The sequence below is a fragment of the Armatimonadota bacterium genome (assembly GCA_029907255.1).
GTDB lineage: Bacteria > Armatimonadota > UBA5829 > DTJY01 > DTJY01 > JAIMAU01.
Genome location: JARYMF010000009.1, coordinates 1 through 57,671, shown reverse-complemented (window position 1 = coordinate 57,671; position 57,671 = coordinate 1). Strand labels below are relative to the sequence as shown.

The following is a 57,671-nucleotide window of genomic DNA, read 5'->3' as shown; positions in this document are numbered from 1 at the left end:
CAAGCCGGTAAGAATTGCCTCAGTAGATGACTCGCTTGCACTAGGTATCTCTATCATACATCAAGAGCTCAACCTAGCCGAAAACTTGGACATCGCCTCCAACATCTTCCTTGGTCGCGAGCCAACTGCCAGCCTTCTTTGTTTGGTAAGCAACCGCGTGCTCATGGAAAAAGCAGGCGAGCTTGCCAAGAGTGTTGGAATCACGGCGCCGCTGACAACCATCGTCGAGAATCTATCGCCAGGCCAGCAACAGCTCGTGGAAATTGCGAAAGCCCTCTCGATGTCCGCGCGTATCCTTGTGCTCGATGAGCCAACAAGTTCCCTCTCGCCAAGAGAAGCCGAGAACCTTTTTTCTGTGATGCGCAAACTAAAAGACCAAGGCGTCTCAATGATCTACATATCGCATCGGCTTTCGGAGGTCCAGGAGGTCTGCGACCGGGTAGTTGTTCTCCGAGATGGGCGGCGGGTTGGCGAACTGGCTAGGAAGCAGATGTGCCGCGACGAGATGATTCGACTAATGGTAGGGCGCGACATTTCTAGGTTTTTCCCTGAAGCCGGTAAGCCGACTGAAGAACCTGCCATTTGCGTAAGGGAACTTCGCCCTCCTGAATGTAAGGGAGAGTTTAACTTTTCCGTCAACCGCGGCGAAATCCTTGGAATCGCTGGTTTGGTCGGCTCTGGAAGGACCGAGCTTGCACGATGTCTTTTCGGGATTGAGCCCGCGCTTTCAGGAGAAATCGTCATTGACGGCAAAACCGTCCGCATCAAAAGCCCACTAGATGCAGTCCGCAACGGAATTGGTATGGTGCCGGAGGATCGGAAATACCTTGGCTTGATACTTGAGATGGCAGTGAAGGAAAATATCTCGCTTCCAGATTTCTGCGCGTCCGGTCGGTTTTGGCTTGACGAGCGACGTGAATCGAAGCTTGCCGAGGAGCAGATAAAAAAATTAAATATCCGCACACCAACAATCAACCAGCGTGTCGAGCTGCTTTCGGGCGGCACTCAGCAAAAAGTGGCGCTTGCAAAATGGCTTGCCGTCAGATCAAAGATTTTGATACTCGATGAGCCAACTAGGGGGATTGACGTGGGATCGAAGAGCGACATCTACTCTCTTATCCGCGAGCTTGCAGATGCAGGGTTGGCGGTCATTATGATATCATCAGAGCTAGAGGAAATCCTCGGTTTAGCTGACAGGGTTCTTGTGCTTCACGAAGGCCGGCAAACTGGTCTCCTATCACATGAGGAAATGAGCGAAGAGAAAATCATGCAATTAGCGACGGGAGGGATGACGGCTTGAGAAAAATTCTCGGCATGATCTTACTTCTGGTCGCCCTGTGCATAGCAATCTATTTGGTCAATCCAAGGTTCATAACGCCGGTCAACCTCCAAAACCTTACGCGACAAATAGCCCTCCTCTCCATCTTTGCCATTGGAGAAGGGATTGTTATCCTTTCTGGTGGAATTGACCTCTCCGTAGGTTCAATAATCGCCTTTACAGGCCTCCTAGTCGCATACCTAGTGACCACTCTAGGGGTCCCGCCAGCTTTAGCCACTACTTTCGTGCTAGCCCTGTGTGTCATTATCGGCTTTGCGCACGGAATGCTAGTTACTAAACTCAAACTACAACCCTTTATCGTTACGCTCTGCACCATGCTTATCTTCCGCGGCCTTGCCCGGCGACTAACTGAAGACGACACCCGTGGGTTCGGCAACCAGTTCGAATCTTTCCGCATGCTAGGCGAAGGAGCGCTCTGGGGTATTCCAGTTCCTGTGATAATCCTCATCACAGTAGCAGTCATCGCCCATTTTTTTATGCGCTATACAGTGTATGGTAGATACCTCTATGCAATCGGCCGCAATCCTAATGCAGCCCGCTATGCTGGCGTAAAGGTCGATCGAATGCAAACTGCCTCTTATCTTGTATGTGCACTCCTTTCTGGGGTGGCGGGAATACTCTATGCTACCTATACGAACTCTGTTCAACCGGCGACGACTGGGCAGGCATATGAACTGTATGCAATCGCGGCGGCAGTGCTTGGTGGATGTTCGATGCGTGGTGGAGAAGGCACAATCCTTGGCATAATAGTGGGCGCCAGCATAATGCGAGTAATGTACAATGGGATAATACTAGTAGGAATTTCCACCTTCTGGGAATTCGCGGTAATTGGGACAGTAATACTAATCGGTGTTGTTGCCGACGCAACTGTCAAGCAGCGTGCCTCGCGACTAAAGGCAAAGGGATAGTTCCGGGAAGACTGCTTTTTATAAAATATACACGAAAGCCTTTGAATACCTGGAATGAAATTTCCTCATAACGTCAGCTCCATTATCAGGATGGTAGATAGAAGACGCGGAGAGCATCCTGTCTGTAGCCATAATAAGCAGAATATGCCAGCTTTAGCGATATAGTAATTAAATTATTTGTGCAAAGTACTTGACAACACACGTCAAGCGGCATATAATCCGACCAAGCGGCCTTCTAAGGCAATGAGCATCCAAATGCTATCCCATCTAAAAGGAGGGCTTTCAATTGGCCCGTGCAAGCTTCCTGCATACCGCCGACCTGCATCTCAGCCGTCCATTTGGCTTTCTGCCCCCACAGATTGCCGAGGAGCGGAGGCGCGACCAACGAAGGACGCTCAGCAAAATCGTAGATTTAGCGCTTGAACGCGATGTGAACTTCTTGTTGGTAGCCGGCGACTTATTCGACCGACCAGACCCCGACCCGTCGGATATCGAGGCAGTGACTGAGAATTTTCGACGGCTAACCGAGGCTGGGAAGCTGATTTTCGCCATCCCAGGCAACCATGACCATTGCTCAATGGGAGGCTTTTGGCGACGCTTTAATATGGACGGCGTCCGAGTATTTACCGAGCCCGAATACCAATCTGAAATCCTCGGCGACCTTGGAATAATAGTGACTGGCATCGCTTTTGACCGTGAAAATTCGAGCCGCCGCGCCTTTGAGGGGCTCAATCTTCAATCCGACTTACCTGCAGTTATCTTAGTTCATTCATCATATGAAAGCTTTGAGGGGCAAATCGAGCGATACCATCCATTCTCAGCTGCCGAGATTGCACAATTACCCGCGGCATATATCGCGCTTGGCCACTACCATCGGCTGAATTTTATTAACAGCAATGGCGTAATAGCTTGTTACCCAGGTACTCCTGAAGGCATCAGCTTCGATGCACCCGAGACCGAAGAACGCTACGTAATAATTGGCAAGATAGATGATGACGGTAAAGTTGCTACTGAGCAAGTGCCGGTAAATCGGCGGATTATGCGGAGCGTCGAAATTGACTGCACATCGTTTGATTCAATCGATGCTCTCCTAGAAGCTATCCGCAAGGTATGCAACCCAGCTGCACTAGTTGAGATACGCCTAACAGGGACACCGCCCGGCGAGTTAATTCCGGCTCTGCAGGAGGTGGGCGAGAGATTCAAAGACTCATGCTATTGGCTATCAGTTGACCACTCTGGTTTAGTTACGTCTACCGAAGTTGACGATGACGACCGGACAATTAGAGGACTTTTTAAGCAATATTTAATAAAAGAGATTGAAAAAACAAACGACCCTGAAAGGCGGCGCTTGCTTCTTCGGGCACTCGATCTTGGCTTGGCCGCATTGAGTGAGGAATAGCTTATGCAGCTCTTGGAGCTTCAACTCACAAATTTCAAACGGTTTACTGGACAAAAATTCACCTTCACACCTGGAATCAACTTAGTATGGGGGCCGAACGAATCCGGCAAGTCCACACTCCACGAAGCCATATGCTGTGCTCTCTTTGGGCGAGAGCGCGGACAGGCAGTCGAAAACTGGAACAGTGACGGCACCTGTTCGGTGCGCCTTATTTACTCCGCCGATGGCGAGACATTTCTAATAGAGCGAAAACTCACTGCCGGTGTGCAGAGGCTTTGCGTTCTCCGAGCGGGAGAGGAAACCGATGTAATCACTGAAAAAAGTGCGGTTGAAGAAAAGATTGCGGAACACCTCGGCATAAGGGATAAAACCATTTTTAACAACACAATTTCCATACGACAGGCCGAAGTAAGCAAATTAACCAGCAACAGCCTATCATCTGTGGGCAATGAAATCCAGCGAGTGCTCACTGGTACTGCTCAAGGGTCAGCCTCCAAAGCTCTATCAAAACTACGTAGGCAACAAACTGATATAATTGGACCACCACGCCCAAAGAACCCCCGAGAATACGAAAACATCACAAATCGCCTCCAAAAACTTGCGGAAACCCTAGCGCAAGCCCGAGCATCCCGGGATCGAATCGTAAAGCTAGAAGATGAAATTAGACTTCTTGAAGAAAAGCTTTCGCACGAATCAAAACGCCTCTCTGAGCTTGAGGAGCTACTTGCGCGGCATACACGATGGGCCGAACTCAAGCAAAAGCAACTGGAAATCGGTAAACTCCACGAATCCGTCTTTGCACGAGTAAGAAAAATAAATGATAGCCTTGCAGACCTGAAGTTTGCACAAAAAGAGCTTGAGGAGGACGCTAACCTTATTGGGAAGGCCGACGAGATTGCCGATCATCTAGCGAAGCTTTATGGAAAACGCACGGCACTTGAGGATCGTCTTTCCCAGTTAAAGCAAACCCTCGAGAATCTACCGGAGCGTGCAGGAATTCTCGCGCAGGCAATTTGGGCGGGAGGAGCGCTAGCTTTTGCAGCAGCAGCAATTGTTCTTGGTTTAGCAAAGAACCCTCTATTTTTCCTGCTTATAATCCCTGCAATTGCGATATTAGCAAAATTGGCACTATCGAAAGGCTTACAAAGGTGGGACGAACACCAACATCTCAATCAGTTGATTACATCAACACAGGAGGAACTAAAAGCAGTCAACCTTGAGGAACAGAGCATACTGGCTTACTTAAAGTGCCCAGACCTAGAACGTGCTTTCGCAAGAATAAAAGCCTATCGGTCACGAGCAGCACGAACACACGAGCTTGAGGTTTCCATCAAAACTCTGCTAGATGGGCGGAACCTTGAGGACTGGCAGAAACAGGAAGCAGACCTCGCACGGGAACTTTCTATAATCAACCATGAATTGGAAGAACAGTTTGCAGAATACTCACCCACGACCGAGGAAGTGGAGCGGTGGCGGTCTGAGCATGCATCGCTTCTGACTTCGACAGCGAATGCGTCTGAAAGGCTATCTAAACTAAGGGGCGAGCTCGAGGCAGAGCATAGAAATATGAGAGATATGGCGTGCGTAGAGGGCGAACTTGAGTTTTTGCACAAACGAAAGGCCGAATTGGAGTTTCTAAACAAGGCATATGGCGAAGCAATCGCTGCCTTGGAAGCCGTCATTCAACATGTTTCTGAAGAATACCTTCCGGTTCTCTCCGAAAAAGCCACTGAGTGTCTCAGCCATATCACAAATGGCCGATATACAGCTGTAAGGCTAACACCCGATTGGGTAATTTCGCTCGATTGTACGGAAAAAACTGGCATCGCTCCGTCCATTGTAAGCACTGGCACTTCGGACCAAGTCTTTTTCGCACTACGTGCCGCCTGCGGAGAACTGCTCTCCTCCGGACACAAACTGCCAATTATCTTAGACGATCCATTTGTAAGCTTTGACCGTGAGCGTCTGGAACGAACGCTACTTTTCCTTGGAAAGCTTGCATCTAGAAACCAAATCCTTCTACTCACCCATGACCCATTCACTCTCGAGTGGGCGAAACAGACATCGTGTACTATACTTGATCTTTCTAAGCTGTAACGCTCCCCCTATTGAAACTCTCCCTAAGCCATACTATACTAAGCTATGGAGTACACTTTCCCTTAGGAAGGCGAAAGCAAGTGAAAATTGCGAAATGGCAAATAATTGCAAACCTGATTTTAACACTTAGTCTATCATTTTCTCTTTGTTATGCCGCTAAACCAGCAAACGTACTGGTTATCATAAACGATAACAGCCCTGACTCAAAAGAAATCGGCATATATTATGCCAAAAAGCGGGGCATACCAACAAAGAATATTTGCCACATTAAATGCCCGGCAACCGAAGAACTAAATGACAAAGACTACCGCCCGCTCATCGAAAAGCCTGTTAAGGCTTATCTTGCTAAAACCGGCCTAAATAAGACTGTGGATTACCTCGTGCTCACAAAAGGCATCCCCATTAAGCTTCGAAACAGCGGCATGAGTGTAGACAGCATGCTGATGTGTATGGACCTTGGATTTTCTTTTGAAGGCCTTAAACAAGGAATACCCAATCCATACTTTAAGAAGCGAGAACATTTCTCGCACAAAAAGTACGGATTCTATCTCGCCACAAGACTTGATGGCCATACAAAGAAAGATGCAAAAGCTCTCGTAGATAGAGCGTTGGCGGCAAAGGCTGCTCGCGGCGTCTTCATTTTCGATATGTGCCCTGCCAAGAACGGCGGCAGTTATCGAATATACAACGACGACATGAGGAAGACGCACGACTTTCTCATCCACAATGGATACATCTCTTATTTCGACAACACCGCCGAGTTTATCGGCGGCCGAAAAAAGATCATGGGCTACTTTTCATGGGGAAGCAATGACCCTGCATATGACTTTAAAAAATACCGCTCAAACCAGTTTTTACCTGGTGCCATTGGGGAAACCGCAGTGTCTACTAGCGCCCGATCTTTTGGCTACTACAAAGCAGGCCAGTCAATGATCGCCGACTTAATTGCAGCTGGAATCACTGGGATAAAAGGCTATGTTTCTGAACCATATCTCAGCGCAATAGCCATGCCCTCTATTCTTTTCGAACGTTATATTTCGGGCTTCAACCTGGCTGAGAGTTTTTATATGGCATCTCGGTTTATTTTTTGGAAGGACATAGTCGTTGGCGATCCCCTCACGGCTCCGTATGCCGAGAACCGTTAACACTCCGAAAATATAGCAGCCGGCTTTCCAATAACCACGCATTATTCAGAGTGTCAAGCCTATTGGCTCAACTTTACCACGAAGAACGAGTGAAAGAGCTGTATGCCTGCAGTACATTGGGTAAAATGCAATATGAGCTTTTGCCGAAAATAGACGAGGTCTGTGAATCTTGCCTTAACAATATTTTCCCATAAAGTGGCAACCAATCTTACGCAATCAAGGCCAAATTGCAAAGAAATATGCCACAAAGTTCAGCGGGGTGATTAAAAATAGCAAAAGGCATAAATAAGTGACCAACAAAGGCGCGAGGCAAGTGTAAGGTTGACATATGTTAAAAAAATGGTTATACTTTATTCAAACGTTCGAGACGGCGTCGCTGGGGGAGCGAAGAAGTGGCCTAGCTCCAGCAGAGCGTATCCGATAGCTGATTTGTACCTCAAACATCTGCCACCAAGCCAGAAATCTTATAAGATTCCGCGGCCTTTACCGAAAATGGTATTGAGACAAGACCCCCAGCTCTTGCCGAGCGGAATGGAGGATATAGCAGTTGCTGATCCAGGATCAATCTCAAACACAGCAACAGCGGATAGATCCGAAGATCATAATGGCGAATACCCTTCTGCAGCTATCCAGTCTGGAGCTTCAGGAAGCAATCGAGCAGGAACTCGCAGAAAATCCAGCGCTCGAGCTCGAAGACGAGGAACCTTGTTCGGGGTGTGAGCTTGCACCTTTTATGTGCAAGGACTGCTCATTCCAAAAGCTGGCTGCACAAAACGAAGAAACCGATATCTCAATCTACGAGATAGAGCCCCAATTTGAATTTACATTCGACCCTGATGATGATAATGACCCAATCAGCAGTTTGCAGGCAGATGTTACCTTACCCGAGCATCTACGCAACCAACTCCGAGCCTTAGTGACGGGGAAAACCTACGAGATCGCCGACTATCTCGTGAACTACATAAATGACAGGGGCTATCTTGAGTGTGATCTTCTCGAGCTTACTCTCGAGCTTAATGCCACCGACGACGAGATTGCCGAAGCCTTGGCAGTGCTGCAGACCCTCGATCCACCTGGCGTAGGAGCGCGAGACTTACGGGAATGCCTTCTCATCCAACTCCGTTACCTTGATGAACAAGGTAGAGGAAATACGCTTGCCCAACGCATAGTCGAGAATTGCTGGGAAGAAATGGTCGGGCGAAAAATCAACCGTATCGCTCGAAAATTAAGGACAAAGCCTGAGAATGTTCGGGCAGCACTAAGGTTTATCCAAACAAAGTTAAATCCTCATCCTGCCGGCAGTTTTGTGGCACCCTGGGACTACAAGCCCACCGATGCTAAACTGTCGGTTCGCCCTGATGTAATCATTCGCCGCACTCCAACCGGATATGAGATAGATGTTGTCTTCAACGAGCATCTTTCGCTTACAATAAACCCATACTACCGCCAGATATACAATGACTTGAAAAGCGGCAAAACAAAAAACATTTCAGAAGACGAAAAAAAACACATATTTGACTACGTCGAGCGTGCCGACCTTTTCATAAAAAACCTCAACCAGCGCCGAAGAACTCTTCGCAACATAACAAAGCGTATTATTGAACATCAACACGGCTTTCTTGACACCGGCTCAAGGTTATTCCTTAGGCCACTTACTCGCGTAAAGATAGCAGAAGAGCTTGGAATTCACGAATCCACGGTCAGCCGTGCAACAGCAAACAAATACGTTCAGATTCCCACCCAAGAGGTTGTGCCTTTCGACTTCTTCTTCAATTCATCCCACTCCGTCTCAGATATCATTGCCCAACTTATCGAGAATGAAGACCCTGCGCACCCCCTTAGCGACCAGGAGATAGCTCGAATACTTAACGAACGCGGCTATAATGTGGCCCGCCGCACCGTCGTCAAATACCGCGAAGCCATGAAGATATTGTCCTCTCGCCAGCGCCGCCGTTAGCCTCCTTTTGACAAGCTCCAATAGTGGAAACCTGTGCCATTTTCTGGTAGAATGCATTCAAAGGATGCAACCAAAATTAGGAAATTTCCCCTTAAGGAGAGCATCATATGAAAATAAAAGAAGGAGATTATGTTAGGGTAATCCCGAGAGAATGTACGCCAGCTGACGCCAAGAATGGGCTATTCTATGGATATTTTGGCGGTTTGTGCGGCACAGTTGTACGTATCTATGAAGGCGATGAAGTATGCCTTAATGTCGATTTAGAAACCCTTCCACCTGATATATTAAAACGCCACATTGAAATTCAAGAATCAATAAAACGTAAGTGGCTTAATGGCCTTTCAAATGAAGCAAGAAACCATCTAACCTCTGAGGAAAAGCATTTCGAGCTCTCATATACCATATTAGTGAGCGCAAGCGATATCGAGAAGATCAAGGACGTCAAGAAGAATGCCTCCACCGAACCAAGACCTATAGCTATTAAAAGCTCAAAGCAGTTGAACCCGCCCGTCACAGAAAGCAAGGCGCAAGTTGAGCCGTCCGAAACAGCTATCGCCGAAAAGCCAACAAAAAAATCCTCTGCTAAGACCGAAGCCAAATCATCCGGTTCTACAATAAAAACGTCATCAAAAGTTAAAAGTACGGAACAAAATGATAATAATGACCTTACTCCAGCTGAACTTGAGTTTCTTAAACAGCGTGAACGGGCATTAAAAAAGAAGAAATAACATGGGAGGCTTTACATGGCCATCCATGAGGAAATCAAACTGCATAAAGCGATTCTTTATGATAAGCTGCCAGACAACCGCGTTAGGTGCAATGTCTGCCAGCGCCGCTGCAATATCGCTGAAGGAAAGATGGGCATCTGCTTAACGCGGATTAACAAAGGTGGCGAATTATATTCTACCATCTATGGCATAGTTTCTTCCGCCCATGCAGATCCCATCGAGAAGAAGCCCGTCTATCACTACCTCCCTGGTAGCCTGAGTATGTCGTTCGGAAGTTTTGGATGCAATTTCCGATGTGTATTTTGTCAAAACTGGGAAATTGCTTATGCTGATGGTGTGAAGATCCCAGCAGTTGAAGGACGCTACGTGAGTCCTCAAAAAGCTGTGGACCTCGCAAAGGAGTATCGGTGCGCAAGTATATCTTGGACATACAATGAGCCAGCAATCTGGCTGGAGTACACTCTCGACTCTGCAAAGTTGGCGAAAGAGAACGGGCTTCACACAATATATGTAACTAATGGCTATGCAACCCCTGAACACCTAGACATGATTGGTCCATACCTCGACGTATATCGCGTGGATATAAAAAGCTTCGATGACAATTTCTATCGAAAGCTTATAAATATACCATCTGTGCAAGGGATTCTCGACGCCACAAAGCTAGCAAAAGAGAAGTGGCATATGCATATTGAGACCGTGACGAACATAATCCCAACTTGGAATGACGCGCCTGAAAACTTGCGTGCAATCGCTCGATGGATAAAGGAAAATCTCGGCGAGCTAACTCCCTGGCATGTGACGCGCTTCTTCCCTTGCGCAGAGCTGGTTGACGTCCCTCCCACTCCGCTGAGAACTCTGGAACTAGCACGAGACATTGGCCTCGAAGAAGGCCTGAAGTTCGTTTATATAGGAAATATTGGGGCTTCCGGCGACCCTAATACCCGCTGTCCAAGCTGTGGGGCCGTGGCTGTCTCGAGATTTGGATACACCGCTCGCGTAGAAAATGTAACGCAGGATGGCAAATGTTCAAAGTGCGGGACAGAGCTTGGAATAGTAATCAAAGCTTAATTGGTAGCCAAACAAGAAATAGGAGGACCAATGATATTCGAAGACCGTGTAGATGCAGGCAGGCAGCTTGCAGAGGCATTAGAACATTATAAGGGCCAAGATGTCATTGTCCTTGCGGTTCCCCGTGGCGGCGTTGTCGTGGGTTATGAAGTTGCCCGTGCCCTCAATGCACCACTTGATGTGGTCATCCCAAGGAAGATTGGCGCCCCAGGACAACCTGAGCTTGCAATTGGCGCAGTTGCTATTGATGAGAAGCCTTTCCTTGACCACCAAATGATTCACCTCCTTGGCGTTTCCCAAGAGTACATAGAGGCCGAAGTTCGCCGTCAAAAAGAGGAGATTGAGCGCAGGCGAAAGATATACAGGGGTGACCGTCCATTCCCTAAGCTCAAAGACAAAACGGTTATACTCGTGGACGATGGAATTGCAACTGGCTACACAATGATGGCAGCCATCCATGCAATCAGACGCATGCAACCTAGCAAGCTTATCCTAGCCGTCCCGGTCGCCCCTCCCGAGGCTGTTTCGCGGCTCAGACCTTTAGTCGACGAACTAATAGTACTTGAAACCCCCGAGCCCTTCTTCTCAGTCGGATCCTGGTATGAACAGTTCGAGCAGACGACCGACGAGGAAGTCATCGAACTGTTAAAGAAAGCAGAAACAGAGCATGCCGCTTCACAGCAACCACCCAGTTAATACACATGATAGCGGTAACCAAGTTTCAGAGACTTGGCTCTCAGGGTATCACTTTTTTGTCATAATAAGCCATTCAAAATCACATAGGAGGAGAACCACCTGATAGGACAAAATGAAAGTGCTTCTCAAATACCCAAAAAAGGCCAGTGCATCATTATGCTTGCAGGTGATAAAATGTTGTTCGACGGATGCGAATAATAGACAAGAAATAGTTGGGGGGAGTTCTTGCTAATGCCGACGTCAAACCAAGCAGGCTCGAATCCGATGGACTTCTTTTTCTCTTTGATTTGGCTATTCTTTATACTTTCGGCGCTTGTGCCGCTCTTTAAGCAACGAAGAATTCAGTTGGAGCGCTACCGGTTAATCCGCCAACTTGAAAAGGAGCGCAAATCTCGTGTTATCACACTAATCCACCGCCAAGAAGCGTTAAGCATCCTCGGAATCCCAATAGTACGATATGTAACCGTTGAGGATTCCGAGCAAGTCCTCAGGGCAATACGGCTAACTCCACCCGACCTGCCAATTGACCTTGTAGTTCATACGCCTGGCGGATTACTCCTTGCCGCCGAGCAAATTGCAATGGCTCTCAAACGTCACAAGGCAAAGGTTACTGTCTTTGTTCCACACTATGCTATGTCCGGCGGGACTCTCATCGCGCTGGCGGCAGATGAGATAGTTATGGACCCAAATGCTGTCCTAGGCCCAGTTGACCCACAACTCCAGGAGTATCCGGCTTCTTCAATCCTTGAGGCTGTCAAAGTTAAAGATAAGAACGAGCTTGAGGACAAGACCCTGATACTAGCCGATATCGCTAGAAAAGCAATTCATCAAGTGAGGGAATCCGTCTACTGTTTATTAAAAGAGAACATGGACGAAGAAAAAGCTCGTCAATTAGCACGTGTGCTTAGCGAGGGTACATGGACACATGATTATCCTATTAGCGTTACAGAAGCCCGTGAACTAGGACTGCCTGTTAGCGAGGAATTGCCTGAGACCATCTATTATCTTATGGAGTTATATCCACAGCCGGTCCAGCGGAGACCATCCGTTGAGTATATACCTGTTCCTTATCGAAGAGAATCGGAGCCACCGCATGGAAAATGAGTTTTTCGAGGACAGAGTAGACGCCGGCCGCAAGCTTGCAGAACATCTCCTAAATTACAAAGACAAGGGTGCTGTGGTTCTAGCAATAGCCCGTGGTGGGGCGCCCGTCGGTCTAGAAGTAGCAAAACGCATACATGCGTTGTTTGACGTGATTGTCCCCCGAAAGATTCCAATCCCTTGGAATCCAGAAGCTGGCTTTGGCGCAATAACTGAAGACGGGACTATGGTGCTAAACCACAGAATGGTTCGAAGCCTTCGCCTAACCCCCGAAGAGATTGAGGAAGCTGCAAATGAAGTACGTAAGGAAATTATTCGACGTGCAGAAGCTTTTAGGGGAGGCAAACCACCCTTAGAAATTGAAGGAAGACCTGTTATTCTCGTTGATGACGGACTAGCATCAGGCTACACCATGCTTGCAGCGATTGAATCGGCTAGAAAACATGGCCCATCCGCAGTTATCGTCGCAGTACCAGTCGCATCAGGAGGTGCAGTGCGTCTCGTCCAACCAAAAGCCGACGATTTTGTGGCACTCATCATAAGTGAGAGGCTGCCGTTCGCTGTAGCAGACTTCTATCTTCACTGGACGGACCTAGCCGACGAAGATGTAATCGCCTGCTTAAAGGAAGCGGAAAAGCTTGGATTAAGAGGTGAAGCGGCCACCCGCAAAGCAACAAGCTGAGCGGCCGCAAGAGTTATTTGCGTGCACGACCGCCTTTTCTTGCAGCGGTCTCTTCTTCCTCAACACGCCCCTTCGGAGCAGTTGGAGCCATCTCTTCTTTGCCCTTTTTCTTGATTCGACCGTTCGTGATTTCCTCAATAGTCTGTTTTCTTCCAATTTCTATGGGCATATCAATCTCCTCCTTAATCCTTCCTTGCATACTCTGGCACCGGCACGCCTAACTCTTCTTCACGGCCGGCGACATATTTCTCAGGATTTCGTCGAAACTCTTGAGCGCATTCAAGCGCGCCAAAGTAATAATAACGACCCTTATATTCCTCAACTTCAGGGTACTCCACATCTTCGAGATCTTCACCACATACGGGATCGCGCACCATAAAATGCTCACGCTCCTTCTGCCGAGTCCGGCAAAAATCTTATTGACAAAAAACATCGAAATTTAAACTCGTATGACCACCAACCAAAAAGCAACGCATTACCAATTTTCTCTAGCTTTCCTAGAACCTAGGTTTGACCATGCGTCAAAGCTTTTGATAGAATCAAGTAATGCCCACCATGCCTATAGCCTGAAAGCCTTGGGGAGGTACAAATGAGACTTCCGCGTTTGGTACTCTTGCTGTTTCTGTTATTTTTCTGCTTCAGCCCATCCGTATGTTCACAAAACTCTCTTCTAATGTCATTTCGATATCCGCCAAAGGAATTCAGCCCTATTCCCATTTGGTGGTGGAGTGGGGACAAAATCACAGAAGAGCGGCTTGCCTGGCAGATGGAAAAAATGGTTGAGGGGCATATTTATAACGCAATAATCCTAAATCTATATCCAACTTCAGACGACCCGCCATATTTTTCTCCTAGATGGTGGGAACTAATGGATTTCACCCTCCGCAAAGCTGATGAACTTGGCATGAAAATATGGTTTTATGATGGCCTGGGCTTCGCTGAATCGGACATTCAAAACCGTCTGATGGGAACAAACGCTGAGTTTAAGGCAGAATATCTAGCTTGTGAATCAACCGACGTGACCGAAGGAAAAGCGGCTGAGCTAAAGCTGCCGGCTGGCAGGTTTATTGCCGCCTGTGCGGCACCAATACTAGAAAATTCATCGCTTGGAGAACCAAAAGATTTGTCTGCAGAGTTTAAGGGTGGAGTGCTAAAGTGGACGCCATTAGCCGGAAGCTGGCGCGTAATGCTCTTCTATGCAATGCCTTCGTCAAGGTTCGACTACTCAAATGCGATTGCATGCAGCAAGTTAATCGATAGCATTCATGGCGAGTATGAGCGCCGATATGCCCGCTATCTTGGTAAAACTATTCCTGGCAGCTTTCAGGATGAGCTGCCACCACTACCCCACTGGTCAAAAACTTTCCTCGTTGAGTTTCAGAAGCGCAAGGGATACGATTTAACACCGCACCTTCCAGCGCTTTTTTATGACTGCGGCCCAAAGACAGCCAAGTACCGCATAGACTACCGCGATGTAATAGCAAGCATGTGCGAAGACGCCTTCTTCAAACCGCTCTTTGAGTGGCACGAGAAGCATGGGATGATATGCGGCATGGACCAGTTTATCCGCAATGCAGACCCCATCAACGCTCAGATTTATTACCACGACTACTTCCGCACCATGAGATGGTTCGGCGCCCCTGGCCAGGATCAGCATGGTGATGCTAGACCTCATGCCTCAATTGCCCATTTATATGGAAGACCCCGTGTATGGCTGGAAGGCTTCTATAATTCAGGCTGGGGGCAGACCCTAGAAGAACTTGCCCAACTTGTAAACATTTGGTACGTCCGCGGTGCGAATTTATATGATCCCCATGCCTGGTACTATAGCACTGCTGGCGGATGGTGGGAATGGGCGCCGCCTTGCACCTCGTTCCGTCAACCATACTGGAGGCATTACAAATACTTTGCTGATTATGTTGCACGCCTTAGTTTCTTGCTTAGTCAGGGGAGGCATGTTTGCGACATCGCGGTGCTCTACCCTTCTACAACCATCCATGCTGAGATGACGGTAGAGGACAACATTTCCGATTCTGCTGGGAAAACAGCTCAAAGGTTCTGGCAGACCGTCCAATCGCTCGATAAAGATAAACGAGACTTCGACTGGATAGATGAAGATAGCCTCCAGAGAGCTGTATGCGCGAATGGAAGACTGAATGTAAGCTCTGAAAGCTACCGAGTGTTGATTCTACCCCGCGCACTTTATTTAAAAACTTCAAGCGCCAAGAAAATAGAGGAGTTCGCGCGATCCGGTGGGCTGGTTCTCGTTGTGGATAATGCCCCAATTGGGTCAGCCGAAAGCGGTAGGGATGACCCCGAGATACAAAGTCTTTTTGCAAAGCTTATAGACCAAGGTTTGGTGACAATGCTCTCATATCCTGGAATAATCCCCGAGACGCTCGAGGTACTGTTACCGCGGGACCACTCGCCGAACATTCGCTGTACACACCGAGCTGTAGGCGATATTCACTTCTATTTTGTTTTGCCGGAGAGCGCTGGCCCCTGGAAGATTACACTCTCAGCAAAGGGACAGCCAGAGGTTTGGGACCCATACACTGGCAACGTATACCCGGTAACCGACTATTCGATTACAGATGCTGGAACAGAGATGACCTTTAATTTTGACCTATCGCCAGCTTTCTTCATAGTAATCAACCCCAAAGCCACCGCAAACGAAGGGAAAAACCTTTTAACTAATAACTCCCAACAATCAACGGCGCCTCAGTCTCCCATTCTTCAATTTCCAGACGAGTGGGATTTCCGGATTTATCCAACGCTGGACAATAGGTGGGGCGACTTTCGTCTTCCAGCTTCGAAAGGGATGATGCCTGTCGAAGTTCGGGACTTCCGCTATACAGATGACCCCAAAAACGAGGGGCTCAAGGCAGGATGGCATAAGAGCAACTTCGACGATTCCAAATGGGCCCGTGCGGTATACACCTTTGGACCATACTGGAATATGTCCGATCCGATTAGGATGTCAAGCCTCGACGAACTTGAAAAGCCCATGCCACCAGAGGAATGGCACGCCAACTCACCAAACTGGCGAGCTGTGGTTTATTCACGCCAGCTTGGCATTGAAAAAGACCCAATTCACCTCACTACGCTCGGCCCTAAATCCAGAGTTCCAGCGGATTTTGCTCTGGTAAAATTTGACGAGGTTATCTCCGCCCGATACCTGTCCACATTCGTCTACTCGCCCAAGGCACGCTCGGCAACTTTGTATGTAAGCAGCCAATTCCCAAAGAGGGTATGGCTAAACGGCTCTCTTGTCATCAATCAGCCTGCCAACAAACCTCCTGTCTTTTCTGCACGAGTGAAGTTAATGAAAGGCTGGAATAAAGTTTTGATAAAGCTTGCGCATGATGGGGCCGCCACTGAGCGTCTTTCATTCTCGATATCAGATGAAAACATGCCATCTGCGAAATGGATTTGGGCGGCAAAGCCTGAAGCACCGATAGTCTACTTCCGTAAAGTGCTAGAAGTGCCCTATCAGCCAAAGGAATCTTCCATAAACATCACGTGTGATAACGGTTATGAACTGTATGTGAATGGGAAGCTGATTGGCAGAGAAGTGGGATACGACCAATCGTATTGGCAAACTGCCGAGCACTTCTCGATTCCTCTGCGCAAAGGCAAGAACATCATCGCCGTTAAGGCGATAAACCTCGGAGGCCCAGGAGGCCTTGTTGCATGGGGCGAGGTGAAATCCGCCTCCAACAAACGACTTCCTCTTGCAACTAATGAGACATGGGAGTTCTCGACGCGGTGGGAACCAGGATGGACGACAAAGAAGGCACTGACCGGTTGGCTTCCAGCAAAGTGCCTCGGCAGTCTCGACAATTCACAATGGGGGAAAGTTTTCGCTCAGCCTGCTTCACAGAATCTCAAGCAATGCCCAGCCATGCCGAATTTCGACTTACCGGGCACAATTTACGACCCCAACCCGACTTATGCTCCCTATGCTTGGTATAGATTCAAACTCCCGCCTGGCACAATCGCAATTCGCCCTTCGGTATCAGTCCCATATGAAATATATGTCAATGGCAATCGGCAGGTAATTGGAAAAGATGGGGTAGTCAGGCTCAAATCACCAGTTAGCGGAGGAGTATGCGCAATTCGAGCGAAGCAGAAGCCGGGGCTCAAGGCGGGAGCTATCTTCTCTAAGCCGATACAATTCGAGTGCGCACCCGGAAAGATTACCCTAGGCTCGTGGCATGAGAAAGGATTGTCCACATACTCAGGCATTGGGGTCTACAGCAGAACATTCAATCTACCAGGGGAATACGTAGGCAAGCCGCTAATACTCGACCTCGGCGAGGTAAGAGGGACGGCCGAAGTGCGAATTAATGGCAAGCAAGCAGGCGTTCGGATATGGAAGCCCTATCGCTTCGAAATCGGCAACCTCGTAAGAGCTGGCGACAACAAAGTAGAAATAATCGTAACCAATACTCTGGGCCCGCATTATCGTATTGCGATGCCAACGCCATACGTCTACCCAGGGCAGGAAATCTCCGGCATCCTAGGCCCTGTTAGCTTAATGCAAAGGGAAAACAATATTAAACTGCCCAATTAATTTGAAAAATCAACTAATGGGTTTGGCCGCCAGCACAATTCAACAAATTATTTTTAGAAAACTCCGTAATTGATTTTCTAAAGCAATTATGGTAGAATACTCACGTCATTGTGCGGAGAGATGGCTGAGTGGACGAAAGCGGCCGCCTGCTAAGCGGTTGTGGGGCTGTTAAGGCTCCACCCCGGGTTCGAATCCCGGTCTCTCCGCCATTTAGAAAAAAGAATTCCCCGCCGGGCGAGGACGTTCTGCGCAACCAATCTGAGATAAGTATATAAAAACTTGAGATCTTCTTTCTGCTTAGGCTTTCGGGGCACTGCATCAGCAGAGTCTCACCCTTTAATTTGCTTATAAAATTGATTTGAGCTTCTTAGGCGCACAATGCCTTTTTCATCCCTCAATAATCGCCGCGCTTATGCAAAGCAAAAAACTGGTAACCTTACTTATAATAAGCATGGTGGAGGAACTTTTCGTACGTTCCGACAATCTAATGTAGAGGACTAACTCAATTTATATAAAAGGGGATTAAGAGCCATATGCCGTCGAGAATAGCGGCTACTTGCGCAATTATCCTTGCTATCACTCAAGCGGTTTTTGGGAAAAGCCTGTCCGGCGATGAATATATTGCCCTGAGGAGATCACTTGGGGCAAATCTCGTCATCTTTTCATCTGCAAAAGCGAACCCATGCTCGCACATTGGGAAAATTTTTGAGCTTACAGGTACGGTCAACGGCTATGCCAGCGGTGGAAGCACTGCCAGCTTCGTTCTAAATTTCTCCGGGGACTCCGTGGTTATTTCCGCCTCTGAGCTCCCCGACTGCATTTCGAACGGAAACACCATTCGCGTGCTGGTAAAAATCGCCAATGGTTCGGTTGCAAGTCTATCTGACCTACAGTTAATCGCCGCCGCCTACGATTACGACGTCACAAAACGCGAGAAAGAACTTGCCTCGAGAACGCAAAAGACCGAAACTACCCCTGTAATTCAAAAAAAGCAAACACCAAAAACAACTACCACCAGGCTAAAGAGAGGCACCGCTTTGTCGAGCCGAGCCATGCAGGTGTTTGACGCTTACCGCAATGCCATTAAGCGCTTCAATCCTCGGCTTAGTTCCCAACAGCTCGATACGATTACTGCCAGCATTCTAGCCTTCAGCGAGCATTATGGGATAGACCCAAGGTTGATTGTTGCCCTCATACTAGCCGAGTCGAACTTCCGGACGAACGCCACATCGCCAAAAGGGGCGATGGGACTTGCTCAGCTGATGCCTGGAACAGCGCGGGGTTTGGGAGTTTCAAACCCATATGACCCAGTTCAAAACATTGCTGGTTGTATCAAATTATTGCGCGGCCATCTTGACAAACACGGCGACCTCAGACTGGCACTCGCTTGCTATAACGCTGGTGCGGGGGCGGTAAAGAAATACGGCGGCATTCCGCCTTACCGAGAAACCCAAAACTACGTCCGCAAGGTCACCGAAATCTACCGCCTATTGTGCGGCAAGTAAGCCCTTTCAAGCTTTTGAAGGCGAAACTTCCTTCATCCAGCTATTTAGTCTTGTAAATAATCAAAACAGTATAGCTGTAGAAATCATGAACCCCCGCAGGGCCAAACTCGGTGGTTGATACACTAACTATTGCATCGTCATCAAGCTGACTTAGTAGGCTATTTACCTGTTCGTGGATTTTTGGAAGCTTATCAACCGAATTTGCATGCAATATCTGGGCTTTTAGCAACCTCATCCCTCCTGGCTATAAATACAATATTCATCTATATCTTCTTTGTTACCGTCGGAATTCCCTCTTTGCGCTTGTCCGCCATGTTTCAATTCCAGCTTCTATGTGGAATGATGTAGATGGAGAGAAAAAAGGTGAGGAACACAATAGCAATGCCTTTAAACTTTCAAATAGAAAGCGAAAACGCCCTACTTCGAATTAATCTGTCGGGCGAAATGACATACGAGTTCCTACAAGACGCGAGTCAAAAGATTTTAAACGTCGTCAAAGACCAAAAAGGCCCCGTTTTGTTGGATCTCAGCGGCGTAACATATATTTCCGAAGACGGTTTGGCTCTGCTGGTCTCTTTATACCGTGATGCAGTAAGCCGAGGAGCAACAATTTATCTCGAAGGCGCAAAAGAAGCGGTTGCAGACCGAATCAAGCGTTGTGGAATTGACCAATTCCTCAAGCCAAGACCTTCTCACTAATTCCCAAAACATCTAACAGCATGACCTGACTCGGCAATTCCCTATTGCACACTGAGTAAATAAAGCATAAGCGGAATAGAGGCAATGCTTAGAAGGGTTGTCAAGAATATCACACCTGCAACAAAACGAGCATTCGCGCCAAATTTAGAGGCAATAACGCAGGTCATTATTGCGCTTGGCATTCCGGCTTCGACAACTGTAACCTGGTGCATCACCCCACTCAAGCCACCACTTCTTGCGGCATAATAAGTGATAACTGGCAGAACTACTAACTTTAAGACGCAGGTCACTGCCACAGGCAAAGCTAGTCCCCTCAAAGACCTTCCACTAAGCGATAATCCCAGAGAAATCATGACCAGCGGGACCGTACCTGCAGCAAGATACCTGACAGCTTCTAGTAGCGGATTTGGAAGCGAGATTGGCCTAATGATTAGCGCTATTGGAATAGAAAGCATGGAAGGAAGAGTAAAAACTCTCAGCAGCTGTTCCCGGTCTACCCGCCTTCCCGCAAATCCGGCAGCAATTAACGCGCCAAGGGTATAAAGTGGCAGTGCCATGGCAAGCTCATCATAAAGGGCGGCGGTCACAAGAGCAGCTTTCTCTCTAAAAGCCGCCTGAACCAGTGGGTAGCCCAAAAAGCCCGTATTTCCGAAGCCACTTGCAATAATCATGCCCCCAAGCGTCGGACGGTCAAGCCCCATTGCCCGCCCAACAATATATGCAATCCCAAGGACAACAAGAATCATGGCAAAGCCTATGATAGGAACCTTTGCGATGGATAAGGGAATTGGCTGGCGGTAGCTGTATATAGCATCAAAGATGAAGGCAGGAAGGGTAATGTAGACGACCACAGTGTTTAACAGGTCAGCATCCTGGTCTCGAAGGAGTTTAACCTTCTTCGCTCCGTATCCAACGGAAAGGAGAAGAAAAATAGATAAAACTGTTCCGGTTGCGCTCACGACCTGCCGACTCGCACTTCCTTACTAGCTGCACTGCCCCTGCGGCGGCAATCAAGCGCCGCTTTCACCAATCCTGCAAATAGAGGATGTGCCCGATTGGGCCTGGATTTGAACTCCGGGTGAAACTGCGTGGCTATGAAGAAGGGATGGTCCGGCAACTCTATAATTTCAACCAGCCGATTGTCAGGCGAGACTCCACTGAAAACCATTCCAGCCTCTGCCAACTGGTCGCGATATGCGTTATTTACCTCAAATCTATGCCTATGGCGTTCATAAACTAGCTCGTCCCTATAAATCTTCCATGCAAGCGTACCCTCAGCAATTCGGCAAGGGTAAATCCCCAGCCTCATTGTGCCGCCCTTGCTTACCACACCCTTTTGTTCGGGAAGCAAATGAATTACAGGATGTATGCATTCTGGGTCGATTTCCTCAGTATTTGCCTCTGCGAGCCCACACTTATGTCTAGCATATTCGATGACAGCCATCTGAAGACCATAGCATAAACCAAGGAAGGGCACGTTGTTCTCGCGAACGTAGCGGATTGCTTCTATCTTGCCTTCCGTGCCGCGAGCCCCAAAGCCACCCGCAACTACCACGGCATCCACGTCCTTTAGCAGTTCTTCCGCACCTTTGCCCTCAATTTCTTCGGAGTCAATCCACTTTACGTCAACACCAGTTTCGTTGGCTATCCCACCATGTTTGATGGCCTCTCCTATGCTAATATATGCATCTCCGTTGGCAACATATTTGCCAACAACGGCTATTGTGGTTCGGCGTTTTGGATGCTTGAGGATATCAACAATTCTCTGCCACTCAGCCAACTGCGGTTCGCCATTATGAAGACCAAGCCTTTTAATGACCTGTTTAGCCAAACCTTCCGCCTCGAATTTGAGCGGCACTTCGTATATGCATTCTGTGTCTAATGCCTCAATAATCGCTTCCTTGTCCACATCACAGAACAGGGATATTTTTTCCTTCATCTCCTCACTTAGTGGCACCTTCGACCTGCAGACTAGAATATCTGGCTGGATGCCCATTTCGCGCAGCCTGGCAACGCTGTGTTGAGTTGGCTTGGTTTTGACTTCGCCCCATGGCCCGACAAAAGGTATGAGTGTGACATGTATATAAAGGACATTTTCAGGGCCGGCATCCTTTTTAAACTGGCGGATTGCCTCTAGAAAAGGCTGACCTTCGATGTCACCAACCGTGCCGCCTAATTCAACAACCGCCACGTCAGCACCAGCCTCAAGCGGCGCATTCCTTATACGTTCCTTGATCTCGTCGGTAATATGGGGGATGACCTGGACAGTAGCACCAAGATAATCGCCTCGGCGCTCCTTTTGAATTACCGCATTGTAGATGCTGCCAGTAGTAACATTTGACTCACGTGTTAGGTCCACGTCTACAAACCGCTCATAATGCCCTAAATCCAAATCGGTCTCTGCGCCGTCGTTAGTAACAAAGACTTCGCCATGCTGGAAAGGGTTCATTGTGCCCGCGTCAACATTTATATAAGGGTCAATTTTCTGCATGGTTACTTTGAACCCGCGGTTTTTCAGCAATCTACCCAACGAAGCCGCTGTTATACCCTTGCCGATGGATGAAACAACGCCGCCCGTCACAAATATGTACTTTATCACTGCGTCATCCCCCTGTTGCACAAACGGTAGTCTAAATTAGTACTTCAACATTACTATGGTGGTCTCCTTTGGAAGCGACCCTTTTGTTATTTGAATCTTTTCCTTGTGCTCGATATTTTTCCAACCCCTCAGAAATTCATCCGCGGTTTCAAGGTTGAGCTTCAGGTCTGGCGTTTTGAAATGCATGGGTATGACCATCTTAGGCTTAAGCTGGGCAACAACTTTTTTCGCCTGATTACCATCAATCGTGTACACAGAGCCAACCGGAATCATCAATACGTCCACTTTCCCAATTTCCTTCACTTGATCAGAAGTCAGCAAATGCCCCAGGTCACCAAGGTGGCAAATTCTTACACCTTCAAGCTCAACCACACGCACAGTATTTTTGCCGCGCTGCCGCCCACCCGATGGGTCGTGGTCTGTAAGGATTGATTTGTAGGAAATAAAACTCTTACCAACTTTGATCTTGCCAGAGTCGCAAGCTTTGCCTTCTAGAGGACCTATTACTTTGGGACTGCCTTTAAGCACGTTTATTGCGTTGTGGTCAAAATGACTATGGCTTACAAACACAACGTCAGCTTCTACCCTGGGTACTTTATAACCCAAACCCTCACCAAAAGGATCAAATACGATGTTCGTTCCTGCCAATGCGGTAACCAGGAAACATGCGTGTCCCAACCATTTAATCACAACTCCTGCAATCATGTCCTTACCCCCCTTGGTCCCCACTCTTTAAAATATGATATGGTTTACCTAATCAGTAAGTTCCCTTTTCCCAACTTCACAGCTGAACGAATTAGCTCGAAAACAAAATTTTTCGAAAATTGGGCAGCCGTCAATACATCATCTCCCATGGCAATCCTTGCCGCCAACGCCGCAGAGAACGCGCACCCTGTCCCGTGAACTGGGGGCCCTGCCAAACGAACGCCAGAAAGCTCCACAAAATTGCTGCCATCAAATAAGATGTCAACTGGCTCCCCCTCCAAATGCCCACCTTTTGCAAGCACATATTGGCAACCCATTTTGTATATCTCCACTGCTGCTGCCTTCAAATCAGCGAGAGTTTTAACTGTCATCCCTGAGAGTATTTCCGCCTCCCTGACGTTTGGCGTAACAACAAGGGCAAACGGTATGAGCTCCCGCCTTAAACGCTCTACCCCTTTGGTTGCTATAAGCGCCGTTCCGTCCTTTGCAGCAATCAGCGGGTCAACAACTACATTTGGAATATTTCTCCTGCGAATTCGCTTTGCAACAACGCTAATAGTTTGACTGCTAAATAACATTCCTATTTTGCAAGCATCAACGCCTATATCGCGAGTAACCGAATCAATTTGGGCGGCCACAATACGTGGCGCGATTTTCGCAATTTTCTGGATACCTAGCGTGTTTTGCGCGGTCACGGCTGTAACCACAGTCATGCCATACGCACCTAGGCGATTAAATACCTTAAGATCGAGCTGTATTCCTGCCCCTGCGCTCGAATCCGACCCGGCAATTGTTAAAACCCTAGGAATTCTTTCGTCCATGGCTCGCCATTACGTCAGAAACACGAAGGCACCTTTATTGTTTATCATCCAAGATACTGCAAGCTCTAGCTTCTGCCCTCACTGCATTGCCAAGAAAAAGTCTCAAGATTTCAGGAAGTGTCTTAACCACAAAGTCAGGCTTCATCTCTTTTGGTGCTAACTCTACGTCTTTCTCAGTTGATATGCCTGTAAGAACTAAGACGGTCGTAATGCCAAGCCTTTTTCCAACAAGGATATCTGTATCAAGCCTATCTCCAACAATCACGCTATTCTCAGGAGAAGCGCCAGCAACTTCGAAAAGCTTTCGCACTGCATATGTCTCCGGCTTTCCAATTACTCGCGGGGTGACCCCGGCCGCTGCCTCCACTGCCGCAACCATTGCTCCCGCCCCAGGGATGACCTGCCCTCCTTCTAGCGGGTAAGTTGCATCCCTATTAGTGGCAATAAACTCAGCGCCACCTCGTATCGCCCAAAGCGCTTTCGTAATCTTTTCGTAGTTAAATCCTTTGTCCCAACCAACCACAACATAGTCGGCTTTCTCTTCGGGTATGTTCTCCACAATACGCATGCCAGCTTCGATTAGAACCTGTCGGAGTCCCGGCTCACCAATTAGGTAAATTGACTTACCCTTTGCACCATGCTCACAAAAATATAGGGCAGTTGCGTATCCTGACGTCATTATTTGCGCTTTATCAACTAGGATGCCCATGCGACGGAGCTTGTCAACATACTGCTCCCGGGTCTTAGTGGAATTGTTGGTGAAGAAGTATACCTGGTGGCCAAACCGCCTCAAGGTTTCGATGGTCTCCGCCACCCCAGGTAGGAGTTGCTCGCCGCGGTAGATGACACCGTCGAGGTCGAAAACAAATGTACGTTGACGCAAAACCAGCCTCTCAAAACGATGCTTAATTATTGTAACACACCCTCTTGACAGGAGTCAAACAAAGAGGGGCGGGCCCATGATGGACCTGCCCCAATTGTCTGCTTCATTAAATACTGCTTAGTACATGTCCTCGCCGTATCCGCCCCCGGGAGGCCCAGCAGGTGCTGGCTTCTTCTCGGGCTTCTCGGCAACGAGTCCCTCGGTCGTGAGAATCATTGAGGCAATGCTTGCCGCATTCTCCAATGCCGAGCGGGTCACCTTCACCGGATCAACAATGCCAGCCTTTGTCAGGTCAACATATTGCTCGGTCAACGCGTCTAGGCCATGGCCCTTCGGTAGGGTTTTGACCTTCTCAACGACGACCGAACCCTCAAGGCCGGCGTTCTCAGCGATCTGGCGGAGCGGCTCTTCGAGTGCTCTGCGCACGATGTTGACGCCCACTTTCTCATCTGGGTCGGTACCCAAACCCTCGAGCGCAGGAATGACATTAATCAGCGTTGCACCGCCGCCAGGGACAATGCCCTCTTCGACCGCCGCCCTAGTCGCGGAAAGAGCGTCCTCAAAGCGATGCTTCTTCTCTTTTAGCTCGGTCTCGGTCGCAGCACCTACCTTAATCACAGCAACGCCACCGGCAAGCTTTGCAAGCCGCTCTTGAAGCTTCTCCTTATCATAGGATGACTCGGTAGTCTCAATTTGGCGGCGTATTTGCTCAATCCTGCCCTTGACTGCCTCTGGGCTTCCGGCACCTTCAACTATAGTTGTGTCTTCCTTGGTAACTATAACTTTCTTCGCCTGGCCCAACATTGAGAGGTCAACATTCTCAAGCTTCAGACCAAGGTCCTCCGAGATGAACTTGCCGTTTGTAAGGATGGCTATGTCCTCCAGCATTGCCTTGCGTCTGTCACCAAAGCCAGGCGCCTTCACTGCAACAGTCTGCAAGGTGCCGCGAATCTTATTGACAACCAGAGTCGCTAGCGCATCACCATCTACGTCCTCAGCGATTATTACCAGCGGTTTGCGAGCGCTTGCAACCTTCTCAAGTAGCGGGATTAGATCGGCTGCGGCGCTTATCTTCTTCTCATGGATAAGGATTAGCGGATCCTCAAGGACGGCCTCCATCCTCTCCGCATCGGTGACGAAGTATGGAGAGATGTATCCTTTGTCAAATTGCATACCTTCTACGACTTCCAATGTCGTCCCGGTGCCTTTTGACTCCTCAACTGTAATTACGCCATCCTTTCCCACCTTATCCATTGCATCAGCAATTATCTCGCCAATTTCCTTGTCATTTCCGGCGATTGATGCAACGCTTGCAACTGACTCTCTGTCAGTCACTGGCGTACTCAGCTTTTTGATTTCCTCAACGGCCTTAGCAACCGCAAGCTCAATCCCCTTCTTGACCATCATGGGGTTGCCACCTGCTGCCACATAGCGAAGACCTTCGTTCACTATCGCCTGCGCAAGAACAGTAGCGGTTGTTGTTCCATCGCCTGCGACATCGTTTGTCTTCGATGCGACTTCACGAACAAGCTGAGCACCCATGTTCTCATAAGGGTCCTCTAGCTCAATCTCTTTGGCGACAGTAACTCCATCTTTGGTGATTGTTGGGGCGCCCCATTTCTTATCGAGTACTACGTTGCGGCCTTTTGGGCCAAGTGTAACCTTAACTGCAGATGCCACTGCATTTGCGCCACGCTCGAGTGCTCGTCTTGCCTCCTCACTGTAGGCTATCATTTTTGCAGCCATGCTCACGTTCCTCCTTTTCTCATGACTAGTAGTGCATATTTTTAATGTGTCTCTAGGAAGAAGAAACTATTTTGAATGTTAGGAAAAAAATTTGCTTTCAGAATCTAGCTTTATCTTCTTCCTCCTTGCAATTTCAAAACATTCTTAGGCTCGAATTGCAAGTATGGAATCCTCATCTAGGATTATGTAATCCTCACCTTCGACGGTTACCTCGGTGCCTCCGTATTTCGAATAGATGACGGTGTCACCCTCCTTTACTGTCATGGGCTTCCTTTCGCCATTTTCCAGAATTTTCCCGGGTCCAACGGCAATCACTGTGCCCTCCTGCGGCTTCTCTTTGGCAGTATCTGGTAGGATGATGCCACCTGAGGTCTTCTCCTCTTCAGCCTTGGGTTTCACGATCACTTTATCACCAATGGGTTTTAACATCGAACAAATCACCTCCTAATTTAAAAACAGTGAGTTATTAGCACTCAAATAACTTAAGTGCTAATGGGCAACCAGTATTTATATCAGGACTTGACAAATTTGTCAAGCTAGCAATATGAACTTTCTTTGAAATATTTTCCCTTCCACCTCCGTTAATAAACCTGCTCTCGTAGCCTTTAAAGAAGCGATTCCCCCAGAAACCCTAAATATTTTGCTTTTAAAGATTTCATCGCGCTACTGCTCACCTCATAGAGAGTTTGCTCGTCTAAACTTTGGATTTCACATAAAATTGCTTCAAACTTCTGAATTAACGCTTTCTGAACGGTTGCCAGTATTGAAATCAGATGCAGTTACAAGGTATAATGACGTTGCTAGTTCAGAAACTTACCCACGAAAAAAATCCCATGCGTCATTCGATTCTTTCGATATCACTGATAGTTCTAACTTTGACTGCGGTGACGACAGCCGCCCAAGCCGAAACAGTGCCAGAAAAGCTTTCGGTCGCGGATGCTGTTAAGCTTGCTCTAACTGCAAATGTGAACTTAAAGAGCGCAAAATCAAACCAGTTAACAGCTCTTTCAAGGCTACGTGTGGCAGAACTACTTACTTCCTATTCTGTGGGAGCAAACACCAGCTTCGAGCGGATGCCTGGCGAGTCGGAGCTTTCTAATTCCATATTTGGAAGCCTTGGCTATGAAAATATGATGGGGACAGAGGCATCCTTGAACATATCCCCATTTGCTTCGGGCAATGAATCGAGCACGGTAGATTTATCAATTCGCCACCCATTAACTAGACGCAAGGGTCCTCTATCCCCAAAGGCAGATAAAGTTTTAACGGCCCAAAGCGAAATGATTATTCAAGACAAGGAGCTTTACCGAACTCAGCAGTCAACCGTGCTTGATGTAATTCGAGCGTACTTCAAAGCAATCGAGGCACGCGAGCAAGTTAAAGTCCAAGAAAAAGCTCTTGAACTTGTGGAGCAATCGGCAAGATTCGCCAAACGGCGGGAAGAGGCCGGATTTGCAAGAGGCATCGACGTATATAGAGCAGAAGTTCAAGTTCAGCAGACTCGTGAGCGATTAAACAGCCAACGCGAAGCAGCAAAGGCAGCCATCGACCGCTTAATGCTAGCAATCGGTGTTGGCATTGGCAAAACCCCCGAGCTTATCGACCCAGTGCCAGAGGTCAACCCTGAAGTTCCCACACTTGAGGAAGCCATTGCGCAGGCTCTCAAGAATCGCGTCGAGCTATCAGTTTATGATGAGCGTCTAGCAACTCAGCAACGAAGGCTTGCCATTGCCAAAGAAGAATTTCGACCTGGCCTTGATATTTTCACAAGATTCCGCTCCTCAAATGCCGATAGAGGCGTTTTCTCATCATCCTTATTCGACCTTGGTACTACTACTATTGGGCTTGAGCTTCGATTGCCTCTAGACAAACGAGCGATTAAAGAGGAACAAGCAATTGTCGAACGTGAGCTCAACATATTAAACGAAGAACGTGCCTTTCAGATGGAGCGAATCGCCGAAGAAGTTCGCAGTGCATATCGTGCGCTTGAATCTACAGCTACCTCACTTGAAATACTAACCACAAACTTAGAAGTTGCAAAACAAAACCTTCATATTGCTGAGAGGATGGTAGAGGAAGGCGAAGGTGACAACCGAGATGTTTTGAGTGCACAAGAAGCGCTCACCCATGCGGAGATGGGGATTATCTCCGCCAAAATCGACTTGTATCTAGCAACGTTAGAACTCAAATACGCTATGGGAGAGGATCTTACAAAGATAGGTTCAAAATGAAAGAGCAGATAAAAATTTGGGGAAGCCGTGTTCTTGGGTTAGCAATCATTGTCTTTGCAATACAGCACTGGGGAGTGCCTCTTTACCGACAGTACTTTGCCCCGAAAAAGGTAGAAGTCTATATCCCTACCACTAGGGTAAAACAAGGCCTATTCACAATTAGCTTTCCAGCCATAGGAACCCTAGAAGCAGAGAAGTCGGTTGCAGTTACCGCTGGCATAAGCGGCAAGATCATTTACCTTATTAACGATGGTGCAATGGTCTCTCAAGGTGACCTAATAGCACTCCTGGATAGTAAAGACATTGAGCGCGAGATTCGTACTAAAAAATTGGAAGCAAGGAACGCAGAGGCGGAAGTAATGCGGGCTCAAGCAGAGTTGCAACTTCTCCAAGAAGCAAACAAGACCGACCTTATGCAAGCCCAGGCCCAGCTTGACTTCGACAAGAACGAACTAAAGCTTGCAAAAGACGAGCTTGCAAAAATGGAGCGACTTCTTGCTGAAAAGCTCGTGACAGGCGAACAGGTTGAGCAGGCAAGAGGCGAGGTTCGCTCTAAGGAGCTTGCCGTCATGAAAGGCGAGGCCCAACTTGAATTAAAGAAAAAAGAATGCGAGTCCAAAGAAAAGCAAAAAATGGCAGACGTTAAAAATGTGGAGTTTCGCAAGGGCTTAGCTGATGAAGCGCTGGCAGAAGCAGAAGATGACCGAGAAAAAACTCGCATTAGAGCGCCGGCGGCTGGTTTAGTTGTTTTGACAGAAGATTGGATGGGAGACGGCCGCCGCAAGCTTCAAGAAGGAGACGATGTAAGGCCCCAACAAACAATTTGCCGCTTGCCTGACCTATCTAAAATGATGGTGAAAGTTCGCGTAGGCGAAGCTGACGCTCCAAGAGTACGCCTTGACATGCCCGTACTTATTCGGCTTGAGGCTGTGCCGAATAAAGTCTTCCACGGCCGAGTCGTTAGCATATCGAGTCTTGCTACTGAGCTATCGCCATGGGAAGGCGGCACGCCAGGAAAAAAGGACTTTGAGGTTAAAGTTTCCGTAAAAGAGAATAATCCCCGCCTTATCAAACCTGGCATGACTGCAAACCTAGAATTTATAGTAGACCAAATTAAGAATGCTATTTACATCCCGATTGAAGCGGTAGTCGAGCAGGGGAACAAAACGTTTGTCTACGTTAAATCAGGTGGCAAATTCACCCGCGTTCCCATAAAAACCGGCAAGTATAATGACAATTTTGTCTGCGTCACCAAGGGATTGAAAAAAGGACAGGTAATTGCCCTCCGTGATCCAACCCGAGAGCTTGAGTTACAAGAGGCAGGCAGCACAGCGCCAGGCGTGACTAAACAAGAGCCCACAGCACCGCCAGTTCCAAAAGCGAAAAAGGAGTAATATGGGAATCCTTGCAGCGATCCACACCGGTCTCACAGAGCTACTCTCCCATAAGTTACGCTCAATCCTCACAATGCTGGGCGTAATCTTCGGAGTAGCCGCAGTAATTGCCATGGTTTCCATTGGGGAGGGAGCAAAGCAAGAAGCCCTTGAGCAAATTCGTTTAATGGGTATTGACGTCGTCCACGTAAGACGGGCTCTGATATCTGGCGAGCTATTAGAAAAAGCGCAGGAACGTTCGCCATATGGATTAAAATACTCCGATACAGAAAGCATCAGGGAAGTTTGCGACTATGCCAAGCACGTTGTACCTCTTCGAGAGGTTTTCGCCGACGTCAAGATTGGCGATAAACCTGTTCCTGTTAAAATAGTAGGCACAACTCCCGAGTATATATACGTAACACGCACCAAACTCCAGACAGGGCGCTTTCTTAACAATATAGATATACGAGAAAATCGCCCGGTCTGCGTGCTGGGAGCGGCCGCTAGGAGGGAGCTTTTCGGATTCGACGACCCAATTGGCAAGAACATCAAGATAGGAAGACGATTGTTTCGCGTAGTCGGTCTAATGGAGCCCAAAGAAGTAGGGGCGGCTAAAGCATTTGCAGCCCTCCGAGATTTAAATTCAGACGTTTACATTCCGATTACTATTTCTCTCATTGACTTTAAGATTAGCTCTCAGGAAGCAGTGCCATCGGACTATATCTTACTGCGACAGCTCTCCAGAAGGCTGATGGCACGCCCAAATAAGGCAGACAACCCAATTACAGAAATCATAATTCAAGTGGAAAACGATGCCGCCACTGTGCCAACTGCTTCTGTTATCCGTTCTGTGCTTCACCGCCAACATCGCGGAATTCGCGACTATGAGATTATCATACCTGCAGAACTACTCCGCCAAAGCCAGCAAACTCAGCGAATATTTAATATTGTTATGGCAGCCATCGCAAGCATCTCGCTACTCGTCGGTGGTATTGGAATTATGAATATTATGCTCGCTACCGTTACTCAGCGAACGCGCGAGATTGGAATCAGGCGGTGCATTGGAGCAACTAGATGGGACATTATCCGCCAATTTATGCTAGAAGCTCTGGTTATCACCTGTGCAGGCGGATTGATTGGCGTATTTCTAGGAATCGGGGGCGCGCGAGCCATATCAGTTTATGCTAATTGGAACACTGTTGTATCCATGCAGGCAATCATTGTCTCTTTTGGCGTCTCAGCAATGGTGGGGGTTATCTTTGGGATGTACCCAGCTATCAGAGCGGCTATGGTAGACCCGATAGAAGCACTCCGCTACTCTTAAAAGCAATATAAGTTTAAACCTTAGGTTTAAGAATCAATGCCGCTAATCATAATTCAAAATCTAGTAAAAACATACAGAATTGGTAGCGTAGAAATACCTGCTCTGCGAGGAGTTTCATTTAAAATCGACCGGGGCGAGTTTGTAGCAATAATGGGACCCTCTGGATCCGGCAAGTCTACACTGCTTAACATAATTGGCTGCCTTGACCGGCCGACGTCGGGAACGTACATCCTTGATGGGCAAGACGTAAGCAAGTTGAGCGATGCGTCACGCGCGGCAATTCGAAATAGGAAGATAGGCTTCGTATTTCAGAGCTTTAACCTTCTGCCTCGTCTTACAGCGCTCGATAATACCCTGTTGCCATTGATGTACGCTGGACGCCGGCGCGACAGCAAATTGGGGCGAAGAATTCTCGAATCGGTGGGATTGGGTGGCAGAATACGGCATACACCGATGCAATTATCTGGTGGGGAACAACAGCGAGTAGCTATTGCAAGAGCGCTCGTCAACGACCCGCCCTTAATTCTTGGCGACGAACCGACTGGAAATCTAGACACCGCTACAGGCATCGAAATTATGGCGATTTTTCAACGCCTAAACGAACAAGGAAGGACGGTTGTAATAGTCACCCACGAGCATGACATCGCTCGATATTGCAAGCGCATACTTCGCTTCCGCGACGGCCTACTTGAATCCGACGAGCCAGTCAACGACCAAATTATAATCGAACCCCGCGGAGTCTCCATATAAAAGCAAGCCTTAGGTTTCTATTCATAATTGCCATCGAATCAGGCTAGGAGCCAACCTATGGTAGCTGCTGCCAAGTGAACTTTCAACCGCTGTCCGGGCAGGACAATACAACAAATTTGTTGAAACGGGGTTTTAAAATAAAGTTGAATATTTTGGAGGCGATATGATGAATCTAATGCTAATTCTTAGCCTATCGGTTTTGATATCAATAGCGGTGCCTGCCACTGCTCTAGACGAGTTTATAATCAGTTATTGGTGCGGACCGTTGCCCAATGATAATTTAGATGCCCGATACGCCGAAGTCGCCGAGTGCAATTTCACGCACGCAATGCCACCATGCGCAGGAGTCACAGTTGAGCAGAACAAGGCAATACTTGATGCTTGTGCAAAGCATGGGCTCAAATATATCATTCCTGATGCACGCATCCTGGCAAAAGAGCCAAACGATCCAGATTTTACTTCTAACCTCGACGCAGTAATTGCAGATTACTCGAACCATCCAGCCACTGCAGGATACTTCATTACAGACGAACCGAACTCTTCTGCCTTCCCTAAGCTGGCGGCAATAAATCAATACCTAACAAAGAAAGACCCAAAGCACATGCCATTCATAAATCTTTTTCCAAACTACGCAAGCGAAGCGCAATTAGGTAATAAGACCTACGAAGAGCACGTCGAACAATTTTGCACCTTAGTCAAGCCCAGGATACTAAGCTATGACCATTACATCATGATGGCCTGCGATCCCGAAAATCCAACTAATTTGGGCAGTTTCTTCCATAATCTGGAAGTGGTGCGGGCTGCGGGGTTAAAATATGGCGTCCCCACCTGCTTCATAATGCTCGTCACACCGCATGGCCAATATAGAAACCCGACGGAAGACGACCTCCGCTGGCAGATTTACAATGCGCTTGCTTATGGATACAAGGCAATCCTATATTTCACTTACTGGACCCCCCACGATGAATTCTGGAACTTTCACAATGGAATTCTCGACGAAAAAGGCAATCGAACGGAACATTTCAATCAGTCAAAACGGATAAATGGCGAGCTAAAAGTTCTTGGCAAAGTGTTGGTCAAGCTAACGTCCACCGGGGTCTACCACTCAGGCGATGTGCCATCCGCATGCAAGCCACTTAGCCCCGACCTACCCATTAGCGTAACTTCAGAGCTACCCACTGTCTTGGGCATATTCCGTCATGAAGACGGCTCTACATGGGCAATGGTGGTCAACCGAAACCTAAGAAAGGATTCCACCGTTATTCTTTCATTTAAAGGCTCTATTAAGAATGTTGAAGAAATGAGCTCGAAAACAGGAGCCATGCATAAACTTAAGCTAGATAAGGGAAAAACAACCATACATCTTAGGCCCGGTGAGGGAAGGCTGCTAAAACTGCTGGCGAAATAGCTGTGCCACCAAAACTTTTTGAAATCGGTTTGACATAGAAGAACCCATATTCCTATAATGCCCATGAAAAATCCTCACTGGCCTGAAAGTCGAGGACCATAATGGAGCATGCACTAATAACTGGCGGGGCAGGGTTTCTTGGATCTCACCTATGTGACCTTCTACTTGAGAAGGGCTATGCAGTTACGGTGATGGATAATCTAATTACCGGAACTACGGATAATATCGTCCATCATCTTGGCAAAGAGAGTTTTTCATTCATAAAATACGACGTAACGGAATACCTTTTTCTAAAGGAAAAAGCAGACTTTGTTTTTCACTTCGCTTCACCTGCCAGCCCAATTGATTACCTACGATATCCAATTCAAACACTCAAGGTTGGCTCACTTGGCACCCATAAGACCCTAGGACTTGCTACCGCGCATAAAGCAAAGTACATCCTAGCGTCAACGTCGGAGGTTTATGGCGACCCACAAGTGCATCCTCAAACTGAAACTTACTGGGGCAACGTGAACCCAGTTGGCCCCAGAGGCGTTTATGACGAAGCCAAGCGGTTTGCAGAAGCAATGACAATGGCATACCACAATACACATAACGTGGACACGAAAATTGCTCGAATATTCAACACCTATGGCCCTCGCATGAGGAGAGACGACGGAAGGCTGGTTCCAACGCTCATTACCCAAGCTTTGAAAGGCGAGCCACTTACAATCTATGGCGACGGCAGGCAGACACGAAGCCTTTGTTATGTTTCAGACTTAATCGAGGGCATTTACCGACTCGCCCTGTCTGACGAGCACGAACCAGTCAACCTTGGTAATCCAGAGGAAATCACAGTCATTGACTTTGCTAACTTAGTTCTAAAGTTGACGGGAAGCAAATCCAAGATAACTTTCGCACCTCTACCTGCCGACGACCCTCGACAACGCCGCCCAGATATTTCCAAGGCAAAGCGCATTTTAAAATGGGAGCCGAAAGTAAGCCTTGAAGAAGGATTAGTAAAAACCATCGAATGGTTTTACTCAAAAATGAAAGAGGAAAGAACAATTTAACGCCCATGGAACCAATAGTTGCAATTACAAAGGCCCAGACCCCATACTCCAAAGATACAATACTCAAAGCTGTAAGACAAGCCCTAAATCTTATAAAATCGGACAATCTAATTCAAAGTGGGCAAACGGTCTTAATCAAACCTAATATTTTTGCCCCAAATCCTGCGCCAATGACAACCGACCCAAGGGTAGTGGTTGCGCTAATAAAAATTGCCCAAGAGGCGGGTGCCCGCGAAGTACTTGTAGGCGAGGGGAGGAGCATTTCTACCGCCAAATTCCGAAAGGCAAACAATACAACACGCGCTTGCTCCGAAGTGGTTGGCATGACTGCTGCAGTCGAGGCTGCAGGCGGAAAAATGGTTTTCTTTGACGAAGAAGAATGGCTTGAAACCGACGTCGTCGGAGGGCTTGTTTTAAACAAAGTTCGCATTCCGCGGCCAGTATTAGAAGCCGACGTCCTAATCAATGTGCCGGTCATGAAAATCCACAGCCTCACACTCGTAACACTCGGAATTAAGAACATGCACGGTGCAATCTCAGATGAGGACAAACTTTTCGGGCACAGCTATAACGAGCTCCCTTCCAAACTTACCGACTTCCTCCGAGTCAGAAAGCCAGACCTCACGGTCCTAGATGGCATTACGGCTCTAGAGGGTGACCATGCCGAAGAGGGCACGCCGGTGGACATGGGCATTATTGTAGCCTCACGCGATGTTGTCGCTTTAGATGCCGTTGCCTCCTCGGTAATGGGATTCGACCCAATGGAAATTGATACCACAAAGATTGCACACGAGCAGGGCCTCGGAATAGGTGACCTTTCCAAGATTACTGTAGCTGGAGAAAGTGTAGAGTCGGTCCGCAGGCATTTTGCCAGGCCGAATATTGCCTTTGATTCAGAGTTATTTCCTGGCTTGAAAATCATCGCCGGAGAATACTGTCGATCATGTCAATACTATATTCGAAGAGGCTTAGATAAGCTAGCCAAAGAAGGAATTTTCGATGGCAGCCGCGAGATTACTCTAATCCTCGGCAAGGAACCCCCTGTTCCTGAGAAGCTTCCTGGAAAAGTAATAATGCTCGGCGACTGTTGCCTTTCTTCGAAATCAATACGGCGCTTGAGGGACCATCTGCTCCTTGAAGGGCGGCTCGAAGCCGAGTATGCTTGCCCGCCAATGCGGTTCAGGATACGAGCTAAAGATATGGTAAGCTAGATGCAAAATACTTTTGCTCCAAAAAGCAACAATCATACAAAGAACAAAACATCTGTCGAACATTGAGCTACTTGTTGTAGCCACTCATATTTCGGACTATTTTTGCTGATACGCTTTGCACGCAAACTTTCTATTAGCTCCTGCAACAAACACAAATTGTTAACCTTCTCCACGATGGAGCGTATACATTTATGATGCATGCGGCAACGAATCAAGCCAGGGAGACCGACGAGGAACTGATGGCGAGGTTCCAAGCGGGCGATTCATCTGCCATGGAGGAGCTTTTCGCTAGGTTCCAAAAGCCATTGTTCAACTTCTTTTTCCGAATGGTGGGTTGTCGGGAGACTGCGGAAGATCTTGTTCAGGAAACATTCCTGAAAGTGTGTAGATTTGGACAGACCTTTCGCGGTTCAGATGCAAAGTTTACAACTTGGCTTTTTTCCGTTGCCGGAAACCAATGCCGAGATTATCTCAGGCATCGAGCAAGACGTCCTGAAACAATACTTGACGACAACATAGGACTAAATCACTCGGATAATCAAATAGAGCCTTACTTTGAAACAGGCAATTCATCTGTCGAAAATCACTTGATTCGAGTTGAGCTTCGGAATGCAATCGAAGAAGCAATAAACACACTTCCAGAAAAGGAGCGAACGGCAATCATCTTAAGAGAGTATCACGACATGGAATACAAAGAGATTGCCGATGTTCTCGGCTGCCCAATTGGAAGCGTGAAGGTATTAATCTTCCGCGCCAGGCAGAAGCTCAAGGAAAGACTAGGATACCTAAAGGCTCCTGCATAAACTGCCGAATGAGGTAATGGCAATGAGATGTAAAAAAGCTAGAATTCTGGCCTCTGCTGCAATAGACGGCGAGCTTTCGGAACGCGAAAAGCGCCTTCTGGAGCAACACTTTGCCGAATGTTCGGCATGCCGTGAAGAGCATACCACGCTTGTTGCTCTGCGCGAAACCATGGCGCTCTGGGAGGACGAGGAACCCTCGCCTTGGCTTGCAGAGAACTTCGCCTATAAACTAGAAAAGTTTCTGGCGGAGCAAGAGCGACCTGCCACCCGTAAGCCTCGTTGGGCTGTGGGAGCCGCCACGGCAGGACTTGTTGCGACACTGCTAGCGTTTGGCTTCTTTTTGATCAGCCGTCCTGAGCCGCCATCACTTCCAAACAAAAAGCCTGCTATTGTTCAGGCAACAAAGACTCCTACAAAACTGGAGACGGCAAATTCAGTCAAAGGTCAAAATCATACGGCAACAAAATCGCGTCCAGTACAGGCAACTGCTCAAAACACAAGAGAAGGCAAACACCATAAACCCAAAGTTGCTCAAACCATCATTGCCAAAAGGAGCCCACATCCCACCCTTGCTGAAGGCTTGCAAAATAAATCCGCAGACAAAATCTTTGAAGAAAAGCCATCGGAAGCTGAAATCTTACACAGCATTGTTGCCGCACAAAAATCACATGAAGAGGCAAGTGTAGTAGTCGCATCCAATCTAGGAGTAACGGGAATGACAATGAACGAGACCTTAGAAATATTGAGAGGTACCCTTCAAAAAACCGCTGATATTCTAGCAGAGCGAACAAATAGCGAAAACATAAATACGGCTGTAGAAAAAGGAGGCACACTGTGAGAAGCGGACGTTTCTCAACGTTAGCAATATTAAGCATATTAATTTCCGTTATTTCAATCACGGCCTTACATGCCGCCCCTGCAAAAAAAAGCATGCTTGAACAGCTTGAACTTCCGCTGTATCCAGGGGCAAAGACATTAAGAGAAATCAACTGGCCATCCGGCAAGGTGCTTGATGACCTAGCAAAGGAGTTCGGTCCCTTGTTCGGCCTCAAGGAGTTGAAACAGGTCAGTATCGTAATGACTAGAGTGGACGCAACCTCGGAGCCCGAGCAGATTTTGAAATTTTATGAACCCGCAATCACCAGCCAAGAATGGAAGACAATGGACAAAAGCCTTGCTCGCGACGAAGCAAGCGCAATATTGTTCCATGAGAACAAGGGGATACTAATTATTTTTGTTGGTCCACGCGTAGGGAAGAATCGAGATGTGAACATAACGCGGTTATTCGGAACCATGGACCCCTCAAAGATTGGCAATACCCAAGGCAAAATTCCAGAAATGCTTAAGAAAATGTCTCCTGAGGAACAAGGTGAAGAACCTGCGATTGAGGTCACCTCACGCTCCAGGATTCCAGCCGGGCAACCGATATCGGTTCCACCATCCGAAAAAGTACACATCAAATCCATAAGATCCGACTTGAACGTTCTTCTCGTCGAAGGAAACACCGTCGAAATCAGGGTCCTTGGCAGCACAGACGACATTGGAGAGCTCTCCCGCATAGATGAGCGCCTTGTATTGAATCTCGCCGCAAGGTTGGCTGTCGACCGTATATCTGTGCCGGCAGGTATACCGACTCTCTTCGAGCCAACGGAGGGCTCCATTACAATCGCTCCGTCAAAGCCTGTTAGACCAGCGCGACTCAGCGTTGTATCCATTGGCGCTCCAATCGCCTTAAAAGACTTCCCGCTGGTTGGCGGTGTGCATATGCTAAAATCAACCGGCGCTGAGATCGCCATTTCATTCTCGCGGGTTGAGACCGGCGAGATGGTCGTTGGTGCGACGGGTGACGACATTACTATCGAGCTACCCAAGAATGCCTCAGCAGAGATTACCGCCCAGGCAACCAAAGGCAGTGTCCAAAATTTAACATCAATTAAGCCGGAGATTGAGGATAAAGATAGGCTGAAGCTTATTTTAGGCTCAGGAAAGGCAAAGATATCCCTTGAAGCGGTTAATGGGGCTATTTATATTAAGACAACTGACTAATAAAAAATAGATGCGTTTTCCCAGTCGTTTAAACAAAAAAGCCTGCGAGCCCTGCCCACAGGCCAAGAAATGTGAAGGAGAAAAAGATGTTGCTTTCCAAGTAAAAATACTTGCAAAATTTGTGCCAATTCCTCGACTTTCATAGATTTGACCCAAAATTTTTACCAGGCAAGCGCTATCCCTTGCTCATGGTTAAAATAATTTCACAAAAAATATGCCTGCGGAAACGTCTCCGCAGGCAAAGGTAAGGAAGGAGAAAAAGATGTTTCTTTCCAAGCAAAAATACTTGCAAAATTTGTGCCAATTCCACCTCTTAAGGCTCGTACTTTAAGAAAAAAGAAGAAAAATCCTGCCATTGCGTCTATAGCAGGATTTTTCTTGCTATTTAGGAAACGATGAAAAAAGTTTCTTGCAATCACCCAATTTCAAACACTTCAAGAATCATGCCAATCAAGCACTTTTACGGTGATTTTTTTGAAATTTCTTGAATTAGCCCACAACATTTTTTACTATTACTACAGCACGTGCAAGATTAGGTACCCAAGGTCCACAGTATACTAAAATTAAGCTGCCTGCCGGTTTTGCATAGAACCAATAATCGCCAAAAACGAGAGTGTATAGTTGGAACCAATAGCAATTGCCACTTGGAAGTTTGGCGCAAAAGGAGCACAGGAAACCATAAAAAGCCTTCTTGAAGGCAAGTCAGTCCTCGATGCAGTTGAGAATGGCATTAGGAAAGTCGAGGATGATTTGCAAGTTGATTCCGTTGGCATTGGCGGTGCACCCAATTCAGAAGGCATAGTGGAGCTTGACGCCGCAATAATGCTAGGCAACGGCAGACGCTACGGCGCAGTAGCTGGGCTGAGAGATATCAAAGAGGCCATCTCCGTTGCTCGGCGTGTCATGGAGCAAACTCCTCACTGCCTGCTTATTGGGGAAGGCGCTCGACAGTTCGCCATTGAGCAAGGGTTCAAACCGCAGAATCTGCTCATCGAGCGTGAGAAAGCAAAATGGAAGGAATGGAAGCTTGCTCATGCGCCCAATGAATCCCATGACACCGTATGCATTATCGCGCTTGATCAGAATGGCAACCTCTGTGTCGGCACTTCAACAAGCGGCATCAAATACAAGCTACCCGGCCGTGTTGGAGACACTCCCCTTGTTGGAAGCGGCCTTTATTGCGATAAAGCCGTCGGAGCTGCCGCAGCCACCGGCGTCGGCGAACACATCATGCGCTACTGCATGAGCTTCAGAATAGTTGAGGAAATGCGCCGAGGGAAAGATCCCTCCTCTGCCTGTTACTCAACTATCAAGTGGGCCATAAGCGAAGAACCTCACCTTCGCAATGTGACAGTGGCAGTATTAGCTCTCGACAAGTCTGGCAACTGGGGCGCATCCGCCAGTCGCGAAGGCTTTAATGTTGCAATCGCACGACCCGAAGGAACAGAGTTGGTTGCAATCCCCCCTGCATAAAAACACTGGTTTTTTGAAAAATCACTATATGTCCCGTCCCCTCAAATTCTCATCAAATGAGAATTTCTCGCATAAGTGAGCACTGTCAGAAACCTGATTTAAACGCTGAATTAGCTAATACAAATCCAATGCACCTTCAAAGGAGTGAAGTTTAAGCGGCTTTGCTCACTGGGCTAGATACTACTTCGACAAAAAGATGAAATAAACCCCGATATATAATAGGTAGAATATAATTCCAGCGGTGAGGGTATAAGGGCTAAGCCGCTTCTTCCAAGTCAACTCAGCCCATGCAAACATTGACGCCACAATAGCAATCAGTCCAGCGGCCAACGCCTCGGCATTGAATACCCATGATGTGAATATCAAGCCCAATGCAGGGGGGATGCTGCTTTGGAAAACCATGGCGCCTGTTATATTCCCAAGAGCGAGGGTATCTTTTTTCTGGCGAATCCAGGTTATCGAGTTAAACTTCTCTGGCAATTCTGTAGCTATTGGTGCAATGATGCTTGATAGAACAAGCTCAGGCATTCCAAGCATTCTTGCAAGGGGTTCCAGATGTATAACAAAAAGCTTTGCACCGCCAACAATGCAAAGCAAGGCAACAAATACTTGAGAAACTATAATCCTAAGTCGCGGCACCTCGGCCTCGCGATGAAAGTGTAAAGGGCCTAGCTCATGTTCAGTGCTGGGACTTGTCACACAACAGAACGTTTGTTGAACGTAATAGGCGTATGTTAATATGAGGAATAAAGCTACAATCACCCTAGGCATCTTTCCTCCCGGCAAGAACATAGCTCCAATTGCAAGCGCATAGACCAGGAAGAAAGACCTCAGGTCACGGCCCATAATAACATAATCCACATTCATCTCGACGGTGCGCCTCCGCGCAGCTGCAAAGACAAATACAGACGCCCCCGTAACAAAGAAAGCAAGAGTGTTCAGCATAAGCGGCGCCCCTACGATTGCGCCAATTCCAGTCTCGTGGCTTTCCCTCCCCTGGATGAACGCCATCACTGGAATCATTGTCTCCGGTAGAGCAGTCCCAACGGCCGCTAATACGCTACCAATTGCCCCTTCAGCCAACCTAAGTCTCTTACCGAACCATTCAATCCCATTAGTGAAAAGCTCTGCCCCAAGGAGGATGATAACTAAACTCATTATGAGAGTAACTACAGACTTTACCATTCAGCAATTCCCTCAAGATTCTTCTCTGAGCTTGCCAATCCTACGCTTTTCCGTCTCATGCACAAAAATGACAGCCAGCATGAAACATAGCGAAAGCGTCAAAGCGCTTACCACAAACGGCGTTCGATGAGACTCAAAAGATATAAACCCAAAGTTTAAGGGCACCATCTTGTACAAATATGATCCGGATGCTACTCCCAGCACCGCACCAAGTCCCTGCGCTGTGCCTAGCGCCCCAATCACTGCACCTCGAGAGTGCGGAGATGCCATATCGGAGACCAGAGCGAGCCACGCTGGCATTGCGATGACAAAGCCTACCCCTAGAAACATCGCTGACAAAGCAAACTCCCACACTTCTGAGCTACCAGTAATTGCCCACATCGCAAGGGCACTTAATGCGATTCCCAATCTAACCGATCTTGCCTTCCCCCACCGGTCTCCCAGCTTTCCTGAAAATAAACTTAGGCTCGCAACGCCAAGTGCCACCGGCAGGAACAAACCGCCGTACTTTGTCTCCGACATTCCAACCTCATTCATCGCAAAAAGTTTAGCTATTGGTATCAAAAGCCCGATTCCAAAGAAGGCGAGAAGGGCTAGAAATATCATGTCCGGCATAGCTATTAAGCCTATCAAAAGATCCGACAGGCGCATTTGCCTAGCATCGTGTCCATGAGATGCGTCCATCTCCTCCTTCGATCGGCATGGCGTTAGAAAGAAGGCTATTAAAGCAGTTACAAGAAACATGCCGCTAACTACATAGAACGACGTTAGGCGCGAGTTCGTCATATCATTCGCCAAACCTCCGATTAAAGGACCAAGCGCAAGCCCGGAGATATACGTTACAATCATCACACTCATAGCTGTCGTTCGACGACTCGAATCTACGCTACCGCTCATTGCAGCAGTAACTGTCGGCCATATCGCAGCGGCCGCAAGTCCATCAAATGATCGGAGGACCAGCAACGCCCATAGATCACGGGTCAAAGTAAATACAAGTGCTGTCACCGACGAAACTAGTGCACCTATTACCAATAAAGGCTTTCTGCCTATGCGGTCGCCGACAGATCCCAAAGGCGATTTGAATACTGTCTCGACTCCGAGAAACACTGCGTAGATTAGCCCGACATGCGCAGTTAGACCAATTTCCTGAACGTAAGGTGGAATTGCGGATTGGTTAATAATGGCATAAGCCAACTCCGCTATAAGCGAGACCACGCCTAAACAGGCTAAAGCGCGGTATGTACTTAAATAATTGCCATACCGCGCCAAAATACCATCCAAAAATTGCTTCATATTAAGGAATTCGGACTTCCTTGCCTAGTTCGGATGATTTATAGATTGCATCCAAAATCTTTGCCACCATCAAACCTTCCTCCCCCGGAACGGGTGAAGGCTTGTCATTCTGAATCGCATCCAAAAACGCAAATATTTCTGCTTCATGGGTGCCTACTTTAGGAAGAAATACAGGTGAAACATCAATCAGCGTGCCATTCTCCTCGCGATACATTTTCAAGGGATCCAGCGAACAACCACCCTCGGTGCCGAGTATCGTTACGTTGAAAATATCCTTCTCAATGTTGGCGCAGAAGCTTGATTCAAGCACAAGCGTGGCATCATTTTCGAATCTGACAAGGCCAACTGCAAAGTCCTCAACGGTGTAATTATCATAGTCCCAAGGACCCCATACGCCGAACGTTCCTTTCTTCGTCCCAAATTTTGTATAGCACTTTCCCGATGCCAAGACCGGCTTTGGGTGGCCCATTAGGTAAAGGGTAAGGTCAAGCGCATGGCAGCCAATGTCTATTAGTGGTCCTCCACCTTGTTTCTCCTTGTCTATGAAAACACCCCAGCTTGGGACTCCGCGCCTGCGGAGAGCCTGCACACGCGCATAATAGGTTTCCCCGAGTGCCCCAGAATCAGCAAACCGCTTGAGCGCCTGGGCACCAGCATTCCACCGCCAGCAGTAGGCAATCATCAACTTCTTGCCGGATTCCTTGGCGGCGGCAACCATTTTCTCTCCCTGCTTCGCATTTAGCGCAATAGGCTTTTCGCAGATGACATGCTTTCCAGCCTTAAGAGCCTTTACCGTCGGATCCATGTGCACATAGTTCGGCGTGCAAATATCCACCATGTCAATCTCTTTCAGCTTGAGGAGATCATCAAATTTTAGAAACCGCCTGTTTTCGGGAATCCCTAATTGGTCGCCAACTTTTTGAAGTGTTTCTGGATTAATGTCGCATATTGCGACAATCTCTGCATCGGGATGTTTCAGATATGCAGGGATATGAACACTTTGACAGATTGAACCTGTGCCGATTAACCCAACCTTTATCTTTCTTGCCAATTGATTTACTCCTTTCTATATAGCGCCATATCTCTTTTGAAAGTTATGATATTAACCCTTAATAACTCCCAATGGCCTCATGCGGGCAACTTTATGGGAAATGCCTGTCTCATGGGCGGTTTCAACAACAAGCGAGACATCTTTGTATGCCTCCGGAGCCTCTTCTGCAAGGGTTCCACGGCTCGCCGCCTTGACAATAATACCTTTCTCCGAAAGTTCCTGCTGGATATCCGCTCCCCGAGACTCCTTCATAGCTGCCTTCCTGCTGAGCACGCGCCCAGCCCCATGGCATGTTGAGCCAAACGTTTCCTTCATTGCCTGTTCGGTGCCGACCAGAAGGAATGAGTAGCGGCCCATGTCCCCTGGGATGATGACAGGCTGTCCAACAGCTCTATATTGAGCCGGGACGTCTGGGTGGTTTGGCGAGAAGGCTCTAGTAGCGCCTTTCCTGTGGACGACAACTTTCTTTCGCACGCCGTCTATCTCATGCTCCTCGAACTTAGCAATGTTATGTGCTACATCATATACTTGGTGCATGCCAAGGCCTTGAGGTCCTTTGCCGAAAACGTGGGAGAATGCCTCCCGGGTCCAGTGTGCCATTGCCTGGCGATTAGCCCAGGCGTAGTTCGCGGCACAAGCCATTGCGGCAAAATATCTTTGCCCTTCCGGCGACCTTACCGGTGCACAAGCAAGCTGTCGGTCGGGCACGCTTATGTTATACTTTCGCATAGCTTGCTGCATCACGACCAAGTAGTCGTCACATATTTGGTAGCCCAATCCCCTTGAGCCACTGTGGATCATTACTGTCACTTGGCCCTCGTGGTCAATGCCAAATATGCGAGCAATCTCAGGCTCGTATATCTCATCAACCACCTGAATCTCGAGGAAATGATTGCCGCTGCCTAGTGTGCCAATTTGAGGTCTGCCACGCTTTATTGCCTTGTCGCTTACAGCAGAGGGGTCAGCTCCTTCAAGACAGCCGTTTTCCTCAGTAACTTCTATATCCTCATGCCAACCATAGCCTCGGTCTACCGCCCACTTTGCTCCTTTTTTCATTACCTCTCGGAGCTCCTGCTCATTTAGGCGAATACGCCCCTCGCTTCCAACGCCCGAAGGGATATCCCGAAAGAGGGCGTCAATTATTTCCTGCATCTTGGGCTCGACATCCTTGCGCTCCAGGTCGGTCCTCAGAAGCCTAACTCCACAATTAATATCATAGCCAACCCCGCCTGGCGAGATAACCCCGTCTTCGACCGACATTGCGGCTACTCCACCGATTGGGAAGCCATATCCCCAATGGATGTCGGGCATTGCAAGCGATTTGCCTTGAATTCCAGGCAAAAAGGCAACATTTGCTACCTGCTCAGGAGCCTGGTCTTCGCGTATCTTCTCTAAAAGCTTGTCGCTTGCAAAAATCAAACCGTCCGTCCTCATGCCAGGCTTATAAGATCTCGGTATTAGCCAGCGATATTTGCCAACATTTTTAAGAGGGCCATTCCATTTTTCAGGCATATTTTCCACACCCCCAATCGCTATCCAGATACTCAGACCATACGCGTTCGTAAACGCCGGCAGTCTGTTCAGCAATTCTGCCCCAATTAAATGTCTCCATCACCTTACGATGTGCATTTTCAGCCATCATTTTTGCTGTGTACGGGTTTCTCAAAATTTGCAGAATTGCCCAAGCAAGTGATTCAGGATTGTCCGCCCATGCGGTAAGCCCTGTTACCCCATGGTCAACGACCTCCCTAAGGCCGCCTACGTCCGAAACGACCGTTGGAACCTTCGCCACCATTGCTTCTAAAGCCACGATGCCGAATGGCTCGTAAAGGCTTGGATATACCGCTACGTCTATCACCTTATAAAGCTTAAGCAAGGTATCATCATCAACATAACCCGTGAAGAACACCTTGTGTGAGACACCTAAGTCCTCAGCAAGTTTTACCAAATGCGATTTGTCGCCGCCGCCTACTATCACAAACTTCACATCTTGATACGCGGAAAGGATCTCCGGGATAGCCTGAATCAGCACATGCGCTCCCTTTTCGCGCACCATGCGTCCAACAAAGAACACAATCTTCTCATTTGGCATTGCAAACCAACTTCTGAACTCTTCACGGTTAAAATCAAACTCGAATTTTTGTGGATTTACGCCATTTGGAATAACATCTAGTTTATCATATGGAACACCAAGTACGGAAGATATTTCCTCTTTCATGTAATGGCTACAGCAAATCACGCGCCATGCTTCATAGCACAGCTCCCATTCGACCCCGCTAATATATCGTTGAAGGTCGTTATGTATCCCTTGATTTCGTCCATGCTCGGTTGCATGAACAGTGGCTACCATTGGCAGATGGTATTTATGCTTTATGCCCTTAGCCGCGAATTCCGAGAGCCAATCATGTGCGTGGATAACAATCGGCTCAGACCAGCCGCCATTCTTATTTTTGAAGGTCTCTAGTATATCTTGCGCCTTTACTTCAGTGGCAGCATTAAGATTGTGAACCCAATGCACGAAGTCATTGCCGGGAGCGACAGGGACACGATAGACATTCAAACTGCCATCGGATTCCTCTGACGGCGCCCCCGGATGCTCGCAGGTTATTACATCTACATTTACACCTCTTTCCGCGAGGGCGCGGCTTAAATCATATACATGCCTGGAGATGCCCCCTACTATTCTGGGTGGGTACTCCCAAGACAACATCAATACTCGCATTCAACGAATCTCCTTACAAAATTTGAGAATCAGTTTGTTTGTTTAAAGGCGGCAACTTTGCTGTCGCTATTTGGCCTATTTCAATTGACACACCGGGCAAACCGAACACTGCCCATTGTGGAGCGCGCCACATTTACTACAGGGCTTCCATCCGTTCTCCTTCTTCCACTTTTCTTGGCGCAATACCGTAATCAAGAGTCCTCGCAACGAGTCAAACAACTGAGGGTCGTTCACAGTCCTTGCAATTGCCTCTACTTGCTCAATTTCCCCATCTGAGAGGGAAATACCTTCTATGTCCTCGCATTTCGCTCTGCTGCTTACCTTCGAACCTTTTGTAGAAGGGAGGCTTCCTACCCTGAAGACTATATCTTTTATGACAGGCTTTCCTAGTTGCTTGTTGATTCTACTAATAATGTCGCGTTTGTAAAAGCCAAGTTCATTTGCCCAAACGGCATTTTTCACCACCACGAACAATATGCCATTGCGAACAAATTCTGGTTGTGCGGCTCCCGCAACCTGTTCACCTACGGTGTCATTCCATAATATAATGGCCGTTTGTTCCCTGATCTTCTGCTCCAAACCAAGAGCCGACAGGGAACTCCCAACAAGATCAGCCAGGGTGTAGGGAGGCGCCTTACGCCTCATCTTGCTTTACCTCGCCACCAGATACTCTAAAAACCGTTCCTTCTTCCAACAACCTATCATCAAAGAGTGAGAGTGTTGTCGTGGTTACAAACGACTGGCGACCACCTAGTATAGCATTAATCACATGCTCCCTCCGCTCCTCATCAAGATCGGCCATTACGTCATCAAAGAGTACTATAGGCGTTTCTTTCATTAACTCCTCAATCAACTCAAGCTCCGCAAGTCGCAAACTAAGTGCAACTGTTCTTTGTTGTCCATGCGAGCCGTATGTTCTTGCATCTATGTTGTTAATGGTAATAGCTAAATCATCTCTATGCGGCCCAAAAAGGCTAATTCCCCTTCTTATTTCATCGGCTCGGTGCGATTCTAGTGTTTCTTCGAATTTTCGTGCAATACCTGCAGCATCTATAATCTCTCCGATACTGATACTGGAAACGTATTTTATACCGAGTTTCTCCTTTGAATCAGTTAGCTGGTAATGAACAATTTCTGAAATCTTTGCAAGTCTGTTTATAAAAGCTAATCTTCTTTCGAGAATCTTTGAGCCATAGTCAACCAATTGTTCATCAAGAACCTTGAGCACCCCATCACCCATTCTGCGCTTCTCCAGTTCTTTCAACAGCTTATTTCTTTGCTCAAGTACCCTGCGGTATCCGATAAGTAAATGGCAATATTGAGGCTGAACTTGGCTTATCTCAAGGTTTAAGAACTTCCTTCTCTCGCTTGGCTCTCCTGTGACTATCTCTTCATCCCTCGGACTAATAAACACAACATTTAGTTGCCCAATAACATCAGCAAGACGGTTTTGCGGGATGGTATTGATTGTTATGCGCTTTTTTCCTGAGCGGTTAAGTAGAACTTCTATCTCTATATTGCTCCTCTTCTCACGTACAAGCTTCGCAGAAACGCATGCCATATCGGCATCCCAATTAATCATTTCGCAATCTCGTCCCGCACGCCAAGATTTTGCCATCGCAAGCAGGTATACTGCCTCAAGCAAACTTGTTTTTCCCTGCGCATTTCTGCCGACCAAGATATTCAACCCAGGACTAGGATGCAGAAGGCATTCTGTATAGTTTCTGAAGTTGCGGAGAGTTAGTTCGTCTATGTACATTTCAGGGAGATATTAACGACCTTCGATTAATTTCCCACAGCGTCTTTTGGCTTGACGAAATTTTTAATTTGATGCATTGCACTCCTTATTATACACATTGTGAAAAATGTTAGTAAGTCACTTCGGGAAGGCAGACTAGAGGGAGCGAGATTAGATTTTGTTAGTAATGAGGTGAGGGAAACTATGTGCGTAACTTGTTAGCAACTTTGTAAAAATGGCGGATTTTCCACCAGCCGATTTAAGATATACGTTCTTCACTGGTTTTTAGGGGAGTTATCCACAGAATGTTGAGCGAAGGTCCTCCAATAATTTATCAACTGTCTGACGAAGAGAAGAGTCATGCTTTAATAGCGCATCTATTCTTGATGACGCATAGAGCACTGATGTGTGATCTCGACCGCCGAACGCTCTTCCTATCGTTGAGAGGGGGTGTGAAGTAAGCTCTCTACATATATACATCGCCACATGCCTAGCTAGAGATATCTCCTTTGTTTTCTTCTTGCCTCGAAGGTCGTCTGCTTCCACGCCGAAAGCGCGGGCTACTGCGCGCTGGATTGCGTCGGGTGTTATTTCGGCAAACTTCTTATCTATCATGTAGCGGCTTAGAATTTCATCGGCTAGCTCTGGAGTAAGCGTTCGTTTCATTAGGGAGGAGTGTGCGATTAAAGTAATGAGTGCGCCTTCAAGGGCGCGTACATTTGTTTTTATGAGCTCTGCGACTCGCTCGATTACTTCAGGGGGCAGGTTTGCATTTTCGGCAGCAGCACGATCTTTGAGGATTGCAATTCTTGTCTCGAGATCGGGGGGAGCAACATCCACGACAAGGCCTGCTTCGAACCTTGACCTAAGCCGTTCCTCCAATGGGTTTATATCTTTTGGTGGTCTGTCGCTTGTCAATACTACTTGCTTATTTGCTTGGTAGAGCGCATTGAATGTATGGAAAAACTCTTCTTTTGTTCTTTCCTTTCCAGCGAGGAACTGGATGTCATCCACGAGCCAGATATCTACGCTTCGATATTTTCGGCGGAAATCTTCGGATCGATGCTCTTGGAGCGCTGAGACGTAGTGGTATGTGAATGTCTCGCCTGACACGTAAGCTATCCTCATACCAGGGCAGTTTTCTAAAACATAGTGCCCTATTGCCTGAAGTAGGTGCGTTTTGCCGAGTCCGGGACCGCCATATAAGAAAAGCGGGTTATATGCGCGCCCGGGCTTTTTGGCAACTGCCAGTGCCGCTGCATACGCCAGGCGGTTGCAAGGGCCTACTATAAAACTTGAAAAATTGTACTTTTCATTCAGTGGGAGAGAAATTGCGCTTAGGGCAGACTCTGGTTTAGGCGACGGTTTCAGCGTTGTTTTTTTCTCTTTATCTTGATTTTGCTCTGCAGACACAACAACGGCTATTTCGACGTCAGTTTTAAGGCTTGCTTCAAGAGCGGCTTTTATAAGGTCGCGGTATTTTTCGAGAAAAATCTTTGCAAGTTCGCTCGAGGCGGCTATTGTGATTGTTGATCCTTCGAGAGATATGGGGCGAGCCGTTTTGAAAAAACTTTCGAACGTAGGCCGGTTTATTTCCGGCTCCAGCAGTGAGAGGCTCTTCTCCCAGGCGCATTTGAGAGCAACCGACGAACTGTCCTCACCAAGTTGGAGCTGGTTTTCCAAGGCTTCGCCTCCGGTGTGTTCGATGGCGCCCCGTGGCCTGACGGGACTGATGCAAGCGGCCTAGTAATTATACCAGAATGCCGAGTAGCTATCAAACGTTTTTTTGACATGCAGGGGTGGTAACACTGTAGACAAATTTCACTTGTAACAGGAAATAGTGATATGCTATAATATGTCACATTGGAGGTAGACGAGTTCCATGAAGCGCACATATCAGCCCAAGAACCGGCGGCGTAGCCGTGTTCACGGTTTTTTAGCGAGAATGTCTAGTGCTGGTGGGAGGAATGTGATTCGCGCCCGCCGAGCCAAGGGAAGATATAGATTGACAGTCTAGCTAGGTGATTTTGGACGCCGCAGGCATAAAAGTGCTACCAAAAGAGCACAGGCTTACCAGTAGTCGGGATTTTGAAATAGTTTATAAGCGGGGAAAAGGATATGTTAACCGGCTTCTGGTACTGCGTGTCTTGTGGCGCGAAGAATCACAGCCCGCGCGATTTGGATTTTCGACAAGCCCGAAGATAGGAAGCTCTGCAGCTAGAAACAGGGTTAAGCGGCAGATCAGAGAAGCCGTTCGGTCGTTACTAGGAGAAATTAAGAAAACTGGCTTTGATGCGATTCTTGTCGGTAGGCCTGCGATAAAGGAAGCGAATTTTTGGTCAATTAGAGATGCGGCAAGACAACTTTTCGAGGAGGCAGGCCTTTTGCGCGAGCGTAGCTAAGCCTGTTGGAATCATGCGGTATATTATTGTTTTCCTCATTAGGGTATATCAAAAAGCTAGCAGGTTCAAACCTCGGACTTGCCGGTTTGAACCTAGCTGCTCGGAATACGCAGCCCAGGCGATTTTGAAACATGGCCCATTACGAGGAACAGTTTTAGCCATCTGGAGACTGCTCAGATGCAACCCTTGGAATCCTGGTGGCTATGACCCAGTTGAGTAGTTTGCAGGCTTCTAAACTGCTGTTAAAGCTTTAGAAAATTAATTTTAATAAATTGGGGGAATTATGCAGCGATCATCCGGGCTAACCATGATGCTTCTTATAATGATGGTTAGCCTTATGATATTCATGTATTTTCAGCAAAGGCCAGTTCCACTGCTGCCGAAGCCAGAGATAATGCTGCAGCAGGCGCGAGAGAGCGTAAAGGAAGCAGGGGATGAACCGAAAAAGCTACGCGCCGCATTGCAGATTTACGACCAACTTGCAAACTCAAGGGAATACCGCAATACTGAGTACGCAGCCCAAGCCCTTCTTGAGAAAGCTATAGTGCTCGAAACAAAGCTTGGCGATGAGCACCAGGCAATTAGCACTTATAATAAGCTTTTAGATAGATTTTCGCCAGAAAAGTCGCAAGCGGCAGCGGAGGGGCGGAGGCGACTTGCTAAGCTTGAAAAAGAATACGATAAAAGGAACTCCAAGCACACACTATACAAAATCGTTGATTTCTTTGTGGCTTTAACAGGGAGGAATCCGAACTATAGTTATGCCTTGGCGCTCCTCATTATTACAGTAATCTTCAAGGTAATTACTTGGCCGCTCAGTCATGCCCAGTTCAGAAGCATGAAGCAAATGCAGCGCATTCAGCCGATGGTAAAGCAGATTCAGGAGAAATACAAGGACAATCAAAAGGAAATGGGCGAGAAGCTGATGGCGCTGTATAGGGAGCAAGGCGTTAATCCATTTGCAAGCTGTCTGCCCTTGTTGGTACAGCTCCCTGTGTTATGGGTTTTATATTATATGGTTCGGTTGTACCAATACCAATTTGCCCAAGGCAAGTTTTTGTGGATTGGTAGCAGGTTAGCTGAGAAATATCCTTCAATAGTGGGAGGCAACCTTTCAGAGCCGGATATCCCGCTGGTTATCCTTTACGTAATAAGCATGTTTATCTCGCAGCGCTTAACCGTGGTAGATCCTACTCAGGCTGAGCAACAAAAGATAATGGCGATAGTGATGCCCCTTATGTTTGGCTTCCTGTTCTATAGTTTTCCATCAGCCTTTATGCTGTATTGGTTGATTTTCAACATTGTATCCACAGCACAGCAGGTGATGGTGTTGAAAGGGACCGGCCCAGAGGAGGGGCAACAGCCACCTTCAGGGGTCGCTGCTACACAGCAAGTTGAGCTCCCAACAAGAGTCCGCAGGACACGGTCGCGACCTTCAAGGCGAAGGAGACATTGCGACAGACTGCCCGTTGGAGGGCTTCTGCCAGTTTTTGCCACGTGAGTTCAAAGGGGGGTTCCAAGAAGAGGGAGGGACCCTTCTTTAGTGATTGTCAGGGGGTAACACCAAATATGACCAGCATTGAACAGACAGGAAAAACAGTTGAGGAAGCAACTGAGCTTGCCCTCAAGGCTCTAGGAGTTACCGAGGAAGAAGTTGATATTGAAATACTTGACGAAGGGACTAGGGGCTTTCTTGGAATCGGCCAGTCCCCTGCGAAGGTTAGAGTGACGTTGAAGCCTCACGTAGGGTTGAAAGAAAGCACCATAGCGGAGGCATCTTCGGCTCCGGCGTCGTCGCATAAGGCTGAGGAAGATGAAGGGGTAATGATTTCGACAGAAAGTATCCCCAGCGCCATAGAGCAAGCGGGACCGCCGCCTGCTGGTGCCATCGCGCTGGCAGCAGAGAAAGCTGTGGATGTGCTTCAGCATATTCTCGACGGCATCGGAAACAATTTGAAGGCAGAGATCAAAAGCACAGATGGGCAGGTGGTTTTGAATATGACCGGCGGCGACGTAGGTATGCTTATTGGCAAGCATGGTCAGACGATAAATGCGATTCAATATTTGGTTGGAGTAATTACTAACAAGCAGTTGCAACACAAAGTTCGAATAATTGTGGATGCAGAAGGATATCGTTCACGGCGGGAGGAGGCTTTGAGAAACCAGGCGCTTTTCCTTGCCAAAAAGGTCAAAGAGTCAGGCCAAGAGGCGGTTCTCGAATCGCTGCAAGCAAGTGAGAGGCGAATAATTCACCTTACTCTTGTAAATGATCCCGATGTATATACCTACAGTGAAGGAGAAGAACCAAATAGGAGGATAGTAATCTCTCCAAGGAAGTAGGGGTATCTGGAGAGGCCGCTAATAAGAAAACTTAGACCAACCCAGGCGCGGCCTGGGTTGTTTAATTTTTGAGGTAATATGAGAATCGACGACACGATAGCAGCAATAGCTACTCCGATTGGCGAGTCGGGCATAGGAGTGATTCGGATTAGTGGACGCGATGCCTTTACAGTAGCTGGCGAAATTTTTCATCCAGCATCGGGGGTGCATGTCCACGGCCTTCCAACACACACGGCTCATTATGGATATATCGAAGACCCTGTATCCTGTGAGCGGATAGATGATGGAATTCTTACAGTGTTTCGTGCGCCGAGGAGTTATACGGGCGAGGATTCTGTGGAGATAAGCTGCCATGGTGGCATAGTACCCTTGCGGAGAGTTCTAAATGCTGCCCTCCAGGCTGGCGCTAGACTCGCCGAGCCGGGGGAGTTCACAAAGCGCGCGTTTTTGAACGGCCGTCTCGATTTGGCGCAGGCAGAAGCTGTTCTCGACATCATTCGCTCGCAAACAGACGAGGCAATGCGTATTGCGAGAGGCCAGCTTGATGGACGGCTTTCGAGCGAAATTCGTAAGCTCCGCGACAGCCTTATTGCAATGATGGCGAATATTGAGGCGAGCATCGACTTCCCAGATGAGGTCGGCGAAGTAGATATGCAGGCACTTAGAGAATCTCTGCGCGACACACTGGAGAAGGTCCGCCGTTTGCTCGAAACCGCAGAGTGCGGGAGGGTTTACCGTGAAGGAATTCGGGCGGTTATAGTCGGCCGCCCGAATGTGGGCAAATCCAGCCTTCTCAACGCAATCCTTCGCGATACACGAGCGATTGTAACACCTCTCCCAGGGACAACCCGAGATGTTATTGAGGAGAGCGTAAACATAAGAGGAATACCTGTCCGCGCCATAGATACGGCTGGTGTTAGGACCACGGAAGACATTGTTGAGCAAATAGGGGTGGAACTTACACGGAAGAAAATAGAAGAAGCAGACCTAGTGCTAGCGGTCATCGATGCAAGTGAAGGCTTTACTGATGATGACCGGGAACTACTGAGAGATATATCCGATAAGAAGGTCATAATTGTCTTAAACAAAGTTGATTTAGTTCGGGCGGCTGAGGCAGACGAGATTGTTTGCTTGATAAAAGATTGGATTTGCGATGAAATTGGATGTGAGCCAAGCATTGTTAAAACCGCAGCTCCATCAGACCAAGGTATCAGCGACCTTGAGGACCTCATCGCCGAGAAGGTCTTGTCAGGAGTTGTGTCACATTCATCGGGTACTGTGGTTAGCAATATTCGCCATCGCCAAGCTCTAGAAGAAGCTCTCGTTTCTCTCCAAGAAGCCCTTCGTACATCTCAATCTGAGATGCCCGTTGACTGCATTAGCATTGACCTCAAAGCAGCTGCTGAGTCTCTTGGCAAAATCACGGGCGAGACCGTCACAGAAGATGTGATAGACAGGATATTCAGCGAATTTTGCATAGGCAAGTAGGTTCCCCAGAAACATCCCCAAAGCTCTTTGGGCATTCTCTATCGAAGTTAGACTATCTCTTGCTTGACAAGTAGGATTCTTCTTTCTATCCTGTATGCAAATTAACCTGGCGGAGGCGGAATGTGTGCAATTTTATAATTGTGCTGATTGTGTTGCTAATCTGTGGTGTGCCCTTGCATGCAGCGGATGCCCTCATTGGGCAAAAAGGAGTCTACTCTGTTACCTCGTTTGGCGCAAAGGGAGATGGGCAGACTGACGACACGGCGGCGTTTCAGAAGGCGCTTGATGCCGCAGGTAAAGATGGTGGCGGAATAGTCTTTGTTCCGACCGGCAAATATATGATAAAAGGTCATTTAGAAATTCCCGAAGCAGTAACCTTGATGGGCATCTTTCAGGCGCCAACCACCAAGGGCATTAACGAGGGGAGTACTCTTCTGGCGGTTGAAGGTAGGGGAAAAAGCAGTGGGAACCCCTTTATATTACTGCGGACCAATTCTTGTGTGAAAGGGCTTACTATCTTTTATCCCGAGCAGGACAAGAGCAATCCCGTCCCGTATCCTTGGTGTATCGGCGGTGCAGGCGATAATTGCTCAATTATTAATGTGCTCTTAGTAAACCCATGGCAGGCGGTGGATTTTGGCACTGCTCCGTGTGGGCGCCATTTTATCAAGGGGCTTTATGCGCATCCACTTCACAAAGGTATATTTGTTGACCAGTGCTATGATGTTGGGCGAATTGAAGATGTGCATCTCTGGCCCTTCTGGAAAGCAGATGAGGAAATGCAGAAATTCCTTACAAGCCAGGCGACAGCTTTCATTTTCGGCCGCACCGATTGGGAATACGTAAGCAATTGTTTTGCCATCTGGTACAAAGTTGGCTTCCAATTTGGCGATTTTGGACATGGCCCCGGCAACGTAGTTATAAATACTTCGGGTTCGGATATAGGCCCAACTGCTGTCCTGGTAGAGAATTGCCAGGCTCATGCGGGAATTGTCTTCACAAATTGCCAGTTTATGTCCCATGTTGAGGTTAGGGAGACAAACACCGGCCCTGTAAAGTTCAATAACTGCGGTTTCTGGGGTATCCCCACGACTACAACCCACGCAACGATTAGAGGTTCCGGGCATGTGTTCTTTAATGAGTGTCATTTCAACGGGTGGGACCAAGGCGGCAAGGGCGATCCTTGTATAATGGCGGAAGGAAATGGTCTCACGGTGTCAAGTTGTGATTTTATGGATGAAGGAAAGAAGCAGATAACGCTCGGCGCAAGCTCTAAAGCTACTGTTATTATGGGCAACCGCTTTCGCGGCGGGATGAAAATTGACAATCAAAGTAAAGGCAAAGTTGAAATAGGCCTAAACGTGGAAGAATAAGGGCAGATGAAAAATTGAGGAGATGGGGTGCGCCTTAAATAGCTTGCGTACTCCATCTCCTTCTTTACCGCGAAAGAAGTTTTTTGAATCTTTCGTAAGCGGCTTCGATTCGATCGTCTGGTTGCGGCTCATAAGTAATTACTTCAAACGATTTGCGAACGATTTCGCGACCCTCCTCCAATGTTCCGATATGACCAAGGGCAAGAGCCTGGATAAGAATGTTGCCCACGGCCGTAGCCTCAACTGGCCCTGCAACAACCGGTCTGCCGGTTACATTGGCAGCTAGTTGGCATAGGAGCTTGTTTTGCGTGCCCCCACCGACAATGTGGATTGGCTCGAGGTGTGTGTGCATTAAAGATTCAAGACCCTCTAAAACCCACCGATATTTAAGCGCTAGACTATCGAGTGCGCACCGGACTGTTGCCCCGACAGTTTCCGGTTCAGGCTGGCCAGTTTTTCGGCAAAACTCACGAATTTTGCCTGGCATATCGCCAGGGTGGAGGAACGACACATCATCTGGATCAACCAGGTGCTTGAATGGCTCCGCCTTTGCGGCGAGATCGGTAAGTTCGGCGTAGGAATATTCGTTGCCTGCCTGCGCCCAGGTTCTCCGGCATTCCTGGACTAACCATAGGCCCATAATGTTTCTGAGGAAGCGATATGTTCCCGCCACGCCCCCTTCGTTGGTGAAGTTTAGCTCGAGCGCGCGGTCGTTTATAATCGGTTCTGAAGCCTCAACACCCATTAGTGACCATGTGCCTGAGCTGATGTATACGTGATTCTTACCTTTTGCTGGGACTGCGGCAACAGCCGAGCCGGTGTCGTGCGTCGCTGGAGCAATAAGCTGGATGTCTGATAAGCCAATCTCTTCAGAAACTGATGGGCGAAGTTTTCCAAGGATGGTACCCGGCGCACATATGTCCACAAGGAAGTGAGTTGGAATGCTGAGGCGTTCGAGCAGGGGCTTTGCCCACTCTCCTTTTTGTGGGTTGTAGAATTGAGTTGTTGTTGCCTCGGTGAATTCACAAACCTTAACCCCTGTGAACCAAAAGTTGAAAAGGTCTGGCATCATCAGGAGAGTTCTGGCAGTGTTTAGCATCCAAGGGTTGTGCTTGCGGATGGAGTAAAGCTGGTATAGTGTGTTGAGAGGCATAAACTGGATGCCTGTTTGGTTATAGATTTCCGATCTGGGGATAATGGTAAAGACTTCTTCCATCATTCCATCAATCCGGGGGTCGCGGTAGCAGTGAGGAATTTCAATGAGAACATCATTGGGTCCCAGAAGCCCGAAGTCTACGCCCCATGTGTCGATGCCGACGCTTGCAATATCCGCCCCATATTCTAGACCTGCCGAACGCATACCATTTTTCATTTCATCAAAGAGACGGAGGACATCCCAATAAAGACTTGTCCCGACTTTAACTCCGATGTTTGGAAATCTATGTATTTCTGCTAGTCGCAGGTGGTCATTAGAGAGGCGGCCAAGCACGACGCGTCCACTTTCAGCTCCCAGGTCGCATGCAAGAAATTTGAGCTCCTCTGCCATTATTCTCCTCCTAGAGTGAATTGCAAATGAGCACTGTGTGGATTCTATCAAATTGGGGTTTAGCAATCAACTATTATGTGGAATATTAAAAAAAGGCATGCGGGAATGTTAAGGGCTTAAAATTGCAAAGTGAAAATTTAGCTGAAAACCCCGATTTACCGCCAACAATTTTTTCACAAATATCTCTAAAGGTATTGACAGCACG

The 57,671-nt window shown here is 47.8% G+C and carries 51 protein-coding genes and 1 tRNA gene (1 of these 52 running past the window's edge); 33 read left to right on the top strand and 19 right to left on the bottom strand.

What is annotated here, in order from left to right:
- The 11 genes from QHH26_09640 to QHH26_09590 form a co-directional block, all read left to right on the top strand.
- Positions 1-1,300, top strand: the 3' portion of a protein-coding gene (locus QHH26_09640) for a sugar ABC transporter ATP-binding protein (GenBank protein ID MDH7482216.1). 197 nt of this gene lie to the left of the window's left edge; 1,300 of the gene's 1,497 nt are visible here — the last part of the coding sequence; its start codon lies beyond the left edge, outside the window; its stop codon occupies positions 1,298-1,300.
- Positions 1,297-2,247 carry an ABC transporter permease gene (locus tag QHH26_09635; protein MDH7482215.1) on the top strand — a complete coding sequence of 317 codons (951 nt, stop codon included), beginning with the start codon at positions 1,297-1,299 and terminating at the stop codon, positions 2,245-2,247. The genes QHH26_09640 and QHH26_09635 overlap by 4 nt, the downstream gene beginning before the upstream one ends.
- Positions 2,248-2,533: 286 nt before the next feature.
- On the top strand, positions 2,534-3,646 hold the full coding sequence (locus tag QHH26_09630) for a DNA repair exonuclease (protein MDH7482214.1): 1,113 nt from the start codon (positions 2,534-2,536) through the stop codon (positions 3,644-3,646).
- A gap of 3 nt (positions 3,647-3,649) precedes the next feature.
- On the top strand, positions 3,650-5,743 hold the full coding sequence (locus QHH26_09625; protein ID MDH7482213.1) for an AAA family ATPase: 2,094 nt from the start codon (positions 3,650-3,652) through the stop codon (positions 5,741-5,743).
- Positions 5,744-5,823: 80 nt separating this feature from the next.
- A complete protein-coding gene (locus QHH26_09620; protein MDH7482212.1) occupies positions 5,824-6,888 on the top strand; it encodes a TIGR03790 family protein in 1,065 nt (354 codons plus the stop codon).
- 547 nt (positions 6,889-7,435) lie between these two features.
- Positions 7,436-8,845, top strand: a complete 1,410-nt coding sequence (rpoN, locus tag QHH26_09615) for an RNA polymerase factor sigma-54 (protein ID MDH7482211.1) — start codon at positions 7,436-7,438, stop codon at positions 8,843-8,845.
- A gap of 107 nt (positions 8,846-8,952) precedes the next feature.
- On the top strand, positions 8,953-9,573 hold the full coding sequence (locus QHH26_09610; GenBank protein ID MDH7482210.1) for a hypothetical protein: 621 nt from the start codon (positions 8,953-8,955) through the stop codon (positions 9,571-9,573).
- 15 nt (positions 9,574-9,588) lie between these two features.
- Positions 9,589-10,641 carry an AmmeMemoRadiSam system radical SAM enzyme gene (amrS, locus tag QHH26_09605; GenBank protein ID MDH7482209.1) on the top strand — a complete coding sequence of 351 codons (1,053 nt, stop codon included), beginning with the start codon at positions 9,589-9,591 and terminating at the stop codon, positions 10,639-10,641.
- A gap of 30 nt (positions 10,642-10,671) precedes the next feature.
- A complete protein-coding gene (locus tag QHH26_09600; protein ID MDH7482208.1) occupies positions 10,672-11,337 on the top strand; it encodes a phosphoribosyltransferase in 666 nt (221 codons plus the stop codon).
- Between the two features lie 264 nt (positions 11,338-11,601).
- Positions 11,602-12,441 (top strand): ATP-dependent Clp protease proteolytic subunit, encoded by an 840-nt coding sequence (locus tag QHH26_09595; protein MDH7482207.1) that lies wholly within the window; start codon positions 11,602-11,604, stop codon positions 12,439-12,441.
- On the top strand, positions 12,431-13,120 hold the full coding sequence (locus tag QHH26_09590; GenBank protein MDH7482206.1) for a phosphoribosyltransferase family protein: 690 nt from the start codon (positions 12,431-12,433) through the stop codon (positions 13,118-13,120). The genes QHH26_09595 and QHH26_09590 overlap by 11 nt, the downstream gene beginning before the upstream one ends.
- A gap of 13 nt (positions 13,121-13,133) precedes the next feature.
- Here QHH26_09590 and QHH26_09585 read toward each other — a convergent pair whose 3' ends face one another.
- On the bottom strand, positions 13,134-13,289 hold the full coding sequence (locus QHH26_09585) for a hypothetical protein (protein MDH7482205.1): 156 nt from the start codon (positions 13,287-13,289) through the stop codon (positions 13,134-13,136).
- 13 nt (positions 13,290-13,302) lie between these two features.
- On the bottom strand, positions 13,303-13,497 hold the full coding sequence (locus tag QHH26_09580) for a YHS domain-containing protein (protein ID MDH7482204.1): 195 nt from the start codon (positions 13,495-13,497) through the stop codon (positions 13,303-13,305).
- A 212-nt stretch (positions 13,498-13,709) separates the two neighbouring features.
- Here QHH26_09580 and QHH26_09575 point away from each other — a divergent pair, with 212 nt between their 5' ends.
- The 3 genes from QHH26_09575 to QHH26_09565 all read left to right on the top strand — a co-directional run bounded on the left by QHH26_09575 (position 13,710) and on the right by QHH26_09565 (position 19,201).
- Entirely contained in the window at positions 13,710-17,696 is a 3,987-nt protein-coding gene (locus tag QHH26_09575; protein ID MDH7482203.1) for a glycosyl hydrolase, read from the top strand.
- Positions 17,697-17,810: 114 nt separating this feature from the next.
- Positions 17,811-17,905, top strand: a tRNA-Ser gene (locus tag QHH26_09570).
- 324 nt (positions 17,906-18,229) lie between these two features.
- A complete protein-coding gene (locus tag QHH26_09565) occupies positions 18,230-19,201 on the top strand; it encodes a lytic transglycosylase domain-containing protein (GenBank protein ID MDH7482202.1) in 972 nt (323 codons plus the stop codon).
- A 40-nt stretch (positions 19,202-19,241) separates the two neighbouring features.
- On the opposite strand, the gene QHH26_09560 is transcribed toward QHH26_09565, so the two are convergent.
- On the bottom strand, positions 19,242-19,436 hold the full coding sequence (locus QHH26_09560; GenBank protein MDH7482201.1) for a hypothetical protein: 195 nt from the start codon (positions 19,434-19,436) through the stop codon (positions 19,242-19,244).
- 128 nt (positions 19,437-19,564) lie between these two features.
- On the opposite strand from QHH26_09560, the gene QHH26_09555 reads away from it, so the two are divergent.
- A complete protein-coding gene (locus QHH26_09555) occupies positions 19,565-19,900 on the top strand; it encodes an STAS domain-containing protein (GenBank protein ID MDH7482200.1) in 336 nt (111 codons plus the stop codon).
- A 41-nt stretch (positions 19,901-19,941) separates the two neighbouring features.
- Here QHH26_09555 and QHH26_09550 read toward each other — a convergent pair whose 3' ends face one another.
- The 7 genes from QHH26_09550 to groES all read right to left on the bottom strand — a co-directional run bounded on the left by QHH26_09550 (position 19,942) and on the right by groES (position 27,083).
- Positions 19,942-20,859 (bottom strand): AEC family transporter, encoded by a 918-nt coding sequence (locus QHH26_09550; protein ID MDH7482199.1) that lies wholly within the window; start codon positions 20,857-20,859, stop codon positions 19,942-19,944.
- The gene (locus tag QHH26_09545) at positions 20,856-22,499 is read right to left on the bottom strand and encodes a CTP synthase (GenBank protein MDH7482198.1); all 1,644 of its coding nucleotides are present in this window, start codon (positions 22,497-22,499) and stop codon (positions 20,856-20,858) included. The genes QHH26_09550 and QHH26_09545 overlap by 4 nt, the downstream gene beginning before the upstream one ends.
- Before the next feature lie 36 nt (positions 22,500-22,535).
- Positions 22,536-23,204, bottom strand: coding sequence for an MBL fold metallo-hydrolase (locus QHH26_09540; GenBank protein ID MDH7482197.1), 669 nt, complete (start codon positions 23,202-23,204; stop codon positions 22,536-22,538).
- Between the two features lie 44 nt (positions 23,205-23,248).
- Positions 23,249-24,025, bottom strand: a complete 777-nt coding sequence (gene thiD, locus QHH26_09535; GenBank protein ID MDH7482196.1) for a bifunctional hydroxymethylpyrimidine kinase/phosphomethylpyrimidine kinase — start codon at positions 24,023-24,025, stop codon at positions 23,249-23,251.
- Positions 24,026-24,059: 34 nt separating this feature from the next.
- Positions 24,060-24,908 (bottom strand): phosphoglycolate/pyridoxal phosphate family phosphatase, encoded by an 849-nt coding sequence (locus QHH26_09530; protein ID MDH7482195.1) that lies wholly within the window; start codon positions 24,906-24,908, stop codon positions 24,060-24,062.
- Positions 24,909-25,025: 117 nt separating this feature from the next.
- The gene (groL, locus tag QHH26_09525) at positions 25,026-26,654 is read right to left on the bottom strand and encodes a chaperonin GroEL (protein ID MDH7482194.1); all 1,629 of its coding nucleotides are present in this window, start codon (positions 26,652-26,654) and stop codon (positions 25,026-25,028) included.
- A gap of 144 nt (positions 26,655-26,798) precedes the next feature.
- The gene (groES, locus tag QHH26_09520) at positions 26,799-27,083 is read right to left on the bottom strand and encodes a co-chaperone GroES (protein ID MDH7482193.1); all 285 of its coding nucleotides are present in this window, start codon (positions 27,081-27,083) and stop codon (positions 26,799-26,801) included.
- A gap of 362 nt (positions 27,084-27,445) precedes the next feature.
- Between groES and QHH26_09515 the strand changes: the two genes are divergently transcribed.
- From QHH26_09515 to QHH26_09465, 11 genes are all read left to right on the top strand, one after another.
- A complete protein-coding gene (locus QHH26_09515; protein MDH7482192.1) occupies positions 27,446-28,885 on the top strand; it encodes a TolC family protein in 1,440 nt (479 codons plus the stop codon).
- The gene (locus QHH26_09510; protein ID MDH7482191.1) at positions 28,882-30,279 is read left to right on the top strand and encodes an efflux RND transporter periplasmic adaptor subunit; all 1,398 of its coding nucleotides are present in this window, start codon (positions 28,882-28,884) and stop codon (positions 30,277-30,279) included. Before QHH26_09515 ends, QHH26_09510 begins: the two co-directional genes overlap by 4 nt.
- A gap of 1 nt (position 30,280) precedes the next feature.
- Entirely contained in the window at positions 30,281-31,585 is a 1,305-nt protein-coding gene (locus tag QHH26_09505; GenBank protein ID MDH7482190.1) for an ABC transporter permease, read from the top strand.
- Between the two features lie 36 nt (positions 31,586-31,621).
- The gene (locus QHH26_09500) at positions 31,622-32,335 is read left to right on the top strand and encodes an ABC transporter ATP-binding protein (GenBank protein MDH7482189.1); all 714 of its coding nucleotides are present in this window, start codon (positions 31,622-31,624) and stop codon (positions 32,333-32,335) included.
- Positions 32,336-32,498: 163 nt separating this feature from the next.
- Positions 32,499-33,743, top strand: coding sequence for a hypothetical protein (locus QHH26_09495; GenBank protein ID MDH7482188.1), 1,245 nt, complete (start codon positions 32,499-32,501; stop codon positions 33,741-33,743).
- Positions 33,744-33,844: 101 nt separating this feature from the next.
- A complete protein-coding gene (locus QHH26_09490) occupies positions 33,845-34,795 on the top strand; it encodes an SDR family oxidoreductase (protein ID MDH7482187.1) in 951 nt (316 codons plus the stop codon).
- A 5-nt stretch (positions 34,796-34,800) separates the two neighbouring features.
- On the top strand, positions 34,801-36,006 hold the full coding sequence (locus tag QHH26_09485) for a DUF362 domain-containing protein (protein MDH7482186.1): 1,206 nt from the start codon (positions 34,801-34,803) through the stop codon (positions 36,004-36,006).
- A 191-nt stretch (positions 36,007-36,197) separates the two neighbouring features.
- The gene (locus QHH26_09480; GenBank protein MDH7482185.1) at positions 36,198-36,809 is read left to right on the top strand and encodes an RNA polymerase sigma factor; all 612 of its coding nucleotides are present in this window, start codon (positions 36,198-36,200) and stop codon (positions 36,807-36,809) included.
- Between the two features lie 22 nt (positions 36,810-36,831).
- A complete protein-coding gene (locus QHH26_09475) occupies positions 36,832-37,647 on the top strand; it encodes a zf-HC2 domain-containing protein (GenBank protein ID MDH7482184.1) in 816 nt (271 codons plus the stop codon).
- The gene (locus tag QHH26_09470; protein MDH7482183.1) at positions 37,644-38,855 is read left to right on the top strand and encodes a hypothetical protein; all 1,212 of its coding nucleotides are present in this window, start codon (positions 37,644-37,646) and stop codon (positions 38,853-38,855) included. Before QHH26_09475 ends, QHH26_09470 begins: the two co-directional genes overlap by 4 nt.
- Before the next feature lie 621 nt (positions 38,856-39,476).
- Entirely contained in the window at positions 39,477-40,328 is an 852-nt protein-coding gene (locus QHH26_09465; GenBank protein MDH7482182.1) for a N(4)-(beta-N-acetylglucosaminyl)-L-asparaginase, read from the top strand.
- A 180-nt stretch (positions 40,329-40,508) separates the two neighbouring features.
- Here QHH26_09465 and QHH26_09460 read toward each other — a convergent pair whose 3' ends face one another.
- From QHH26_09460 to dnaA, 8 genes are all read right to left on the bottom strand, one after another.
- Positions 40,509-41,513 carry a sodium:calcium antiporter gene (locus QHH26_09460; protein MDH7482181.1) on the bottom strand — a complete coding sequence of 335 codons (1,005 nt, stop codon included), beginning with the start codon at positions 41,511-41,513 and terminating at the stop codon, positions 40,509-40,511.
- Positions 41,514-41,525: 12 nt separating this feature from the next.
- A complete protein-coding gene (locus QHH26_09455) occupies positions 41,526-42,806 on the bottom strand; it encodes an MFS transporter (GenBank protein ID MDH7482180.1) in 1,281 nt (426 codons plus the stop codon).
- A 1-nt stretch (position 42,807) separates the two neighbouring features.
- Complete coding sequence (locus tag QHH26_09450; protein MDH7482179.1) at positions 42,808-43,857, bottom strand: Gfo/Idh/MocA family oxidoreductase; 1,050 nt, start codon at positions 43,855-43,857, stop codon at positions 42,808-42,810.
- A gap of 51 nt (positions 43,858-43,908) precedes the next feature.
- Entirely contained in the window at positions 43,909-45,369 is a 1,461-nt protein-coding gene (locus QHH26_09445) for an RtcB family protein (GenBank protein MDH7482178.1), read from the bottom strand.
- A complete protein-coding gene (locus QHH26_09440; GenBank protein MDH7482177.1) occupies positions 45,362-46,579 on the bottom strand; it encodes a glycosyltransferase family 4 protein in 1,218 nt (405 codons plus the stop codon). Before QHH26_09440 ends, QHH26_09445 begins: the two co-directional genes overlap by 8 nt.
- 75 nt (positions 46,580-46,654) lie before the next feature.
- A complete protein-coding gene (locus tag QHH26_09435; GenBank protein MDH7482176.1) occupies positions 46,655-47,224 on the bottom strand; it encodes a DUF721 domain-containing protein in 570 nt (189 codons plus the stop codon).
- Complete coding sequence (recF, locus tag QHH26_09430) at positions 47,214-48,338, bottom strand: DNA replication/repair protein RecF (GenBank protein ID MDH7482175.1); 1,125 nt, start codon at positions 48,336-48,338, stop codon at positions 47,214-47,216. The genes QHH26_09435 and recF overlap by 11 nt, the downstream gene beginning before the upstream one ends.
- Positions 48,339-48,611: 273 nt before the next feature.
- Positions 48,612-50,000 carry a chromosomal replication initiator protein DnaA gene (dnaA, locus tag QHH26_09425; GenBank protein MDH7482174.1) on the bottom strand — a complete coding sequence of 463 codons (1,389 nt, stop codon included), beginning with the start codon at positions 49,998-50,000 and terminating at the stop codon, positions 48,612-48,614.
- 199 nt (positions 50,001-50,199) lie between these two features.
- Between dnaA and rpmH the strand changes: the two genes are divergently transcribed.
- The 7 genes from rpmH to QHH26_09390 all read left to right on the top strand — a co-directional run bounded on the left by rpmH (position 50,200) and on the right by QHH26_09390 (position 55,920).
- Entirely contained in the window at positions 50,200-50,334 is a 135-nt protein-coding gene (gene rpmH / locus QHH26_09420; protein ID MDH7482173.1) for a 50S ribosomal protein L34, read from the top strand.
- A gap of 31 nt (positions 50,335-50,365) precedes the next feature.
- Positions 50,366-50,719, top strand: a complete 354-nt coding sequence (gene rnpA, locus QHH26_09415) for a ribonuclease P protein component (GenBank protein ID MDH7482172.1) — start codon at positions 50,366-50,368, stop codon at positions 50,717-50,719.
- Positions 50,720-50,732: 13 nt separating this feature from the next.
- A complete protein-coding gene (gene yidD, locus QHH26_09410) occupies positions 50,733-50,939 on the top strand; it encodes a membrane protein insertion efficiency factor YidD (protein MDH7482171.1) in 207 nt (68 codons plus the stop codon).
- Positions 50,940-51,002: 63 nt separating this feature from the next.
- Positions 51,003-52,220: a YidC/Oxa1 family membrane protein insertase gene (locus tag QHH26_09405; GenBank protein MDH7482170.1), complete on the top strand. Its 1,218-nt coding sequence runs from the start codon at positions 51,003-51,005 to the stop codon at positions 52,218-52,220.
- Positions 52,221-52,288: 68 nt separating this feature from the next.
- Entirely contained in the window at positions 52,289-53,059 is a 771-nt protein-coding gene (jag, locus tag QHH26_09400) for an RNA-binding cell elongation regulator Jag/EloR (protein MDH7482169.1), read from the top strand.
- Positions 53,060-53,137: 78 nt separating this feature from the next.
- A complete protein-coding gene (gene mnmE, locus QHH26_09395; protein ID MDH7482168.1) occupies positions 53,138-54,547 on the top strand; it encodes a tRNA uridine-5-carboxymethylaminomethyl(34) synthesis GTPase MnmE in 1,410 nt (469 codons plus the stop codon).
- Positions 54,548-54,669: 122 nt separating this feature from the next.
- A complete protein-coding gene (locus QHH26_09390; protein ID MDH7482167.1) occupies positions 54,670-55,920 on the top strand; it encodes a glycosyl hydrolase family 28-related protein in 1,251 nt (416 codons plus the stop codon).
- A gap of 64 nt (positions 55,921-55,984) precedes the next feature.
- Here QHH26_09390 and QHH26_09385 read toward each other — a convergent pair whose 3' ends face one another.
- A complete protein-coding gene (locus QHH26_09385) occupies positions 55,985-57,466 on the bottom strand; it encodes an FGGY-family carbohydrate kinase (protein MDH7482166.1) in 1,482 nt (493 codons plus the stop codon).
- Positions 57,467-57,671 lie beyond the last annotated feature (205 nt).

Coding starts and splice junctions, on each gene's coding strand:
- QHH26_09625 (MDH7482213.1), top strand. CDS start 3,650: ATGCAGCTCTTGGAGCTTCAACTCACAAATTTCAAACGGTTTACTGGA.
- QHH26_09610 (MDH7482210.1), top strand. CDS start 8,953: ATGAAAATAAAAGAAGGAGATTATGTTAGGGTAATCCCGAGAGAATGT.
- amrS (MDH7482209.1), top strand. CDS start 9,589: ATGGCCATCCATGAGGAAATCAAACTGCATAAAGCGATTCTTTATGAT.
- QHH26_09600 (MDH7482208.1), top strand. CDS start 10,672: ATGATATTCGAAGACCGTGTAGATGCAGGCAGGCAGCTTGCAGAGGCA.
- QHH26_09595 (MDH7482207.1), top strand. CDS start 11,602: ATGGACTTCTTTTTCTCTTTGATTTGGCTATTCTTTATACTTTCGGCG.
- QHH26_09590 (MDH7482206.1), top strand. CDS start 12,431: ATGGAAAATGAGTTTTTCGAGGACAGAGTAGACGCCGGCCGCAAGCTT.
- QHH26_09585 (MDH7482205.1), bottom strand. CDS start 13,289: ATGCCCATAGAAATTGGAAGAAAACAGACTATTGAGGAAATCACGAAC.
- QHH26_09580 (MDH7482204.1), bottom strand. CDS start 13,497: ATGGTGCGCGATCCCGTATGTGGTGAAGATCTCGAAGATGTGGAGTAC.
- QHH26_09575 (MDH7482203.1), top strand. CDS start 13,710: ATGAGACTTCCGCGTTTGGTACTCTTGCTGTTTCTGTTATTTTTCTGC.
- QHH26_09565 (MDH7482202.1), top strand. CDS start 18,230: ATGCCGTCGAGAATAGCGGCTACTTGCGCAATTATCCTTGCTATCACT.
- QHH26_09560 (MDH7482201.1), bottom strand. CDS start 19,436: ATGAGGTTGCTAAAAGCCCAGATATTGCATGCAAATTCGGTTGATAAG.
- QHH26_09540 (MDH7482197.1), bottom strand. CDS start 23,204: ATGATTGCAGGAGTTGTGATTAAATGGTTGGGACACGCATGTTTCCTG.
- thiD (MDH7482196.1), bottom strand. CDS start 24,025: ATGGACGAAAGAATTCCTAGGGTTTTAACAATTGCCGGGTCGGATTCG.
- groL (MDH7482194.1), bottom strand. CDS start 26,654: ATGGCTGCAAAAATGATAGCCTACAGTGAGGAGGCAAGACGAGCACTC.
- groES (MDH7482193.1), bottom strand. CDS start 27,083: ATGTTAAAACCCATTGGTGATAAAGTGATCGTGAAACCCAAGGCTGAA.
- QHH26_09515 (MDH7482192.1), top strand. CDS start 27,446: ATGACGTTGCTAGTTCAGAAACTTACCCACGAAAAAAATCCCATGCGT.
- QHH26_09510 (MDH7482191.1), top strand. CDS start 28,882: ATGAAAGAGCAGATAAAAATTTGGGGAAGCCGTGTTCTTGGGTTAGCA.
- QHH26_09505 (MDH7482190.1), top strand. CDS start 30,281: ATGGGAATCCTTGCAGCGATCCACACCGGTCTCACAGAGCTACTCTCC.
- QHH26_09500 (MDH7482189.1), top strand. CDS start 31,622: ATGCCGCTAATCATAATTCAAAATCTAGTAAAAACATACAGAATTGGT.
- QHH26_09495 (MDH7482188.1), top strand. CDS start 32,499: ATGATGAATCTAATGCTAATTCTTAGCCTATCGGTTTTGATATCAATA.
- QHH26_09490 (MDH7482187.1), top strand. CDS start 33,845: ATGGAGCATGCACTAATAACTGGCGGGGCAGGGTTTCTTGGATCTCAC.
- QHH26_09485 (MDH7482186.1), top strand. CDS start 34,801: ATGGAACCAATAGTTGCAATTACAAAGGCCCAGACCCCATACTCCAAA.
- QHH26_09480 (MDH7482185.1), top strand. CDS start 36,198: ATGATGCATGCGGCAACGAATCAAGCCAGGGAGACCGACGAGGAACTG.
- QHH26_09475 (MDH7482184.1), top strand. CDS start 36,832: ATGAGATGTAAAAAAGCTAGAATTCTGGCCTCTGCTGCAATAGACGGC.
- QHH26_09460 (MDH7482181.1), bottom strand. CDS start 41,513: ATGGTAAAGTCTGTAGTTACTCTCATAATGAGTTTAGTTATCATCCTC.
- QHH26_09455 (MDH7482180.1), bottom strand. CDS start 42,806: ATGAAGCAATTTTTGGATGGTATTTTGGCGCGGTATGGCAATTATTTA.
- QHH26_09445 (MDH7482178.1), bottom strand. CDS start 45,369: ATGCCTGAAAAATGGAATGGCCCTCTTAAAAATGTTGGCAAATATCGC.
- QHH26_09440 (MDH7482177.1), bottom strand. CDS start 46,579: ATGCGAGTATTGATGTTGTCTTGGGAGTACCCACCCAGAATAGTAGGG.
- QHH26_09435 (MDH7482176.1), bottom strand. CDS start 47,224: ATGAGGCGTAAGGCGCCTCCCTACACCCTGGCTGATCTTGTTGGGAGT.
- recF (MDH7482175.1), bottom strand. CDS start 48,338: ATGTACATAGACGAACTAACTCTCCGCAACTTCAGAAACTATACAGAA.
- rpmH (MDH7482173.1), top strand. CDS start 50,200: ATGAAGCGCACATATCAGCCCAAGAACCGGCGGCGTAGCCGTGTTCAC.
- yidD (MDH7482171.1), top strand. CDS start 50,733: ATGCGGTATATTATTGTTTTCCTCATTAGGGTATATCAAAAAGCTAGC.
- QHH26_09405 (MDH7482170.1), top strand. CDS start 51,003: ATGCAGCGATCATCCGGGCTAACCATGATGCTTCTTATAATGATGGTT.
- jag (MDH7482169.1), top strand. CDS start 52,289: ATGACCAGCATTGAACAGACAGGAAAAACAGTTGAGGAAGCAACTGAG.
- mnmE (MDH7482168.1), top strand. CDS start 53,138: ATGAGAATCGACGACACGATAGCAGCAATAGCTACTCCGATTGGCGAG.
- QHH26_09385 (MDH7482166.1), bottom strand. CDS start 57,466: ATGGCAGAGGAGCTCAAATTTCTTGCATGCGACCTGGGAGCTGAAAGT.